The sequence below is a fragment of the Mycoplana rhizolycopersici genome, assembly GCF_013378445.1.
Taxonomy (GTDB): domain Bacteria; phylum Pseudomonadota; class Alphaproteobacteria; order Rhizobiales; family Rhizobiaceae; genus Mycoplana; species Mycoplana rhizolycopersici.
This window is the reverse complement of sequence record NZ_JABXYK010000004.1, coordinates 114,862-172,220: the sequence shown is the minus strand read 5'-3', so window position 1 is coordinate 172,220 and position 57,359 is coordinate 114,862. Positions and strand designations below refer to the sequence as shown.

General features: G+C 63.2%; 53 protein-coding genes (2 of these 53 only partly in view). 13 read left to right on the top strand and 40 right to left on the bottom strand.

Going from position 1 to position 57,359, the window contains the following annotated elements; all coding sequences use genetic code 11:
• The 3 genes in view from HV823_RS08125 to HV823_RS08115 are tightly spaced (at most 8 nt apart) and all read left to right on the top strand, a layout consistent with a single transcriptional unit that may run on beyond the window.
• Positions 1-57: the 3' portion of an efflux RND transporter periplasmic adaptor subunit gene (locus HV823_RS08125; RefSeq protein ID WP_176949220.1), read on the top strand. 1,047 nt of this gene lie to the left of the window's left edge; only the last 57 of its 1,104 coding nucleotides appear in the window; its start codon lies beyond the left edge, outside the window; the stop codon is at positions 55-57.
• Positions 54-3,149 (top strand): efflux RND transporter permease subunit, encoded by a 3,096-nt coding sequence (locus HV823_RS08120; RefSeq protein WP_176949219.1) that lies wholly within the window; start codon positions 54-56, stop codon positions 3,147-3,149. Before HV823_RS08125 ends, HV823_RS08120 begins: the two co-directional genes overlap by 4 nt.
• Before the next feature lie 8 nt (positions 3,150-3,157).
• Positions 3,158-3,808, top strand: a complete 651-nt coding sequence (locus HV823_RS08115) for a hypothetical protein (RefSeq protein WP_246300970.1) — start codon at positions 3,158-3,160, stop codon at positions 3,806-3,808.
• 133 nt (positions 3,809-3,941) lie between these two features.
• Here the strand turns inward: HV823_RS08115 and HV823_RS08110 are convergent, their stop codons facing one another.
• From HV823_RS08110 to HV823_RS08100, 3 genes are all read right to left on the bottom strand, one after another.
• Entirely contained in the window at positions 3,942-5,102 is a 1,161-nt protein-coding gene (locus HV823_RS08110) for a helix-turn-helix domain-containing protein (RefSeq protein WP_176949218.1), read from the bottom strand.
• A 554-nt stretch (positions 5,103-5,656) separates the two neighbouring features.
• Positions 5,657-6,427 carry a 4'-phosphopantetheinyl transferase superfamily protein gene (locus HV823_RS08105; protein ID WP_176949217.1) on the bottom strand — a complete coding sequence of 257 codons (771 nt, stop codon included), beginning with the start codon at positions 6,425-6,427 and terminating at the stop codon, positions 5,657-5,659.
• Between the two features lie 141 nt (positions 6,428-6,568).
• Positions 6,569-8,344: a hypothetical protein gene (locus HV823_RS08100; protein WP_176949216.1), complete on the bottom strand. Its 1,776-nt coding sequence runs from the start codon at positions 8,342-8,344 to the stop codon at positions 6,569-6,571.
• 133 nt (positions 8,345-8,477) lie between these two features.
• Here HV823_RS08100 and HV823_RS08095 point away from each other — a divergent pair, with 133 nt between their 5' ends.
• Entirely contained in the window at positions 8,478-8,783 is a 306-nt protein-coding gene (locus HV823_RS08095) for a hypothetical protein (RefSeq protein ID WP_425487644.1), read from the top strand.
• A 16-nt stretch (positions 8,784-8,799) separates the two neighbouring features.
• Here the strand turns inward: HV823_RS08095 and HV823_RS08090 are convergent, their stop codons facing one another.
• The 19 genes from HV823_RS08090 to HV823_RS08000 form a co-directional block, all read right to left on the bottom strand.
• On the bottom strand, positions 8,800-9,441 hold the full coding sequence (locus HV823_RS08090) for a TetR/AcrR family transcriptional regulator (RefSeq protein WP_176949215.1): 642 nt from the start codon (positions 9,439-9,441) through the stop codon (positions 8,800-8,802).
• A 55-nt stretch (positions 9,442-9,496) separates the two neighbouring features.
• The gene (locus HV823_RS08085; protein ID WP_176949214.1) at positions 9,497-11,443 is read right to left on the bottom strand and encodes a MacB family efflux pump subunit; all 1,947 of its coding nucleotides are present in this window, start codon (positions 11,441-11,443) and stop codon (positions 9,497-9,499) included.
• Positions 11,444-11,446: 3 nt separating this feature from the next.
• Positions 11,447-12,658 (bottom strand): efflux RND transporter periplasmic adaptor subunit, encoded by a 1,212-nt coding sequence (locus HV823_RS08080; RefSeq protein ID WP_176949213.1) that lies wholly within the window; start codon positions 12,656-12,658, stop codon positions 11,447-11,449.
• A gap of 139 nt (positions 12,659-12,797) precedes the next feature.
• Complete coding sequence (locus HV823_RS08075) at positions 12,798-13,952, bottom strand: fumarylacetoacetate hydrolase family protein (RefSeq protein ID WP_176949212.1); 1,155 nt, start codon at positions 13,950-13,952, stop codon at positions 12,798-12,800.
• A 2-nt stretch (positions 13,953-13,954) separates the two neighbouring features.
• Positions 13,955-15,487, bottom strand: a complete 1,533-nt coding sequence (locus HV823_RS08070) for a sugar ABC transporter ATP-binding protein (protein ID WP_210270733.1) — start codon at positions 15,485-15,487, stop codon at positions 13,955-13,957.
• 4 nt (positions 15,488-15,491) lie between these two features.
• Entirely contained in the window at positions 15,492-16,466 is a 975-nt protein-coding gene (locus tag HV823_RS08065; RefSeq protein WP_176949211.1) for a sugar ABC transporter substrate-binding protein, read from the bottom strand.
• Between the two features lie 25 nt (positions 16,467-16,491).
• On the bottom strand, positions 16,492-17,454 hold the full coding sequence (locus HV823_RS08060) for an ABC transporter permease (protein WP_176949210.1): 963 nt from the start codon (positions 17,452-17,454) through the stop codon (positions 16,492-16,494).
• Positions 17,454-18,224, bottom strand: coding sequence for an enoyl-CoA hydratase/isomerase family protein (locus tag HV823_RS08055; RefSeq protein ID WP_176949209.1), 771 nt, complete (start codon positions 18,222-18,224; stop codon positions 17,454-17,456). The genes HV823_RS08060 and HV823_RS08055 overlap by 1 nt, the downstream gene beginning before the upstream one ends.
• 7 nt (positions 18,225-18,231) lie before the next feature.
• Positions 18,232-19,380, bottom strand: coding sequence for a type 2 periplasmic-binding domain-containing protein (locus HV823_RS08050; RefSeq protein ID WP_176949208.1), 1,149 nt, complete (start codon positions 19,378-19,380; stop codon positions 18,232-18,234).
• A 2-nt stretch (positions 19,381-19,382) separates the two neighbouring features.
• Positions 19,383-20,576 (bottom strand): CaiB/BaiF CoA transferase family protein, encoded by a 1,194-nt coding sequence (locus HV823_RS08045; RefSeq protein ID WP_176949207.1) that lies wholly within the window; start codon positions 20,574-20,576, stop codon positions 19,383-19,385.
• Positions 20,577-20,607: 31 nt separating this feature from the next.
• Entirely contained in the window at positions 20,608-21,402 is a 795-nt protein-coding gene (locus tag HV823_RS08040; RefSeq protein WP_176949206.1) for an SDR family NAD(P)-dependent oxidoreductase, read from the bottom strand.
• Positions 21,402-22,580, bottom strand: a complete 1,179-nt coding sequence (locus tag HV823_RS08035; RefSeq protein ID WP_176949205.1) for an aldose 1-epimerase family protein — start codon at positions 22,578-22,580, stop codon at positions 21,402-21,404. Before HV823_RS08035 ends, HV823_RS08040 begins: the two co-directional genes overlap by 1 nt.
• Positions 22,581-22,669: 89 nt before the next feature.
• On the bottom strand, positions 22,670-23,584 hold the full coding sequence (locus HV823_RS08030; RefSeq protein WP_176949204.1) for a sugar phosphate isomerase/epimerase family protein: 915 nt from the start codon (positions 23,582-23,584) through the stop codon (positions 22,670-22,672).
• Positions 23,585-23,606: 22 nt separating this feature from the next.
• Positions 23,607-24,698 carry a Gfo/Idh/MocA family protein gene (locus tag HV823_RS08025; protein ID WP_176949203.1) on the bottom strand — a complete coding sequence of 364 codons (1,092 nt, stop codon included), beginning with the start codon at positions 24,696-24,698 and terminating at the stop codon, positions 23,607-23,609.
• Between the two features lie 26 nt (positions 24,699-24,724).
• The gene (locus tag HV823_RS08020; RefSeq protein ID WP_176949202.1) at positions 24,725-25,780 is read right to left on the bottom strand and encodes an ABC transporter ATP-binding protein; all 1,056 of its coding nucleotides are present in this window, start codon (positions 25,778-25,780) and stop codon (positions 24,725-24,727) included.
• A 2-nt stretch (positions 25,781-25,782) separates the two neighbouring features.
• Positions 25,783-26,877, bottom strand: a complete 1,095-nt coding sequence (locus HV823_RS08015) for an ATP-binding cassette domain-containing protein (protein ID WP_176949201.1) — start codon at positions 26,875-26,877, stop codon at positions 25,783-25,785.
• Positions 26,878-26,879: 2 nt separating this feature from the next.
• Positions 26,880-27,809 carry a carbohydrate ABC transporter permease gene (locus HV823_RS08010; protein ID WP_176949429.1) on the bottom strand — a complete coding sequence of 310 codons (930 nt, stop codon included), beginning with the start codon at positions 27,807-27,809 and terminating at the stop codon, positions 26,880-26,882.
• Between the two features lie 23 nt (positions 27,810-27,832).
• The gene (locus tag HV823_RS08005) at positions 27,833-28,693 is read right to left on the bottom strand and encodes a carbohydrate ABC transporter permease (RefSeq protein WP_176949200.1); all 861 of its coding nucleotides are present in this window, start codon (positions 28,691-28,693) and stop codon (positions 27,833-27,835) included.
• An 82-nt stretch (positions 28,694-28,775) separates the two neighbouring features.
• Positions 28,776-30,392, bottom strand: coding sequence for an extracellular solute-binding protein (locus HV823_RS08000; protein WP_176949199.1), 1,617 nt, complete (start codon positions 30,390-30,392; stop codon positions 28,776-28,778).
• Between the two features lie 186 nt (positions 30,393-30,578).
• Here HV823_RS08000 and HV823_RS27040 point away from each other — a divergent pair, with 186 nt between their 5' ends.
• Both HV823_RS27040 and HV823_RS07995 read left to right on the top strand, forming a co-directional pair.
• Entirely contained in the window at positions 30,579-30,710 is a 132-nt protein-coding gene (locus HV823_RS27040) for a hypothetical protein (RefSeq protein WP_281374050.1), read from the top strand.
• Complete coding sequence (locus tag HV823_RS07995; protein ID WP_176949198.1) at positions 30,691-31,707, top strand: substrate-binding domain-containing protein; 1,017 nt, start codon at positions 30,691-30,693, stop codon at positions 31,705-31,707. Before HV823_RS27040 ends, HV823_RS07995 begins: the two co-directional genes overlap by 20 nt.
• A gap of 39 nt (positions 31,708-31,746) precedes the next feature.
• On the opposite strand, the gene HV823_RS07990 is transcribed toward HV823_RS07995, so the two are convergent.
• The 15 genes from HV823_RS07990 to HV823_RS07920 form a co-directional block, all read right to left on the bottom strand.
• Entirely contained in the window at positions 31,747-32,463 is a 717-nt protein-coding gene (locus HV823_RS07990; protein ID WP_176949197.1) for a L,D-transpeptidase, read from the bottom strand.
• Positions 32,464-32,469: 6 nt separating this feature from the next.
• Entirely contained in the window at positions 32,470-33,522 is a 1,053-nt protein-coding gene (locus tag HV823_RS07985; RefSeq protein WP_425487643.1) for a L,D-transpeptidase family protein, read from the bottom strand.
• A 99-nt stretch (positions 33,523-33,621) separates the two neighbouring features.
• The gene (locus HV823_RS07980; protein WP_176949196.1) at positions 33,622-33,834 is read right to left on the bottom strand and encodes a YeeE/YedE family protein; all 213 of its coding nucleotides are present in this window, start codon (positions 33,832-33,834) and stop codon (positions 33,622-33,624) included.
• Positions 33,831-34,169 (bottom strand): sulfite-sensing transcriptional repressor BigR, encoded by a 339-nt coding sequence (gene bigR / locus HV823_RS07975; RefSeq protein WP_176949195.1) that lies wholly within the window; start codon positions 34,167-34,169, stop codon positions 33,831-33,833. Before bigR ends, HV823_RS07980 begins: the two co-directional genes overlap by 4 nt.
• Complete coding sequence (gene blh / locus HV823_RS07970; RefSeq protein WP_176949194.1) at positions 34,169-35,464, bottom strand: bifunctional sulfur transferase/dioxygenase Blh; 1,296 nt, start codon at positions 35,462-35,464, stop codon at positions 34,169-34,171. The genes bigR and blh overlap by 1 nt, the downstream gene beginning before the upstream one ends.
• A gap of 204 nt (positions 35,465-35,668) precedes the next feature.
• Positions 35,669-36,616 (bottom strand): MYG1 family protein, encoded by a 948-nt coding sequence (locus HV823_RS07965; RefSeq protein WP_176949193.1) that lies wholly within the window; start codon positions 36,614-36,616, stop codon positions 35,669-35,671.
• A 107-nt stretch (positions 36,617-36,723) separates the two neighbouring features.
• The gene (locus HV823_RS07960; RefSeq protein WP_176949192.1) at positions 36,724-38,193 is read right to left on the bottom strand and encodes a sensor domain-containing diguanylate cyclase; all 1,470 of its coding nucleotides are present in this window, start codon (positions 38,191-38,193) and stop codon (positions 36,724-36,726) included.
• Between the two features lie 195 nt (positions 38,194-38,388).
• Positions 38,389-39,681: a hypothetical protein gene (locus HV823_RS07955; protein WP_176949191.1), complete on the bottom strand. Its 1,293-nt coding sequence runs from the start codon at positions 39,679-39,681 to the stop codon at positions 38,389-38,391.
• A 41-nt stretch (positions 39,682-39,722) separates the two neighbouring features.
• A complete protein-coding gene (locus HV823_RS07950; protein WP_176949190.1) occupies positions 39,723-40,736 on the bottom strand; it encodes a zinc-dependent alcohol dehydrogenase in 1,014 nt (337 codons plus the stop codon).
• A gap of 3 nt (positions 40,737-40,739) precedes the next feature.
• On the bottom strand, positions 40,740-42,068 hold the full coding sequence (gene hisD / locus HV823_RS07945) for a histidinol dehydrogenase (protein WP_176949189.1): 1,329 nt from the start codon (positions 42,066-42,068) through the stop codon (positions 40,740-40,742).
• A 31-nt stretch (positions 42,069-42,099) separates the two neighbouring features.
• Positions 42,100-42,900, bottom strand: coding sequence for an ABC transporter permease (locus tag HV823_RS07940; RefSeq protein ID WP_176949188.1), 801 nt, complete (start codon positions 42,898-42,900; stop codon positions 42,100-42,102).
• Positions 42,897-43,841 (bottom strand): ABC transporter permease, encoded by a 945-nt coding sequence (locus HV823_RS07935; protein WP_176949187.1) that lies wholly within the window; start codon positions 43,839-43,841, stop codon positions 42,897-42,899. Before HV823_RS07935 ends, HV823_RS07940 begins: the two co-directional genes overlap by 4 nt.
• Positions 43,842-43,908: 67 nt before the next feature.
• Positions 43,909-45,024 carry an ABC transporter substrate-binding protein gene (locus HV823_RS07930; protein ID WP_176949186.1) on the bottom strand — a complete coding sequence of 372 codons (1,116 nt, stop codon included), beginning with the start codon at positions 45,022-45,024 and terminating at the stop codon, positions 43,909-43,911.
• 33 nt (positions 45,025-45,057) lie between these two features.
• Positions 45,058-46,188 (bottom strand): ABC transporter ATP-binding protein, encoded by a 1,131-nt coding sequence (locus HV823_RS07925; protein ID WP_176949185.1) that lies wholly within the window; start codon positions 46,186-46,188, stop codon positions 45,058-45,060.
• Between the two features lie 313 nt (positions 46,189-46,501).
• Positions 46,502-47,269 (bottom strand): SDR family NAD(P)-dependent oxidoreductase, encoded by a 768-nt coding sequence (locus HV823_RS07920; protein WP_176949184.1) that lies wholly within the window; start codon positions 47,267-47,269, stop codon positions 46,502-46,504.
• A gap of 126 nt (positions 47,270-47,395) precedes the next feature.
• Between HV823_RS07920 and HV823_RS07915 the strand changes: the two genes are divergently transcribed.
• Positions 47,396-48,508, top strand: a complete 1,113-nt coding sequence (locus HV823_RS07915) for a histidinol-phosphate transaminase (RefSeq protein ID WP_176949183.1) — start codon at positions 47,396-47,398, stop codon at positions 48,506-48,508.
• A gap of 12 nt (positions 48,509-48,520) precedes the next feature.
• Here the strand turns inward: HV823_RS07915 and hutC are convergent, their stop codons facing one another.
• Both hutC and HV823_RS07905 read right to left on the bottom strand, forming a co-directional pair.
• Positions 48,521-49,249, bottom strand: a complete 729-nt coding sequence (gene hutC / locus HV823_RS07910) for a histidine utilization transcriptional repressor HutC (protein WP_176949182.1) — start codon at positions 49,247-49,249, stop codon at positions 48,521-48,523.
• A 137-nt stretch (positions 49,250-49,386) separates the two neighbouring features.
• Complete coding sequence (locus HV823_RS07905; RefSeq protein WP_176949181.1) at positions 49,387-50,181, bottom strand: helix-turn-helix transcriptional regulator; 795 nt, start codon at positions 50,179-50,181, stop codon at positions 49,387-49,389.
• A gap of 126 nt (positions 50,182-50,307) precedes the next feature.
• Between HV823_RS07905 and HV823_RS07900 the strand changes: the two genes are divergently transcribed.
• The 6 genes from HV823_RS07900 (at position 50,308) to HV823_RS07875 (ending at position 56,904) form a co-directional block, all read left to right on the top strand.
• Entirely contained in the window at positions 50,308-51,648 is a 1,341-nt protein-coding gene (locus HV823_RS07900) for a glutamine synthetase family protein (RefSeq protein ID WP_176949180.1), read from the top strand.
• Between the two features lie 37 nt (positions 51,649-51,685).
• A complete protein-coding gene (locus HV823_RS07895) occupies positions 51,686-52,837 on the top strand; it encodes an ABC transporter substrate-binding protein (RefSeq protein ID WP_176949179.1) in 1,152 nt (383 codons plus the stop codon).
• An 81-nt stretch (positions 52,838-52,918) separates the two neighbouring features.
• A complete protein-coding gene (locus HV823_RS07890; RefSeq protein ID WP_176949178.1) occupies positions 52,919-54,013 on the top strand; it encodes an ABC transporter ATP-binding protein in 1,095 nt (364 codons plus the stop codon).
• Between the two features lie 2 nt (positions 54,014-54,015).
• Positions 54,016-54,891 (top strand): ABC transporter permease, encoded by an 876-nt coding sequence (locus HV823_RS07885; RefSeq protein WP_176949177.1) that lies wholly within the window; start codon positions 54,016-54,018, stop codon positions 54,889-54,891.
• The gene (locus HV823_RS07880; RefSeq protein WP_176949176.1) at positions 54,888-55,724 is read left to right on the top strand and encodes an ABC transporter permease; all 837 of its coding nucleotides are present in this window, start codon (positions 54,888-54,890) and stop codon (positions 55,722-55,724) included. The genes HV823_RS07885 and HV823_RS07880 overlap by 4 nt, the downstream gene beginning before the upstream one ends.
• A gap of 16 nt (positions 55,725-55,740) precedes the next feature.
• The gene (locus HV823_RS07875) at positions 55,741-56,904 is read left to right on the top strand and encodes an iron-containing alcohol dehydrogenase (RefSeq protein WP_176949175.1); all 1,164 of its coding nucleotides are present in this window, start codon (positions 55,741-55,743) and stop codon (positions 56,902-56,904) included.
• A 47-nt stretch (positions 56,905-56,951) separates the two neighbouring features.
• Here the strand turns inward: HV823_RS07875 and HV823_RS07870 are convergent, their stop codons facing one another.
• Positions 56,952-57,359, bottom strand: the 3' end of a protein-coding gene (locus HV823_RS07870; protein ID WP_176949174.1) for a formimidoylglutamate deiminase. The gene runs 954 nt beyond the window's last position; the window shows 408 of its 1,362 coding nt (coding positions 955-1,362); the start codon falls outside the window, past its right edge; it ends in the stop codon at positions 56,952-56,954.

Sequence of the window (57,359 nt, the reverse complement as noted above, 5' to 3'; positions counted from 1 at the left end):
GCGCAGCAACTGCGTCCCGACATGCCGGTCCGCCTGCTCGAAGGAAGCCTGCAATGAATGGCAGCTTCAACCTCTCCGAATGGGCGATCAAGCGCCAGGGCCTGATCGTCTTCCTGATGATTCTCGGCGCGATTGCCGGCGCCCTGTCCTTCTGGAACCTCGGCCGCAGCGAGGATCCGGACTTCACCGTCAAGACGATGCTGGTCTCGGCCGCCTGGCCGGGCGCGACCATCGAGCAGCAGTCGGACCAGGTGACGGATCGCCTGGAGCGCACGCTGCAACAGGTGCCGTTCTTCGATTCGCTGCGCAGCCTGACGACCGCCGGCCAGTCGGTGATCTACGTGGTGCTCGACGACTCCACGCCGCCGGACGACGTCGGCGAAGTCTGGTACCAGGTACGCAAGAAGGTGGCCGACATTCGCCACACCTTGCCGCCCGGCGTCGTCGGCCCGTTCTTCAACGACGAATTCGGCGACACCTTCGGCATCATCTACAGCCTCACCTCCGAGGATTTCAGCGACCGGGAACTGCGCGACTGGGCCTACGAGGCACGCAACCGCCTGCTCGGCGTCGAGAACATCGGCAAGGTGGAAATGCTGGGGACGCAGGACGAAACGATATTCATCGAATTCTCCACCCAGCGGCTTGCCAGCCTCGGCCTTAGCGCCGCAACGATCATCAGCACGATCCAGGCGCAGAACGCCGTCCTGCCCGCAGGCCTCGTGACGACCGAATCCGACCGCACTGTGCTGGAGGTTTCCGGCGACCTGAAGGACGAAAACGACATCCGCAACCTGAACATACCGACATCCTCGGGCTTCGTCCGGCTCGGCGACATCGCGAGCGTCGTTCGTGGGACGGTCGACCCGCCCCAGCCGCTGTTGCGCGTCAAGGGCAAGCCCGCCATCGGCATTGCCGTGTCCATGGCGGCCGGCGGCGACATCCTGGCGCTTGGCCGCAACATCGACGTGGTCATGGACCGCTTCCAGCACGACCTGCCCATCGGCATCGAGTTGACGAAGGTTGCAGACCAACCCGAGGTGGTCACCAACGCCATCCAGGGCTTCACCATCTCGCTGATGCAGGCGATCCTGATCGTCCTCGGCTGCAGCCTGGTGGCGCTGGGGGTGCGCGCCGGCCTGGCCGTCGCCGTTTCCATTCCGCTCGTCATGGCCATGACCTTCCTGATGATGGAACTGACGGGAATTGCGCTGCAGCGTGTCTCGCTCGGCGCACTCATCATCGCCCTCACGCTGATGATCGACGACGCCATGGTCGCCGTCGAAATCATGCTGGCGAAGCTGGAAGAGGGCATGGAACGCGTCAAGGCGGCGTCGTTCGCCTACACCTCGACCGCCTTTCCCATGCTCGCCGGCACGCTCGTCACCATCGCCGGCTTCATCCCGGTCGGCTTCGCCCAGAGCGTGTCGGGCGAATATGCCCGCTCCCTCTTCCTCGTCATCGCCTATGCGCTGATCATCTCCTGGCTGATCGCCGTGCTGCTGATCCCAATCGTGGGGCTTGCGGTGTTGAAATCCGGCACGTCGGGCGCGACGAAGCCGGAAAGCCGGCTGATCTCCACCTTCCGCGGGATCCTGCGCACCTGCGTCCGCATGCGGCTCGTCGTGGTCGCGGGAACCGTCGGCCTCTTTGTCGTCTCCGTTCTGGCCTCCGGCCTGATGAACCGGCAGTTCTTCCCGCCTTCCGACCGGCCGGAACTGATGCTGCAGCTCGTCCTGCCGCAGAACTCCTCGATCCATGCGACGGAAGCCGCTGCGAAGGAAGTCGAGCAGATCCTTGCCGCAGACACCGACGTGGTCGACTGGAGCTTCTATGTCGGTTCCGACGCCATCCGCTTCTATCTGCCGATGGACATCCAGCCGCCGGCGCCGTTCCGGGCACAGGCCGTGGTGATCGCCAGCAGCGTTGCCGCCCGCGACGGGCTGCAGGCGCGGTTGCAGGAGGTTCTGGACGAGAAGTTTCCGAACGTCATCGCAAGACTTTCTCCGCTTGAGATGGGACCGCCCGTCGGCTGGCCGGTGCAGTACCGCATCAGCGGCAACGACGTCGCAGGCGTTCGCGACCTCTCCTGGAAGGTCGCCGACGTTCTCGGCAACATCCGCGGCGTGATCAGCCCCAACCTCGACTGGAACGAGCCGATCCGCAAGATCGTCATAGAAGTCGATCAGGACCGCGCCCGCCTGGTGGGGCTCAATTCCTCGGTGATTGCGCGGACGCTGTTCGCCACGACGTCGGGCCTGCCCGTCACCCAGGTGAGGGATTCCATCTACCTCGTCAACGTGGTTGCCCGCTCAGCTCCCGAGGAGCGCGCCAATATCGAGACCCTGCGCTCGCTGCAGATCCCGATCGGTCCCAACCGTACGGTCCCGCTCTCCAGCATCGCCACGATCGAGTACCGTACCACCCAGCCGCTGATCTGGCGCCGGGATCGGATCCCCACGATCACCGTCCAGGCCGACATGACCGAGGGCGTACTGGCGGCATCTGTGGTCGAACAGGCCGAGCCCGCCATCGAGCAGCTACGCCGCGACAACCCGAACTACACGATCGAGATCGGCGGCTCCGTCGAGGGGGCCGAGACCGGTATGGCGTCCGTCACGTCGATGCTGCCGGTCATGGCCATCATCATGATCATCATTCTGATGTTCCAGTTGCAGAGCTTCCAGCGCCTGCTGCTCGTCCTCAGCGTGGTGCCTCTGGGTTTGATCGGCGTCGTTGCGATCATGCTTCTCACCAATACGCCTGTCGGCTTCATCGCCGTGCTCGGCATGATCGCCCTGATCGGCATGATCATCCGAAATTCGGTCGTGCTGATCGACCAGATCGACAAGCGGATCGAGCAGCACGGGCGATCCTGGCAAAGCGTGATCGATGCAACGGCAGACCGCGTCCGACCGATCTTCCTCACCGCCGGTTCGACCATTCTCGGCATGCTGCCGATCATCCGCGATCCGTTCTGGAAGCCGCTGGCCTTCACGGTCATAGGCGGCCTGATCGTGGCGGCGGTGCTGACGCTGATCTTCCTGCCGGCGCTCTACGTGCTCTGGTTCCGTGTACCGCCGCAGGCGAAGGATGAGCCTGAGCCAACCGGCACCCAGCAGCCGGACCTGGTACCGGCCGGCCCGTGAGCGCCCGGATGGATGCTGCAACGCAGCCGGCGACCAACGTCGTGACATCGGGCGACCCAGCGCCCGATACGCTGCGCCGCGACGAGGAAACGATGAGCAATGGCGATGCGGTCAATCGGATCGAAATCAAGCTGCGCGACCTGTCGCAGTTGTTCGAGACGCTGGACCCGCTGCCCTTCCGTGCGCGCGATCTCGCCACGCATGCCGAGGAATACATTACCGACAGCGCCCGAGAGATGCCGCGCGACAGGCCGTTCGAGCTCGTGGTCTATCTTCCGGAAGGGACAGGCGAGCAGGAAGCGTCGCGCGATCTGCGCGCCTCGATCGCCACCTTCTTTCGCCAGCGCGCGGCCGTCACGAACAGGGAGTTGCGCGAGTTGTTCAGCACCGGTCGCAGAACCCTCCTTATCGGCTGCCTGATCCTCGGCGCCTGCCTGATCCTGGCACAGGCCTTCGCCGCCTTCATGCCGGAGAACGGCATCGTCGTTTTCGTCGAAGAAGGTCTCGTGATCGTTGGCTGGGTAGCGCTGTGGCGTCCGTTGGAAATCTTCCTGTACGAGTGGTGGCCGATCGCAAAGGAACGCAAGCTTTTCGAGCGCCTCGCGGTGGCGGACATCCGTTTGAGGTTCTATGATCCCGAGGGCCACACCGGCGCCTGACGAGGCAAAGGGATGTCAGCCAGACATGCGGCCCGGCAAGCGGGGTACGCGAAAAAATTGTCAGCGACGCCCGGCGACATCCTGGTAATGAACTCCGCACCTGCACCACCGGACGGGCTTGCCGCCAGACAGTTCAGTCGGCCTTCCTGTCGTTCTGCAAGCGCCAAAGAAGTGCGCCCAGCCACTCTTCGGGGGGAAGGCTGGAGATGCTTTCCGACGCATAGCTCGGCCGGCCGATGCGCTCTCCCCGGCGAACGTCACTCGGGCTGTAGCCAAACTCACGCTTGAAAGCCCGGCTGAACTCGGCACCGTCGAAACCGCGCTGTTCGGCAATCTCCAGGATGCGCCTTTGCTCGTTTGGATCGGCGAGCGCGGAGTGAGCGTCGAGCAGCCGGCGGTGCTGGATGTAGCGGTTGACGCCGCCGGCGGGTTCGAAAAGCCGGTAGAGACGCGTGCGCGAAATTGCCAGTTCCCGTATCAGCATCTCCGGCCCGAGCTTCGGATTGTAGAGGTTCTTCTGAATGAATTGCCGCGCCTTTTCCAGGCGGAGTGTAACGAGAGTGCCCTGCGCTTCATCCAGCCGGTCGGCGTCGGGCGCCACGCAAGCCAGGATCATTTCCCGCGCCGCCGACATCAGCCTCGGCAGCTCGTCCACGCGCATGCACGTTACCTGATGGGCGAGGCCGATCATGAACGTCGTGAACATGCGGCCCATCGCGGTATCAAGCGTCGTGAACTCGGCCGCATCGAGAACCCCGGCCATGTCGCGGCAGAAATCGCGCGGCACCCACAGCATCAGCATTTCGCTGTCCGACATCGTGCCTTGGAACTTCCGGCCGAGCGTGTGGATCTGAACCACGCCAGGCCGCCCGGCGAAATTTCCGTTGGAAGTCGTCGTAGAAGAGTGGCCGCTAAGCAGCAGCGTCATTACCCAATGATCGAGCGGGTGGCTCTGCGCCTGCGCAGGCCTGCAGGAATAGCGAAACGCCCCGGTCCTGATCCGGGAAAAGGCGAGCCCACCGAGATCCCAAAGATCCTGGCTTCCGTTGAAAGTTCCGCGCGTCTCGCGAGAAAGATCGATCATCGGCGCAAAACTGCGGCGCCAGGCGTCGAAGCGGTCAGCGACGGGGAGAGCATCCGTCGAGAATGCATAGGTCGAAACGAGCGAGGCGGTCTCGGTCGGCTGTGTCGTTACGCTACGTCCGCGCGTCACCTGCTCGGCGACATGAGCGACGGCGGGATTGAAATTCAGGTCGGCTTCTCGTCCGGTGAGCATTCCAACGTTTGTATTCATAACGAAACTCCCATTGGCAAATTCCGGTGGCGCGGCATTTCCTGAAGGGTCCGGAACACCGAAGCCGACAGGTCCGCCGGCCTGAACGCCTCAGGCGTTCGGCCCGGTTTCTGCAGGACATGCGCTTGCCTCCACGTGTGAGCGCGGTGGCAGGGATCTGCACGACCGCCGCCGCGAGATAAACTTGCGGTGACTGGCCGATCTTAGCCTATTTCGGGAAGTAGAAGGAGGTGGGAGAAACTGGGACAAATGACCCACGCATGAGACGGTGAAACATAGTGACGCTCCATGTATGGAAAATCTCCCGAGGTGGAAGATTCATGCAATGCACTGTAATTTCAACGGAGCGAGCCAAGACAAACCCGCCCCTCACGGAGAAAACGCCAAAAAGCGTCCGCCCAATATGTATTTACCATCTGAGGACGGGCAACCCCGCCCCGCAATTAGCAGAGATATGGCACAATACTTTCGACATGAAAATACTACAAAATATTACAAATGCTTGACGATCGTCATCTTCAGGCTCTTCGGCGCCAGATAAACATGCGCTCGCGTCAAAAGGCGCCGCGCAACCAGTTTTCCTGTGCCATTGCGAGGCGCTGCAATTCCCCCTTGAGCTCATTTGACGTTCGGCACACGACGATCGACGCGCTCGCGGCATCCCTGGCCTCCGCAAGCAAGTGCTCGTCGTCCAGCAGATGCCACGTGCCGACGACGCGCCTGTCGGCAATATCGACCGAAAAGCCGCCGGCTTGAACAGCGACGGAAATGCTTTCGGGCGCGATGGAAAAGCCGGCCCCGCAAGCTTTCAGAGCCGCCTCCTTCGCGGTCCAGACCCTCAGATATCGCGCCGTTCCTGCCGATGGCAGGTCCCGTATTTCCCTCGGCGACAGGAAGGAAGCCGCTATTTCGCGCCAGAAAGCCTCGGGTCGATCTGCCTCGACATCGACACCGACGGCTCCGGACCTCGACAGACCGACCGCGACCCATTGACCGCTATGCGTCAGGTTGAAGTCGAACCCCTTCGGCGAAACTGCCGCGGGCTTACCATTCGGACCGGACACGAAGGCAAGTGCGGAGGCGGACAGACCGGTCACGGCTGCAATCGCATGGCGAACCAGAACATGGCCTGCCCGGTACCGCTTCCGATCCTCCAGCCGAACAAATCTGTCCGCTTGCCGGCGTTCGGCCGTATCCAGGACATCATGCGGGAGTTCCGCAAGCACGGCATCAACGCGCGCGGCCAGCACGAAAACGGGCTCCAAAACTGCTTGCAGGGTGCTCTGAGAAGGGGCAGGCATATCGTCGTCGACCGGCTCCGTCACTTGTATTTCCAATGCATAATAAGTCGCATACGAGCCGGGCGACAAGCACGGGTCGAACCGTTGGAGGCGTCATCTATCTGTCGCGGCACCGCGTATCCTTATCTCCACCGCTATCGACCCCACCGATGTCGGCGCAGCCGATCAATCAAGCACGTCTGTGGGTGAAGGCAAGGCCATGCCCGCCTTCTTCAATCCATCGATGAAATGCGCCTGATCTTCGGGGCGATGGATCCGGGTGCGGACTTCCCGCCCGGGATCCTTGACGAATTCCGGCGCGTTGGCTTCCAGCCAGCGCATCTGCTTCGCAGCTTCTTCCGTCTGACCACGCTGGCCGAGGATGGCGATCATGATGATGCGGTAGATCGGATTGCTGGCAAGGTCCGACATGCGCGCCCATCTTTCCGCCGTCACGTAATCGCCCTTGATATAGGCGCACACCGCGAGAGCCGCCTCGAAATAGCCGAGCGGCCCGGGATTTGCGCCGAGCGCATCGGAAACCATCGCGCATCCCCGCTCCCATTCGCCTGCAAGGGCCAGCCGAAAGCCGTATTCCGCTGCAAACTCCGTATCGTTCGGATTGATCGCAACGCCCCGCGCTCCTATGGCGAGCGCCGTATCGACATGGCCCTGGAAGAAATAGGCGAGCATCTCCGCTTCCAGGGCGCGAAGATTTTCCGGATCGAGTTCGACGGCACGCTTCGCCGTCTCCGCCGCCTTGTCAATCGATGCGACCGCCGGCGAACGCAGGTGATAGCGGAAGCGGTATTCATCGAGATAGGTGAGCGAAAGCAGCGCCCAGGCAGTGGCATAGTCCGGATATTTTTCCGCCGCGCGCAACAGACAATTCTGAACGGCGGCGTGCGATCTGCCGTCGAGATTTACCCGATAACCGTAGTACGACAGCGTGCACGCATAGGCCTCCCAATCGTCCGGCGGCGATCGCAACTTGGCGGCATCCGTCTGGAAGATCACGCCGTAAGGCTGCGCCAAGGCTGTCACCACGGCGCGCGCAATATCGGTCTCGATGGCCAATACGTCGGAGACCTGCAGTTCGCGGTCGTAGCTCTTCGACCAGATGACGGAGCTGTCGGTGCGATCGAGCAGCCTCACGCTCAACCGGATCTTCCGGTCGTCGGTACGCACGCTTCCCTCGAGCGCGTAAAAAGGCAGCCCGCCATGCGGTTGGGAGGCATTCTGGCTCCCGGCCTGGTCCATCTGCTTGGTTACGACGGTAATCTCGCGAAAGCGCGCCATCTGACCGATAACTTCATCCGTGAGCCCTCTCGCCAGTGCCGAGGAACTCCTTGTATCCGTCAGGTCCTCGAACGGCTCGATAAGCACCGTCGCAACGTCCGGTTTGCCTAGAGTGGAGTTTTGCGGCATGGCGAGATCCGCCGCCGGTCGCGCCAGCGTCGTGTAGACGACGAGCACGGCGACAACCAATGCGGCGACACCGACGATCGCCCAGGCCAGCTCGCGCGAAGCCAGGACCCCTGCCTTGGTACGGCGTCCCTCGTCGGGCTGCGATCTTGCGACCGCCTCCCCGAAGCGGGTGAACACCGGCACATATCCGCCTTTCGGCATAGTAATGATAATAGGGTCGTTCTGCCCGGCCAGCAGGTAGTATCGCTCCAGCGACCGACGAACGCGGCCGGCCTCGATGCGGACGACGGGATCGTTCTGGGCGTCGAAGGAAGCGTCACGGCCGAACACTTCGACCGCGATGGAAAAGGCCTTGATCCGGTCGGAGCGGCCTTGCAGCGTTTCGTCCACGACGTAGGAAAGAAACCGTCGCGCCCGTTCCGGCGCTTCGAAGGCTGAGCTGCCCTGAATCTTGGCCAGTTGCGCCCTGACTTCGCGATCTGACGGCGGCGTCTCCGCCTCCGCCAGCAGTGCTCCCTGGTGTACGAGGCTCATAGCTTCCCCCAAGGCCACAGAACGCGAGGCCACAGGCGCCCACGCCTGTATATTCCGGTATCTTACGTTATCTCGTGGCGTTATCCAATATCATCACAAGAGATGATTAACCCACTCCTGACGGGAGGGGCACGTGGGCAGGGCAACTGACGATTTCAGCTTGAGCGATGGCATGCCTTCGGCCGTTCGTCGCTTTCCGATGCAGGCCGAACGGATACGCGCGCTGATCTGGCGCGACGACGACTTCCGCTCCCTGTGCGATGATCTGGCAGCCGCCGAACGTGCCCTCGCCACCGTCGACAGACTGCCCGCAGAGTTGCGCGATCGGCGGCGCACCGAATTCATCGACCTGATCGAGGGCCTGTTTGCCGAGATCGAATACGCCCTCAGCGAAGCCAACGTCATCCGATTGAGCCGGATGGATCACCGCCTGCGCTGAACGCGGTTGCTCGACGTCAGGTTGGCGAGACGCCGCGCGCGAAGATCCGGATGCATCGCCGAAGATGATCGCGCCGGGCCTCCCGACTGAGCCAGCCGGGCCGCATCCCGCCAAAGATCATGTCCATCAGCATCCTTGCGCCGCTCTGCGGGTCGTCCAGGACAAGGCGACCGGCCGCAGCCTGCCCCTTCAGCCAGTCCGCGAGACTGTCGCGTGATCGCTCGATGCCTTCCTTCCGCAAAATCTCTGCCAGTTCCGGCACGCGTGCCGAATCCCGCATGACGACATGGATGAACGCCTCCCGCTCGCGGTATCCCTCATCGTCCAGGTCGATCATGAAAATGCGCTCGAGCACGTCCTGCAGGCTCCCCTCCTCCTTCTCCGGCCTCGGCAGCGCGAGCATCATCTGCCGGTGCGAGGCGACGGCGGCGAGGAAGAGTGCGGATTTTGTCGAAAAGAGCCGGTAGAGCGTCTGCTTCGAAATCCGACAGTAGGTCGCGACGATATCCGTCGTCGTCCCGGCGTAGCCGAGGTCAACGAATGTGCGCCGGGCTACGTCGGCGATGAAGGCGCGACGCTCGTCGTCGCTGTGCGTCTTCGGGCGCCCCCGCTTCCGGGCCGTGTCTGTTTCTTGTGGCTTTTCTTCGAGTTCGGCCATTTTTGGTCTCAGGCTACCCCTGTCTGCCGGATGATACATTGTTCCTCCGGGCGGGTCACGACAACGCCGCCACCGGATCGAGGCGGGAAGCGTTCCGGGCCGGAAGATAGCCGAAGACGATACCGATGAAGCAGGAGCAGACGAACGCCATCAGCATGGGTGTCATCGAGAAGACCAGCGTGAAGCTGGTACCGGCGGCATTGAAGGCAAGTCCGAAGGCCAATGCCACCGCTATTCCCACGACACCGCCGATGAGGCAGACGAGCACCGCTTCGATCAGGAATTGCTGCAGGATATCGTGACGTCTGGCCCCGACCGCCATCCGCACGCCGATCTCGCTGACCCGCTCCGAAACGGAGACCAGCATGATATTCATCACCCCGATCCCGCCGACAACAAGCGAGATGACGGCGATGGCACTCACAAGCAGCGTCAGCGCCTGCGTCGTGCTGGTGATCGTCTGGCGAATGTCGTCCGTATTGAGAACGAAGAAATCCCTCGTGCCGTGGCGGCGCGTGAGAAACTCCGTGACCGCCTGTTCGGCCACGGCCGTATCAACGCTGTCATCCACGCGGACGGTAACGCTCCTGAGCGACATGTCGCCGATGAAACGCGCCTGCACGCTGGTATAGGGCAAGAAGATCGAGAGGTTGTCGCTGGAGCCGAACCCGCCCTGCTGCGACGAGATCACGCCAATAACCCGGCAGGGAACACTGCCCACCATGATGACCTGGCCGATCGGATCGAGCCCGCTGTCGCCGAAGAGCGCCTTGGCGGCATTCTCGTCGATCACGGCATCCTGCGAGATCGACGAAACACTGTCCGCGTTGAAAAGCCGGCCTTTGACGAGAGAGGAGCCCTTGACGACGAAGTACTCGCTGCCGACACCGTTGACGAGCGCATTGGCCTCGACCGCGCCGAAACGGACGGTCTCGGCAGTGGAGACGGTCGGCGTGACCGCATCGACATAGGAGAGCTGCGACAGCGCGTCTGCGTCGGACACGACCAGCGTCTTGACCCTTGCGGCACGAACGTCGCCGAAGCCGGTACCGGGAAATATTTCCAGGGTGTTGGTGCCAAGACTGGATATGTTCGCCAGCACCTTCTGCTGGCTGCCGGTGCCGAGCGCGACGACCGAGATGACCGAGGCGATGCCGATGATGATGCCGAGCATCGTCAGGAAACTGCGCATGCGGTGGGCGCGTAGCGCCTTGATCGCCATGAGGAAGGCTTCGCGGAAGCGGTCGACCCGCGCGCCGATCTGCGAGGGGGACTGTGCACGTGGTGTTGCCGGTACCGCGACCTCGGTGGCATCCTTCTGCGAATGGCGGTCTGAGACGATGCGGCCGTCAGAAATCTCGATGATGCGCTCGGCGCGCGCAGCCACGCCGGGATCGTGAGTGACGATGATGATGGTACGCCCCTCGGCGTGCAACTCGTCTAGGATGCGCAGCACCTCGTCGCCACTGACCTTGTCGAGCGCGCCGGTAGGCTCGTCCGCCAGAATGACCTCTGCGTCGTTCATCAGCGCACGGGCAATCGAGACCCGCTGCTGCTGGCCGCCTGAAAGCTGCCCCGGCAGATGCTCCGTGCGCTCTGCCATTCCAAGACGCCCGAGCAGGGCCGCAGCACGTTCGCGCCTTGGCGCGCGGGCACGACCGGCATAGACGGCGGGTATCTCGACATTGCCAAGCGCAGACAGCTCGGCGAGCAGATGGTAGCGCTGAAAGATGAAGCCGAAGTGCTCGCGGCGCAACGCCGACCGCTCGTCATTGTCGAGCGTGGAAGTTTCCTGCCCGGAAATGCAATAGGTTCCAGATGTCGGCCGGTCGAGCAGGCCCAGAATGTTCATCAGTGTGGACTTGCCGGACCCGGAGGAACCGACGATCGCGACCATCTCACCCTTTTCGATGGTCAGGTCGATGTCCTTGAGGACGGCGATCGTGCCCTCGCCCGACGGATACTCACGCCTCAGCTTTTCAACGGTTATCAGCGGCGTCATAGATCAGAGTCCCATCGGCGGCCGGCCACCAGGGCCACCGGATCTGCTGGTCGAAGTGCTTGCGCTCGCCGTGCTGATGACGACGCGTTCGCCCTCCTTAAGCCCGGAGCGGACCTCGGCGGTGATCTTGTTGTTCAGACCGATCTCGACGCTTCGCTCGCCAACCGTGCCATCGGCGGCCACGACCAGGACACGGTAGTGTCCCGAACCTTCTGCCGCTCCCAGCGCCGAGGACGGGATCGTCAATGCGCCCTTCGCCGCGCCGAGCACGACGCTGACCTCCACGGACATGTAGGTCCGGAAGCGACCGTCGTCATTCGGGACGTCGAATACGCCGATATAGTAGATCGCGGACGAGGAGGACGAAGACGAAGTCTGCGACGTCGAGGTGGATGTCTGGACGCTGCTGTCGCTCGTAATCGATTCCGGTGCGGGTTCGATCGAAGCGAGGACCGCGTCGTAGGCCGTCGTCCGGTCGCCGATCAGGCTGAAGCGGACCGGCTGACCTTCCTTGACGCGCGTGATGTCGGCTTCGGAGATTTCAGCCCGCACGGTCATCGTCGTCAGGTCACCGAGGATGACGATCGTCGGCGCCGACTGGGTCGCGTTGACGGTACGGCCTTCCTGGTTGACGATCGCAAGGACGGTCCCGTTCATCGGCGCGGTGATGCGCGTATAGCCGACGTCGGCCTTGGCGGTCTCCACGGCCACCTCGGCCTCGGCGATCTGCGCTTCCAGCGCCTCGATCTGTGCCGCCACCATCTTGACGTCCGCTTCAGCCGACTGGAGATCGGCCTCTGATCCGACGTGCTTGGAGAAAATGGTCTGTTGCCGGCTAAGCGTCAGCCGCGCATTTTCGAGCTCGGCCACCTTTTCGCTGCGCTGCGCCTGCACGTTTGCAAGGGCTGCCTTCGACTTGCGCAGGGCGTTGTCCTGCGTTGTGGAATCGATCTCGGCGATGAGATCGCCTTCGCGCACGGTGTCGCCGAGCTTGACCTTCAGCGCGGTAATGCGGCCCGACACCTGAGATCCGACCGCGACCAGCCGCGACGGCTTCAATGTGCCGCTCGCCAGCACGGTCTCCTCGACGTCGCCCTTTTCGACCGACGCGGTGAGATAGCTGGTCGATTGCGCGGCGGACATACCGTCCTTCAGGAAGAAGGCGGCACCTGCGGCGAGCAGGCATAGTAGAATGATTGGATATCTGAGCTTCATGGATCGACACTATTAACGGAACTATTCGGTACCGTTATTTAATCGACCACCGGAGGTCAACGACCGCCCGCATTAAATCTCCGTAACCTTCAGGCAAGGGAAGGCCGGCGGAAGATCCCGCCGGCCTCCCTGAGGTTCGTCAAAGCAGTTGGCGTGCCGCAAGGTTGCGCATCAGATGCGAGGCGCCGAACGTCCAGGGCGCGCACTCGGTCGAGAGCTTGACCCGGTTCGTCAGCGCGCCGAGCCTGTCATTGGCGATCGTGACGATGTCGCCAATCTTGTGGGTGAAGCCCTGCCCCGGTGCGTCCCGGTCTTCCGTCGGTGCGAACAGGGTTCCCATGAAGAGCATGAAGCCGTCCGGATACTGATGATGGCGGCCGATCGTCTGGCCGACCAGCTCGAGCGGGTCGCGGCTGATTTCCTTCATCGAACTGCGTCCGTCGAGAACGAAGCCGTCCTCGCCCTCGACGCGCAGCGTCAGCTCGGCGTTTCGCACGTCATCGATCGTGTAGGTCGCATCGAACAGGCGAATGAAGGGACCGATGGAGCAGGAGGCGTTGTTGTCCTTCGCCTTGCCCAGCAGAAGCGCCGAACGTCCCTCCACGTCGCGAAGATTGACGTCGTTGCCGAGCGTTGCACCCTGGACGTCGCCACGGGAATTGACCGCGAGCACGATTTCCGGCTCCGGATTGTTCCACTTGGAAATCGGGTGCAGGCCGACATCGGCGGCGTAGCCGACGGACGAAAGCACCTGCGCCTTGGAGAAGACTTCCGCATCCGGCCCGATGCCGACTTCGAGATATTGCGACCAGACGCCTTCTTCGATCAGCGCTTCCTTGACCTTCAGGGCCGCGGGTGAGCCGGCTTTCAGGTCGCGCAGGCTGTCACCGATGATGGCGCTCACCTTCTCGCGGATCTTCTGGGCGATATCGGGATTTCCTGCCGCGCGTTCCTCGATGACGCGTTCGATCATCGAGCGCGCGAACGTCACGCCGCAGGCCTTGACCGCCTGAAGGTCATTCGGCGCAAGAAGATGGACGCAGTTCGTATCGGGCGTGCCGACGCCCCGTGCAAGGAGACCCTCGAGATCGGCAAGCACCGGCCCTTCGGCTTTCGCCGCATAGGCCGCAGCGTCTTCGCGCTCCAGCAGGTCATACATCGTCGGCGCCATTTTCGAGGTGATGTCGATCACGTTTCCGTCCCGCACGACCACCACACAGGGGCCAGCCACGGCGGGGTTCCACACCCTGCCGACAAAGACCCCGGTCGCAAATACTTCCTGGTTCGTGCTCACGTTCAGTGCTCCTTGAATGCCATGGTCAGAATTCGATCTTCGGTCATCTCGGCGCGTTCGAGAACCCCCGCAAGCCTTCCCTTGGAGAGGATCGCGACGCGATCGCACAGCGCCAGGATTTCCGGAACCTCCGAGGAGGCGACGATGACCGTCAATCCCTTGTCCGCCTCCCGAGTCACGATGCCGTAGAGATCGGACTTGGCGCCGACATCGACGCCGTGGGTCGGCTCATCCAGCAGAAGCAGTCGCGGTTCGGCCATCAGGGCGCGCGCGAAGATAACCTTCTGCTGGTTTCCGCCAGAAAGCGTCGAGATCGCCTGCGTATCCGACGCCATGCGGATGCCGAGGCTCTGGCGGTGGCGCTCCACGCGACCGGCATCTCCTGCGCGATCGGAAAATACGCCCCTGGCGAAGCGCCTGAGGCTGCTGATCGCCGCATTGTCGCGCACGGAATGCTGCGGCAGGATGCCCGCCGTCTTGCGTCCCTCGGGAACGAGGGCGATCCCCGCCCTCACCGCTTGGCTCGGATCGAGCAGCGACAGCTCTTTGCCGAACAGCTTGATCGTGCCGGCCTTATGGCGATGGACGCCGTGGATAAGGTCCAGCAGTTCCGTCCGTCCCGCGCCGACAAGCCCGAACAGGCCGAAGATCTCGCCCTTGCGGATGTCGAGGTCGATGCCATCGAGCAGGCGATCGTCGGATACGCCTCGCAGCGACAGCGCAATCTCGCCGCCGTTCACGGATCGGGGCCTGTGCTCGTAGATCGCAGGCTTGCCGGTCATGTCGGCAATCAGCTGCTGCCGCGTCGTCTCGGCGGGCCGGCGCTCGCTGACGATCGCGCCGTTGCGCAAGACGACGACGCGGTCGCAAAGCGACATCGCCTCTTCCAGGCGATGGGTGATGAAGATGATCGCGGCACCCGCCGCGCGTGCCTCGCGAACATAGGAAAAGAAGCCACCGACCTCGTGCGGCGTCAGCGACGACGTCGGCTCGTCGAGGATCAGCAGCCGCGGCTTGCGAGCCGCAGCCTTCGCAATCTCGATCAGTTGCTGCTCGCCGGCACGAAGCGCCCCGGCTTCCTTGCGCGGGTCGATATGGCCGGCACCTACCCGTTCGAGGAGCGCGCGGGAAGCCTTCTGCATCAGGCTGAAATTTACCAGCCCGGCGGCAGTCTTCGCCATCCGGCCGAGATGAAGGTTCTCGGCCACGCTGAGCGCGCCGATGACCGACAGTTCCTGGTGCACGAAGCTGACGCCTGCCGCTATGCCCTCGGCGACCGAGCCGAAACGGACGGGCGCCCCCTCCATCTCGATCGTTCCAGTATCGGCCTGCAGGCCGCCGGACAGGATGTGCATCAGCGTCGACTTGCCGGCGCCGTTCTCTCCCAGAAGCCCGACGACCTCGCCTGCATGAAGATCAAGATCGACGGAATGGAGCACTGCGTTGCCGGAGAAACCCTTGGCGATGCCGCGCGCCCGGATGAGCAGCGGCTGCGCCGAAGCGGCGGCTGCGTCCGGCGCAGCCGCCTCGTTCATGCGGTCACTTTGCATCATCAGGCGTCAGCAGCTTTCCGGTGACGGGAATGACCTTGGCGGGCGGTTCCTGGCCGGCGACGATGTAGTTGTACAGCATCACGCTGGAATCGAGCGCCTGCTGGTACGGAGCCTGGTCGAGGAGGCCGACCATCTCGCCGGACTTAAGGTATTGCATGTTGTCGGGCGTATGGTCGAACCCGACGACGCCGACCTTGCCGGTGAGGTTGAGGTCCTTGACTGCCTTCGCCGCGCCGAAAGGCCCGCCTGCCGTCATATACACCATGGAAAGATCGGGATTGGCGGTCATCATGTCCTGCACCAGGGAATAGGCGGATTCGGCCTTGTCCTTGTTCTCGAACGGACCGACGATCTGGATATCCGGGAAGCTTGCCTTCAGATAATCCAGCGCGCCGCTCATGCGTTGCGTGTGCTGGGTGGCGCCGAAGTAGCCGGTGATGACGCCGAGCTTGCCCTTGCCGTCCATCTTCTCGGCAATGAACTCGCCGATCTGCTTGCCCGCCGAGGTCGCGTCCTGGCCGATGAAGGCAAGGCGCCTGGATTCCGTGGCGCCCTCGGCGACGATGTTGAAGACCGGAACACCCTCATCGGTCGCCTCGTTGATGATGCGCGCCGTGCCGTCGAAGATCGGCACCACGACGATGCCGTCGTATTTCTTGGCGAGCGCCCCCTCGATGCCGGCAACGACGGCTTCCGCGGAAAGCTCGTCGCCGAGATCGACGAAATCGACCGTCGCATCGAACTTCGAAAGATAATCGTTCGCAGCCTTGGCCCCCTCCGTCACCGGCGTCCAGAACGGGTTGTTCTGGAACGACAAAAACGCGATCCGGACCGGTCCCTTGGTGTTTTCGACCGCGGCGACGCTGCCGCCCTGCGGCGCCTCGGCTGCAAGTGCGGGAAGCGACATGGCCGTTACGGCAACCGCCGCAAGCGCCATGTTTCTGAGTGTCTTGAGCAACATGTTCGTCTCCTCCATCAAATATGTATCAGTCGTCGTCGCTGCCGCGCTGGAGCCCGTCCAGGCCGACTGCAAAGATGATCACCAGACCCTTCGTCACCACCTGCCAGTAGGCGGAGATGCCGAGCAGCACGAAAGCGTTGTTGAGAAGCGCCATCAAAAGTGCGCCGATGACGACACCCAGGATCGAGCCGCGACCGCCGCTGAGCGCGGTGCCGCCCAGGATGACCGCGGCGATGACGTCGAGCTCGTAGCCCATGCCGAGGTTCGGGTCGGCGCTGGCAAGATTGCCGGCCAGGATCAGTCCGCCGAGACCGGCAAGCAGCCCGCAGAACGCGAAGACGAACAGCCGGATGGCGCGCAGGTTCACGCCGGCGAGCCGCGATGCCTTCGGATTGTCGCCGATCGCGTAGATTTCCCGACCGATGACCGTCCGGCTGGCGAAGACGTGCACGACGACGGCCAGCACGATCATCAGCAGGAAGGACACCGGAATATCGAAGATGCGGCCGGCTCCGACGAACTCGGCAAAGCCGCCGAACGGCACCGGAATACCGCCGGTCATCAGAAGCGCGATGCCGCGCGCGATCGAAAGCGTGCCGAGCGTGGCGATGAACGGATTGATGCGAAAGCGGGTGTAGAGGACGCCGTTGACGAGGCCGCAGACCAGCCCCGTCAGCAGGCCCGCCGTGAGGCCAATGGCCTCGCTCCCCGTGTCCCGCATCAGCACGGCGGCCACCACCGCCGACAGGCCGATCACCGAGCCGACCGACAGGTCGATGCCGCGCGCGATGATCACAAGCGCCTGGCCGAGCGCGACGATGGCGACGACCGAGGCCTGGCGCCCGACGTTCAAAAGGTTGCGCGGCTCGAGAAAATAGTCGCTTGCAAACGAGAGATAGATGGCGACGGCGGCAAGCATCGCGAAGACGGAGGCTTCACGATGCCGGCCAAGGCCGCGCACGAATGTCAGACCCGAATGCATGGCCATCACCGACGCCTGAAGGCGGGCGGGCGCTTTTCCTTGAACGCGGCCCGTCCTTCGGTTGCGTCCTGCGTAGCAAAGCAGATCGTCTGCAGGTCACGCTCGTATTCGATCGCCTTGTCGAGCGGCATCGATACTGCGGCCTTCAGATTGGCCTTGGCCGTCTCGGCGGCGATCGGCGCCCGCGAGGCGATGACTTCTGCGATCGCGTGGGCACGCGGCAGAAGCTCGACCTGCGGAACGACTTCGCTCACAAGGCCCCAGGCCAACGCCTTTTCCGCCGGGATGGCATCGCCCGTCATCAGCATCAGCGCGGCGTTGGAGGCGCCGATCGAATGCATGAGATGGGCGGCCATGCCACCGCCACCGATCCAGCCGAGCTTGATCTCGGGAGCGGCGAACTGGGCGTTGTCCGAAGCGATGCGGATATCGCAGGACATCGCCGTCTCGAGGCCGCCGCCCAGCGCATAGCCGTTGACGGCGCAGATCGTCGGCTTCAGCAGCGCGCGGAAAGCGTCGCAATAGTCGGGTCGGTTGCGGAACTGCCACGGCGTCTCGTAGGTGTCGAGCTCGCGGATGTCGGAGCCGGCGCAGAAGGCACGTTCGCCCGCGCCCGTCAGGATGACGCAGCGGATGGTGTCGCTGTCGTTGCATTCCTCGACTGCGGCCACGATCGCATCGGCCATTTCCGGCGTCACGGCGTTGAGCTTTTGCGGACGGTTGAGCGTAATGGTGGCAATCGCGCCGTCTACGGTGAAGAGAATATCTTCGGTCATGTCATTCCTACCTTTCGCCGCCGGCTGCGCGGTGGCTTGCGTAAAGGGTCTGCAGATGGTCGAGCACGCTCTCGGCCGCTGCTCCTTCTTCGAAGGCCTGGCGCAGCAGCGCCGACGCCCTTCCCTGGAAAGCGATGTAGCCGTCGTGGCGCGGACGCACATAGGCCTGCTCCAGCGTGTCGGCGGTGTTTTCGTAGAAGCTGCCCCACCGGGCGTTCACCGCGGCGTCGTGCCAGGCCTCGCGGCGTGATGGCTGGCCGTCGTGGGCGGGGATGAAGCCGGCTTGCGCCTCCGCTCCCATCAGCCAGAGAAGATGCTGCTTCAGGGCGGGGGTGACTTCGCATCGCTTCGAAATACCGATGCCCGTGCCGCCGAGCGTAGAGCCCGGCCGGCCGCCAGCGACAGCCCGCGGTGCATTGTGGAAGGCGATCACCCGGCCGCTGTCGGGGGCGGCATAGTTCACATAGCCGTAGATCAGCGGGCAAAGGATCACGTCGTCGTTCTCAGCCATGTGGCCGAGGATGCCGATGGGATTCTTGTCCCTGACAGACCGCGGGCTGCGCGAGGCCAGATCGGACATCAGGTCGTAGACGACTTTACCCGTCTCGGCAGAGACCAGGATATCGGGATCCCTTTCCGCCGGCGGCTCGCCAAAGGCGGCCGCGATCGACAGGAACGAGAGCGCGGCATGGGGGCCGGCGAGCGAAAGCGCCACCTTGCCCGTCTCTCTCGAGAGCGCCACAACCGCTTCCCACGACTCCGGTACGGGACCGGACAGAAGATCCGTCCGCGCGGCCAATACCTGCGTTGCAGCATCGAGCGGCAGCGCCCAGTGGGCGCCCGCGTAGCGATAGCTGCGCAAGGACGGGCCGATGCTGTCCGCCTCGATCGCCCGCACGGTCGCCTCGCCGAACACGTCCTCCAGCGACCGCAGGCAATCCCCGGCCAGTGCCTCGCCGACATGCGGATGGTCGAGCACGACGAGGTCGTAGCGGGCGCAGAGGTCGGCGATCGGATGGGACTCGAAGCCTTCGAGCGGCTGCTTCTCCCATTCAATTGCAAGGCCGCTTTCGGCAAGCTCCGGGAGTCTTGCTGCTGCAGCGAGCGCGTTGTAGCCGCGCGGGTGGTCCCACGTCAGCCCTTTCAGACGCTGCATGGTCAAAGCTCCCCGGCCGCGATGGCGCCGGCCTGCTCCAGGCCGGCGATGCGGGCATCATCGTAGCCGGCTTCCTTGAGAACCTCCCGCGTATGCTGACCCACGATCGGAGCACCCCGGTCGATCGTCGACGGCGTACTGGAGAACTTGATCGGGAAGCCGGGCGTCTTCACCCGCCCCTCGGTCGGATGGTCATATTCGACGAAGGTGCCATTGTGCTTGATCTGCGCATCCTCGACGAGATCCGCATAGCCGTAGACCGGGCCGCACCAGATGTCGGCGGCGCGCATCCGCTCCAGCCATTCGGCCGAGGTTCGGGTCTTCAGCCGCTCGCGGGTCTTGGCGAAGATTTCGTCGCGCTTGGCCCAGCTGTCGACTTCGTCCTCCATCGACAGGAAGCTCTCCTCGCCGATCACCTCGCCCAGCGTCTTCAGCTTGGGGAAGGCGACGATGATGAAGCCGTCGCTGGTCGCAAAGGCGCCATAGGGCGCGCGGATATAGACATGCGCGTGCGGCTCCGCCGAGCGCGTCTGCGGCTTGTTGCCAATGGTGAAGACCGACAGTTCCTGCATCTGGATCGTCGCGATCGCGTCCAGCATGTTGACCTGCACCAGCTGGCCTTCTCCCGTGCGCTCCCTGTGGAAGAGCGCCGCCAGTGCGCCTTCGAAGGCGTTGTAGGCCGTGATCGCATCGACGAGATACTGGCCGGCCGCCGTCGGCGCTTCATCGACCCGCCCGGCCGACAGCATGGCGCCGGACATACCCTGCAGCACGAGGTCCTGTCCGGGACGGTCGATATAGGGACCGTCCTCGCCATAGCCGGACATGGAGACATAGACGAGGCGCGGGTTGATCTTCGAAAGAGTTTCGTAGTCGACGCCAAGACGCTTCGCCACGCCCGGGCGATAGTTCTGCAGGAAGACGTCCGCCGTCTTCACCAGGTCCAGCAGCACCTGCTTGCCCTCGGACGACTTCAGATCGACGGCAAGCGAGCGCTTGTTGCGGTTCAACGACAGGAACGAGACGTTGATCTTGTTTCCGCCGGCCCCGCCCGCAGAGACATGCCGCTGCCACTCACCGGTGACCGGCTCCACCTTGATCACATCGGCCCCGAGGTCGCCGAGCCTTTGCGCGGCAAACGGTCCGGCCATGGCGATCGAGCAGTCGAGGACGCGAAATCCGCTAAGAATTCCCATTTCTTTCAGTTCCTTGAGTGTAACAAAGGGGTCAGTGCATCACCCAGCCGCCATCGACGTTCAGCGTCTGGCCGGTGATGAAACCTGAGGCATCGGAGATCAGGAACGTCAGGGCGGCGGCGATATCGGCAGGGCTACCGCGCCGCTTGACGGCCTGATGCTCCAGCACGAAGCGCGTGTAGCCTTCCGGATCCGGGTGGATCTTCTCGGCATCCGTCGGGAAGGCACCGGGCGCGACGGCATTGACGGTAATGCCGTAGGCACCGAACTCGCGCGCCCAGGCTCGCGTCAGCCCGATGAGCGCGCCCTTGGACTGCACGTAGGGTGCAAGGTTCGCCCACCCGCCATAAACGGTAACGCTGGAAATGTTGACGATCCGCCCCCAACCCTGTTTGCGCATATGCGGCAGCGCCGCCTGGACGCAGACAATGCCCGCATCGACATTCACCCTTTGAACCGCCTGGAAATCCTCGATGCCGTATTCCTCGAAGGGCTTCGAAGGATAGATGGCGGCGTTGTTGATGACGACGTCGATGCCCCCGACTTCGCCGGCGACGCGGTCGAGTTCCGCTCGCAGGCCTGCAAGATCGGAGAGATCGATCACCCGAACCGTGAGACCCTTCAATCCCTCTCTCGTCGCCGCATCAAGCAATGCGCCGGTCTTGCGCTCGTCGTTGTCGATGGCGACGACCCTGGCACCGGCACGCAGGAAGCTCAGCGTCGTCTCGGTGCCAAGGCCGCCGGCCGCCCCCGTGTAAAGTATGACCTTGCCTGAAATCGACATGGCGGGTTTCGTCTCCTGGGCTGGGGAAAACTGGACGTTCATCACCGGCCTCCGATCGCCACGTGATTGCCGGTGGGCTCGGGAAACTCTTCGGACGGCTGCCCCGAAAGACCCCGGATTCTCTGCTCGCTCGCGGCGATGGCGCCGGCGTCGGGCAGGATGCGGAAGGTCGTGTGGTAACGGCGCTCCTCGCCATGTTCGAGCCAGATCAGTTCACCCCGTTCGCGCGCCGCGGTGTGACCAAGCACGTGATTGGTCGACGGCTCGATGCCCAGCGCATATTGGCCGGACTGCAGGTTCTGCCACTCGTACATACAAGGGAACTGGTCCTTGCGCGTGACGACTTCGAAACCGATGCCGAGCGCGTCGTTGACCAGTGCAACCGGCACTTCACCGTTGGCGTCCGCTATCATCTCGTGTTGCCATACCTGCTCGTGGAAGTTCATCTGCGGCGCCGGCATGGTGCGGTAGCCGACTTCCTGCTTGCGATAGTCGGCGCCGGCATGGGCGGCCCAGACCACCTCCTTGAGAGGCGCGAGATAGCGCGACTTTTCCGCCAAGACCGGATGGCCGACATTGATGTGGTAGCAGTACATGTGCGGCGTGCGGTAGAAGCCGCGGTTGACGACGCGGTCGGTCAGTCGGATGTCGTTGGTGCCGGCCTTGATCTCGATGCGGCGGACGAGTTCGAGATGCTCGCCGAACACCGTCCCTTGCGTCACGACGCCCTCGCACCAGAGGGTACATTCGTCGCCCTGCCAGTCTTCGCCGTAACCGCTAAGCTTGCCCGGAATGGTGCCGATGCGGCCGTGCAGCGAATGGCTGATGGTCTTGCGCGGGCCGTAGACGTAGCTGTCGCCCGGCTCGTCGTTCATGAACAGGATATGGTCGAGGCCGCAGGTGACCATCAGGCCCGAGAAGGAACGCAGCCACGCGAGCCCGCCCTCGCCCTCATATTCGGCAAGGCCCGGATGCTTGAAGCCGGCCGGCGAATTCCAGCCGATCGCCATGCCGCGATATTCGCAGTCGGCAATGTCGAAGGCACGGTCGATGAGAACGGTGAAGCGCAGCCCCGTACCGCTGCGAAACTCCAGCATGCGGATGCCGCGCTCGACACCGTCCCCGAGCGTCATCAGGCGCACGCCGGCAAATTGCGAAAAGGATCCGGCGCTGGCGGCAACGTCGCGGCGCGACATCGCCCTCCCGTAGAGTTCGACCATGAGAGTATTCCTGTTGTGAGCCCGGTGTTGCGGACTGTCCTGTCTTCGGTTGAGGCGGCCGGACCAAGGCCCGGCCGCCGGATTGGCGTTTAGAGGCCGTTGGCGCGCAGCTTTCCGTCGAGGAATTTCTTGGCGCGCGGAACGTCGCTCTCATCGAGATGCTCGATGATGATCGGAATGTTCGGGTGCTTCTTCGAAAGCCGCTGCAGGTAGAGGTCGTAGTTCAGCGAACCGAGCCCCGGTGCCGGCAGCTCGATTTCACCGACGCCACGGAAGGTGTGGCTTTCGAGCGCCTCCGCATCGCCGATATCGGCGTGCTTCTCCGTCTTGTCGTCGCCCGAGCGCTTCACGTCCTTGGCGTGGGCGATCTTGATCTTGTCCGACAGCGTGTCGAACACCTGGTTCAGGATCTCGTCCATGCGGTCGATGTTGTGGCTTTCGAAATAGTTGGTCGGGTCCATCAACAGCCCGAGGCCGGGATGATCGACCTGCGCGAACATCTTCACCGTCTCCTCGACCGAGCCGACGACGTTGTTGACGTAGGTCTCGAGCAGGAAGACCGCGCCATGGTCGTAGGCATGCTGCGACAGGTCGGCGATGACCTTGCGGCACTCCTCGAAGCCTTCTTCGGTCTTGTTCTTCGGATGATGCACCCAGTCGGACTCGGTGTTGAAGGTACCGGTCTCGGAAATCACGTAGGGCGTGCCGAGGTGCTGGGCGTAGCGGATTATTTCCTTCAGGTAGCCCACGCGGCGTTCGCGTTCGGCCTTGTCGGGATGGATGATGTTCGTGTAGCCCGAGATGCAAGAGATCGGCAGGTTGTGATCGCGGAACGTCTCGCGGATGCGAACGCACTTGTCCTTGGTGATCTGGCCCGCCGAAAGGTCGATGTCCTTGAAGTGCATGTCGAGCTGGACGGTATTGAAGCCGAGCGCCCTGATCTTCTGGGCGGTCTCCTCGAGGCCGTAGGGGAAATAGCCGGAAAAAATGCCGGTTTGCATCATGGTGAAAATCCTCCCTTGGAATTCAGTTGATTGCGATTTCTGAAAGCCTGACCGTGCGCCCTTCCTCGATGGAGCGGTATCCCGCCTCCACGAGCGCCACGGTCTTGACGTTGTCTGCGACGGAAAGCGCCGGCGGTTCGCCGGATTTCACCGCGTACTGCAGCTGTTCCATCACGCCGACGAAGGCATGCGGGAACCACATGGTTTCCCATTGGGGCGAGACCCACTTGCCGCCTGTGGTCTTCCTCGAAGCGTAGGAGAGCGTCGAAGGCGACCCGTCCGGCCAGCCGATGGTGCCCTGCGCGACGCCGTCGGTGCCCTCGACGCGCCACTTGATGTAGATGTCGCTATCGAAACCTTCTTCGCGCGGTCCCGACCAGACGTCCTCCATCGACACGGCGAGGACACCGCTCGGGAACGTCAGGGTGGAAACGGTAATGCCGTCCTTGTGAGCAAATTTCGTGCGCGGGTCCGTGCGCGTAACCGTCGTGATCGCGTCTGGATCGCCGAACAGGAAGCGCAGCACGTCGAGGTGGTGCACGCTCATGTTGGAAAGCGTCAGCCGATCGTAGTCCTCAAGGAAGGTCTGCCAGTGTGGAATGGCGCGCATCTCGATCGTCGCCATGACCGGGGTCCCGAGCTCGCCCCGGTCGAGAATCTGCTTCAGCACCCGCATCGACTGGTCGTAGCGCATGTTCTGGTTGACCGAGAGGATCTTCCCGGCTCTGGCCGCTTCGTCGCGCAGAGCGCGGGCTTCCTCCAGCGTGAGCGCCAGCGGCTTCTGCGCCAAAATTGCCCTGATGTGCGGCTTGCCGAGCGCCTCGCGGATCAGTGCCGGCTGCTGATCCGGCGGATAGGCGATGTCGAGGATCTCAACCTGCGGATCGGCGATCAGCGCCGATGGCGTGTCGTGCACCCTTGCGATGCCCCAGCGCTCGGCGACAGCCCTTGCCTTGTCCGTCGTGCGCGAGGCGATGGCGACGACCGGGAAACCGGCCTCCTTGTAGGCGGCCAGATGGCATTCGGCCATGATCATGCCGGCCCCGATACAGCCGATCCTGTAGTCCTTCACCCGCACCGGTGGATCAGGCACGAAGCCATTCGTGTCGCTCATTCGTTCCTCCCATTTCATCTGTCTGTTCATGGACGCAGCGCCTCTCCCGCCGCACCGAAGAAGTGTATCCGCTCGGGGTTGCAGCTCAGCGCCACGACACTTTCGATGCGAATATCCGGCTGGCCGCGCATGAGGGCCCGCAGCTTCTGGCCGCCCGTGTCGAGCGTGACGACGGTGTAGCCGCCAAGCGGTTCGACCTCGTAGACGGTTGCCGGCCGGTTCGGATGGTTTTCGGCCCATGGCTCCACCTTGAGGTCTTCCGGCCGGATGCCGACTCCGACAACGTCCTGCGGCATCGCCCTGGCCGGCAGGACGATCGTACCCTCGCCCGCCTCCCGTCCGGAAGCGCCGACCGGCATCAGGTTCATCATCGGCGCGCCGAGAAGCTGGGCCACATAGCGGCTTGCGGGCCGGTCGTAGATCTCGACCGGCGTGCCGATCTGGCGGATCTCGCCGTCTTCCATGATCGCCATGCGGTCCGCCACCGACATCGCCTCTTCCTGATCGTGGGTCACGTAGATCAGGGTCTGGCCGAGATCGCGCTGGATGCGCTTGAGTTCGACACGCGTTTCCTCGCGTAGTCGCGCATCGAGCGCCGAAATCGGATCGTCCATCAGGTAGGCGACCGGATCGCGCACCAGTGCACGGGCGATGGCCACGCGCTGGCGCTCCCCGCCCGAGAGCTGTGCCGGCGGCTTGTGCAGCAGATGCGCGATATGAAGTTTCGCCGCCACTTCATCGACGCGCGCCTTGATCGCCACCTCCGGAACCTTCCGTTCGACCAGCGGGAAGCGAATGTTCTGTACTGCCGTCATGTGCGGAAAGAGCGCCAGGTTCTGGAACACCATCGCAACGTTGCGGCTCGCCGGCGAAACGTGATTGACGGGCTTGCCGCCGATCAGCACCTCGCCCTCGTCCGGCGTCTCAAGCCCGAGAATCAGCTTCAGGATCGTCGACTTGCCGGAAAGCGGCGGGCCGAAGAAGCAGAAAAACTCGCCGGGCTGGATATCGTAGCTCGCATTTTTGACCGCGACCGTCTTGCCGTAGCGCTTGGTGACATTGCGGAAGGAGATACCGGCCATCTTCACGCCTCCCTGATGGCGACGCCCGTTGCGGCATCGAAGAGCCGGACGGACGCTGGTTCGATTGCGACGGCGACGGTGGAGGCGCTTTCGGCCGCGACATCGTTGTCGAAAACCGCCTTGACCCGCTGCTCGCCGGTACCGAGATGGGCGATGGTGCGCGCGCCGATGCGCTCGATGAACGTCACCGGCATCGGCATTCCCTCCCCCGTCTCCGAAAGCGAGACGCGCTCGGGCCGGAAGCCGTAGACGACGTCGCGGCCAGCATTTGAACGCGCCGCGGCTGCCAGTTGCGGCGGGAGCGGCGCGGTTCGGCCGAGTTCGCCGAGATCGACGACGAGGCCGCGATCACTGTCTGCAAGGCTTCCCTTCAGAAGGTTCATGCCCGGCGAACCGATGAAGCCGGCGACGAACAGATTGACGGGATCGTTGTAGACCTCCAGCGGCGTTCCCACCTGCTGCAGGACGCCATGGTCCATCACCGCGATCCTGTCGGCCATCGTCATCGCCTCCAGCTGGTCATGGGTCACATAGACCATGGTCTGGCGAAACTGACGCTGAAGATGCTTGAGTTCGGTGCGCATCACCGCACGGAACGCCGCATCGACGTTCGACAGCGGCTCGTCGAGCAGGAAGATCGCCGGCTCGACGATGGCCGACCGGCCGATCGCCAGGCGCTGCAGGATATTCACCGACAGCTTGGCGGATGGCTGCTTCAACAGGGGCGTCAACTGCAGGAAATCGGCGATCTTCCTGACCCTGCCGTCGACCTCGCGTTCCGGCAGCCCGCGGACCCGGAGGCCGTATGCGAGGTTGTCGTAGACGTTCATGTGGGTGAAGATCGCGTAGTTCTGGAAGACGAAGCCGACGCCGCGGCGCCCCATCGCGACGCCGTTCATGTCCCGTCCGTCGAACAGGATGCGGCCTTTTGACGGGCTTTCCATGCCGGCGATCATGTTCATCGTCGTCGACTTGCCGCAACCGGAGGGCCCGAGCAGCGCCATGAACTCGCCGTCGCGGATCTCCAGGTCCATCGTCTTCAGGGCTGTGAAGGCCCCGAACCTCTTGACCAGGTTTTCAAGGTGAATGGCAGTCACGCTCAGGCTTCCTTCTTCTTGTTCATGCGGCTGATGGCCAGCGAGACGAGGATGGAGAGGGAGATGAGGATGACGAGCGCGATCGCAGCCACATAACCCCAGATCAGGTCCTGTTGCGTCACCTTGTAGATGTAGACGGAGATTGTTTCGGTCGCCACGCCCGGCCCGCCGCCGGTCATGATGTAAAGGGTGTCGAAGATCTTGAAATTCTCGATGATGCGGATGGCGAGCGCGATGATGATGATGGTCTTCATCTTCGGCAACACGATCGTGCGGAAGCGCTGCCACCAGGAAGCCCCCAGCAGGGTTGCCGCGCGGACCTGATCTTCCGGCACGCCGACGAGGCCGGCAAGCAGGATCAGAAACATCAGCGGCGTCCACTGCCAGATATCGGCGATCATCACCGCGATCAGCGCGGTCGTCGGATCCGAAAGCCAGGCGATGGAGACGTTCATCCCGGTGAGGCCGGAGAGGATGTCGTTCACGGGACCGCCCGACTGGAACAGCATGAAGAACATGTAGCCGGCGACCGCAGGCACCACCATCATCGGGATCAGCATGATCGAATAGAACACGCGCTTGCCGACGAAGTCGTCCATGAACAGGATGGCAAGTCCGAGGCCGAGCAGGAATTCGGCAGGCACGCAGATCAGCATGACGAGCGCCGTGCGCCCCAGCGCGCCCCAGAAACGCGTATCCGCCATCAGGTCGGTATAATTGGCAAAGCTGTTCCAGAGCTCATAGGCCTGCCACCAGCCGATGCCGTCCAGCGGTGACCAGTCCGTCAGGCTGATGTAGAGCTGCATGAGCAGCGGGAAGACGGCGATGAACAGTACCAGCAACTGGGCCGGCAGCGTGAGTGCGAAGCCGAGGCGACGGCCGTCGTCCGCAGTCGCAACGCCCTGGTTGAGGGCCGCATCCGCCATGGGCATTTTCTCCCGGGTTGCGAGGCTGGTCATTGCTTCAACGCTCCGAATGTCAGGCCGCGCACGAGATGGCGCTGGATGGCGATACCCATGACAACGGGAGGAACGGCGGCAATGAGGCCGAGTGCTGCTTTCGCGCCGTAGAGCTGGCCGGTCATCGAGGACGACAGCGAGGCCATGTAGACGGGGATCGTAACCCATTCGCGCGTCGTCAGAAGCAGTGCGATCAGATAGTCGGACCAGTTGAGAATGAAGACGAAGAGGGCAGAGCTTGCGAGCGCGGGGCGCATCATCGGCAGCGTGATCTTCATGAAGACGCGGGTGCGCGAGCAGCCTTCGACGAGTGCCGCGTCCTCGATCTCGCGCGGCATGTCGTCGAAGAAGGTCTTCATCAGCCAGAAGGCGAAGGGTAGCGTGACGATGCCGTAGATCAGCGCCAGTCCCCACCAGCTATCGACCAGACCGAGAAAGGCCCACATGATCATGACCGGGATCATGACGGCCATCGGCGGGAAAAGCCTGAGCTGGATCAGCGCCAGCGGCAGGTTCTGGCCCGAGCCAAAGCGCGACAGGCCGTAAGCCGCGGCCGTGCCGCAGCTCATGGCAACCAGCGTGCCGAAGACGGCCGACAGCAACGACGAAAGGATCGGCTTGCCCGCGGTGCGGTCGAGCGCGACGATCAGGTCGCTGGTCGAGGTACCGAAGATGAAGCGGAAATTGTCGAGCGTGGGGTTCTTCGGCCACCACGTCAGGTCGGCGCCCGCGGCGGACCATTCGGCGATCGGCTTGAAGGCCATCGAGGCCATCCAGAGCGTCGGCACCAGCGTGATAGCCAGCGCCAGCAAGATCGCCGCATAGCGGAAGATTTCAAAGGAGACGGAGCGGTTCATCATATCACTGCAGCATCTGTGCACGCATGCGGAACGGAGACGGGATCGCTCCCGCTCCAGTTCCGTCGAGTGGACCGGCCAATCAGCCGGTCACCGGATCGAGCACGGTCGGCCACGCCTCCTTGTTGGATTTGATGGCGGCCACCAGCTTGTCCTCGCCGATGCGGCGGGCGATGCGGTTCCACTGGCGCTCGGTATCGGCCATCGCCTCTTCCGGGGTCTTGGTCTTCGTCAGCGCTGCGACGAGGTTTTCGTCGAGCGCGTTGTGGAAGGCCGTGGCGCCGGGATAGTTGATGGTCGGCACAGTGCGTGCCACCGTCTCGCGGACGACATCCATGTGGTAGTCGTGATAGGTCTGGCGCACCAGCGGATCGGCAAAGTTCGACAGCTGGAAGGGATCGAAATAGCCACCGGGATTGGCCGTCATCCAGGAATAGATGCGGCTGGAACCGAGCCATTGCAGAAGCAGGTAGCAGGCCTCCGGGTGCTTGCTCTGCGATGATACCGAGGCCGACAGGTTCAGCCACAGGACCGAGCGCCGAACGAGCTGGCCGTCGATCTCGCGGCCCGGCGGCAGCATGGAACCCACCTTGCCGGTGATCTTGGAGCCCTGGTTGCCGGGATTGTCGAGGAACTTCGGCAGGTTCGAGAAGGCGCAGGTCATCGCCGCCCCGCCGCTGGCGAAGTTGCCGTACTGTTCGGGCCAGCCCCAGGAGATCGCGTCCGGCGAATGGTAGGACAGCGAGCCGACATATTCCCGCGTTGCCTGGAAACCGGCCTCTGCGTTGATCAGCGGCTTGCCGTCGTCGTCGAACAGGAACTGGTTGGGCGAGGCCATCGAGACGAAACGCTGGTACCAGTTGGTATAGCCCCAGCCCTGGTTGCGCAGGTCGGTGCAGCCGAACAGCCCCTTGTCCGGACGATGGAAGTAGGCGGCAACCTCGTCGAGCTGCTTCCAGGTCGTCGGCGGAGCCAGCGCATAGCCGTGCTTGTCCGCGAAGGCCTTCTTTTCCGCTTCGTCGCTGAAGAGGTCGGTGCGAAAATTCCATGTCTGGAAGTCGCCGTCGAGCGAGACGCCGTAAGTCGAGCCGCGATACACGTTGAGCAGCGAAACGCCCTTCTGGCCGTTCACATAGCCGCGCTCGGGATCGTCCCACTCCGGCTTGTGCTGTGCGACATAGTCGTCGAGTGCGACGATGCCGCCGGTTTCGGCGAGGTCGCCCAGACGGTTCCATTCGACGGCATAGATGTCGAACGCTCCACCCTTGGTGGAAATGTCCTGCATGGTCTTGGTGAATTCCTGGCCATTCGGCACGCCGACGATGTCGAGCGTGATGCCCGTCTCCTTCTCCCAGAGCTCCTTGATGGATGGGGCTCCGGCCGGGAACGGCTGCGTAAGCTGGCCGATCGATCCGTCGGACAGGCCGAGGACGATGCGATCAGGCGCCTTGCCGGCGCCCTTCAGCGACTTGACTGCCTCGATGGCGCGCCCCTCAGGCGTATCGGGTCCGTACTGGTAGCGCTCGGCGCCATCGAAGCCGGTCGGCCCTCCGACCATGCCCGGCGCGAGCGCGTCGGATGCGAACGCGCGGCCCGGACGAATGAACTGCGGCGCGATGCCGGCTGCGGCGGTCAATGCGACCACCTTCCCGCCACCAGCAAGAAGCCGGCGCCGCGACATGCGGAAAATGTCTGACATGATGTTCCTCCCCCTCGGCAGACTTACTCCTCCGCTGCCGAATTGCGGCGATACTGACCGTCAGAGGCATCATTGTCAACATCATAAATAATCATTTTACATCATTTACTTCGACATCAACGATGCACAAAATCCAATCTATGACATCATTTTTCTGATTTAATTTGCAATTCGCAAGATCAGCGCATGAAAATGGGCGACAAATCGCCGGATTTTGTAGAAAAAGACAATAGAGGGCTTGCATCTTTCCTGCAGCGATTTACATCAAATTACATCATTCGCCAGAAAGGGATTCGCAGTGCGATCGACTCTGATTGACATCGCCCGGGAGGCTGGCGTTTCCAGCGCCACGGTCGATCGCGTCCTGAACAACCGCAACGGCGTCAAGGAACGGACCCGAGAAGTGGTGATGGAAGCGGCGCGCCGGCTTGGCTACGTCAGCGCCGGTTCCCCCGCCGGCTTGGTCGACAGCCGCGTGCGGCTCGATTTCGTCCTGCCCGCCGGCACCAACACCTTCATTGCCAACCTGTTGCAGCAACTGGAAAGCCAGGCTGCCGCCCGACCTGATCTCGATGTGCGCATCCATTCCATCGAGGGCTTCAATCCGGACACCCTGGCGCGCACCCTGCGCGAGCTGCACGGGCAGACGATGGGCGTGGGTGTCATCGCACTCGACCATCCGACCGTGCGCGAGGCGATGCGCTCGCTTTCGGCCGCCGGCGTTCCGATCGTCACCCTCGTCTCCGACATCCTGCACGTCCCGCGCATCGGCTACATCGGCATTGATAACCGTGCGGCAGGACGGCTCGGGGGCTATCTGCTGGGGCGCTTCCTCGGGCATGGCGTGAAGCGCAAGGTCGCGCTGTTTGCCGGTTCCCTCTCCTACCGCGGACACGAGGAACGCGAGATGGGTTTTCGCCACATCATCGCCGATGAGTTTCCCGATCTCGAGGTGGTGGAACTACGCGAAATCCGCGACGACCGCGATCGCGCCTTCGAAGAGGCAACCGCCCTCTTTCGTCGCCATCCTGACCTCGCCGGCATATACAATATCGGCGCCGGAAATTCCGGCATAGGCCGCGCGCTGGTCGAATCCGGCCTTGCCAGGGACCTCATTTTCGTTGGCCACGAACTGACCGAACATACCAAGACGCTGCTTCTGAGCGGGGTGATGGATGCGGTGATCGACCAGAACCCGCGGGTGGAAGCGCGCGAGGCGCTGTCGATGCTGGGCCTCACGGCGAAAGGGCGCCCGATCGACTATCATCCGCCGCGCCTGCAGGTCATCTTCCGCGAGAACATTCCGGAGACCTGAGTTGACTGCCGAAGGCGGCGTTTGCGCCGCCACCTGCAATCAGACAACGGGTCTCGGACCGAGCAAGTTCGTGACGACGATCGGCGTGCCGTTGGGCACGCGATCATAGAGATCGACCACATCCTGATTGATCATCCGCACGCAGCCCGACGACACCGACTTTCCGATGGTCCACCATTCCGGCGAGCCGTGGATGCGATAGAGCGTGTCCTCGCCGTTCTGGAAGATGTAGAGCGCCCGGGCGCCCAGCGGATTGTTCAGTCCCGGCTCCATGCCGCCGTTGGCGATGCTGTAGGGGTCGAGCTCCGGCTGGCGGGCAACCATCTCGTCCGGTGGCGTCCAACGCGGCCACTGCCGCTTGTACTGGATCTCGCCCCTGCCCTCCCATTCGAAGCCTGCACGGCCGAGGCCGACGCCGTAACGCATCGCCTGGCCGCCGTCATAGGTGAGGTAGAGAAAATGGTTGGCGGTATCCACGACGAGGATGCCCGGCCGCTCACCGGTCGGGTTGGGTACCATCTGCCGCCGGAACCGCGGTTCGATCCTCTCATAGGGGATGGCCGGCAGCGGATAGAGCTCGTCCGGCTTTTCGCCGTACATGCTGGCGAAGATCGAGGTTTCCACCGGCTGCGGGGCAACCGCAAGCGTCGGGCGCGGCGCCGTCGAGCAGCCTGCGAGCATCCCGGTCGCCACCCCCGCGCTACCGAGAAGGAAGGACCGCCGGGTCACTCTCGCGTGCACAAGGGCCATGCTCATCATCCTCTACCTGGTGCTGGCGTAGGGATCGGCCAGCGCTGCCTCCGGACGGCTGACGGGATATTTGGTGCCCGAGACCTTGGCCGCCATCCTCTTCGGGCCCTGCTGCTCGAGCAGCGCACGGAAGCTCGGATGCATGCCGCCATCCACATAGGCTGAGATAGGCGACGAAGTGGCGTCGGCAATAGCGGCATCGATCTTAAGCCGCTCGGTCTGCATCCGCGCCGTCAGTTCCGCCGCCGGCTGGGCGGCCACGGGCGGGCATGGGGCAAGCGGATCAGTTGGCTCTCCACCTTCGAATTCGGTGTTGAAGACGTATCGCCCGCCGCATACCGATACCTTCGGCTGCTTTTTCGTGAAGGCAAACGTGTCGTAGCCTTCCTTGAGCGTCCGCCAGAACGACATGTTCCGATCATCACGGTGCAACGCCATGTTCTGCGCCGACATGCGGAACGGATAGGCCTGCACCTGGAACCGCTCCTGCCCGCCCTTCAGCGCCGCCTTGACGATGGCGTAGATCTCACCGACGCCCTGGTCGGTCATGGCGTAGCATCCCGCGGAGGAACAGGCGCCGTGCACCATCAGCGCCTCGCCGCTATAGCCAAGCGCGGATTCCAGACGATTGGGATAGCCGAGATTGAAGGACACGTAGTACTGCGAGTTCGGGTTCAGCATGCCTGCCGAGACATGATAGAAGCCTTCCGGCGCCTGCCGGTCGCCGCTCTTGGTCTTAGGCCCCAGTTTCCCGGACCAGCGGCACATCGGATAGGTCTTGAACAGCGCATAGTTGCCGCTCTTGTCCATTTTCCATACCTCCAGCTCGCTCTCCTGCTTGAAGATGCGGACCAGAACGGGACTTTCAGGCTTCATTCCCTTTCGCGACATTTCGGCGGCGACCTTGGAGGACAGCTTCGGCTCCACCTTCGCGAGGGAATCGTAGTCCATGGCGAGACAGCCGGACAGCAGCGCGCCGGCAACCGCCACGGCCGCCAGGCGAGCTGCCAAAGCAGCCGGCGATGAAATCGTGCCGCGAAGGCGGCGAAAAAGAAAATCGGTCATCATGCGGATCAGTCGGTGCAATTTCCTGCTGTGTCGTTTGCGAGAATCGGCGCAATACCACCACGAGGTTCAGACCGATTGCTTAGAACTTCGTTAATCTTATGGTCGCCGGCGAATTTGCCGCAGCCATCGAGCGCACGCAGAGACGCACAAGCCGAGCACGAAGGCCAGGTTGGTTGCACGGTCGATCCCGAGCGCCAGTCGTCCGACGATGCCGCTGACCCCGGCGATGCGCCCGTTGAGCAAACGCAGCAACGTCGCCGCCAGTCCGCTCATCATGCCGCCCAGGTGAGATGTCGGGTGGACCGTCATTGCATCGCCTCCGCGCAGAAGATCGAATGCAGCGCCGCGATCAGCCGGCCGGCCTTCGCCTCGGCAAGGCTGTAGAAGATCTGCTTTCCCTCGCGCCTTGTCGCAACGACACCCGCCCCCCTCAACACAGTCAGTTGCTGTGACAGGTGCGGCTGGTGCAGGTCGAGCCTCTCTTCCAACTCGCCCACGGAATGCTCGCCCTCGACAAGCATGCAGACCAGCATCAGTCGAGCCGGATGGGCGAGTGTCTTGAGCAGTGCGGCGACCTCTTCCGCCCGCGCGCCCATTGCGGCGGGCGATATTCCGGTTTCTGCCCGCGTGGCCAGCGTGTCCATCACCATGCCGCCCCGCCCAGCGCGTTGAGGGGAAATTTCAGATAGCGCTTGCCGTTCGCCTCCGGCTCCGGCAGCCGCCCGCCGCGGATATTGACCTGCAGGGCGTGCAGGATGAGCTTGGGCATCGGCAGGGTCCGGTCGCGCGCCACTCTCAGCGTGACGAACTCTTCCTCCGAAATGCCGGCCACGTGCGAATTGGCGCGCTTCTGTTCGGAAACGGTGCTTTCCCAGTGCGGCTTGCGGCCACCTGGCTGGTAGTCGTGACCGGTGAACAGCCGCGTTTCGTCCGGCAAGGCCAGGATCTGCGTGATCGATTTCCAGAGGACGCGGGGATCTCCGCCTGGAAAATCTGCCCGCGCCGTGCCACTGTCCGGCATGAACAGCGTGTCGTGGATAAAGGCGGCATCACCCACAACATAGGTAATCGAGGCCAGCGTGTGGCCCGGCGAGAAGATCACGCGCGCATCGATCGAGCCGACCTTGAAGGTATCACCGTCGGCAAACAACCGATCCCACTGCGATCCGTCGGCGGCAAAATCCGGCCAGTTGTAGATGGCCTTCCAGAGGCCCTGCACGTCGACGACACGCTCGCCGATCGCGGTGGGCGCGCCGGTCTTTTCCTTCAGGTAATGGGCCGCGGAGAAGTGGTCGGCATGCGGATGAGTATCGAGGATCCATTCGACGCTGAGCCCCTGCTCCTTGACATGGGCGAGGATCGCGTCGGCACTGGCGGTCGCGGTCGAGCCGGATTTCTCGTCGAAATCCAGCACCGGATCGATGATGGCACATTTTCCCGTTTCGGGATCGGAAACCACGTATTGCACGCTGTAAGTGCGGGGATCGAAAAAGCCCTTTACCTGCGGGCGCCGCGCCGACTGTCGGACCAGCCACGCTTCGGCTGCCGACAGATCGAAGCCCAGGCTCTTGCCGTAGGCCACGACCTCGTCCGCCTTCATGCGGCCGTCGAAAACCTCTCCGATCGCGTGCAGCGACAGCGCGCGCGTGCCGGATTTACAATGGGCAAGGACCGGAGCCCCGGCGGTATGCACGACCTTTTGGAAGGCGCGAACATCGGCGTCGGAAATCGTAGCCGTTGTCACGGGTATGAACGCATAGGCCATGCCGCCACGTCTGGCCGCCTCGGCCTCCGCATCATTGCCGGCCTGATCCTGCTCTTCCCGGTCCGGCCGAAGGTTGACGACGGCACCGAATCCGTTCGCCTTCAAATCGGCGAAGTCAGAAATTTCCGGCTGGGATGCGACCGAGAGCTTGTCGCTGACTGCTACGATCTTCATCGGTATTCCCCTTGCTCACATCAATATACATTTAAATATATTATATATTTACTATATGTCAATTGCGCAAAGGCCCGAAACGTTCCACAGGCCGACTATTTGCGCACGAGCAAGCCGCTCAGCTCGCCGAGGCGCATAGCCCGCGCAGCCGCCTGTGCGCCGCTCTCCGATGCCTAAACATAACGCTATGGAATTAGGATAGGTTCATGCTGTGAGAACTGGTGGTGATTGAGCCGGCAGCGCTTCCGCGACCGCGATCTCTGCCATTTCCAGTGCAGCTTCGCGCGTCCTTGCCGCGGCAATGAAGCGACCGTTGTGGCAGAATGTGGCCTCAGCCACTCCGCAGGCTGCCGCCAGATCCTGGCCGGTCAAACCTGCCCATGCGGACGGCAAATCGGCGCGCAGCTCAAATCCTTCGCTCGACCGTCGGATACCGGTCAGGCACCAGTCGGTCTCCCGGGGGTGGACGACGAACAACAGGTGATCGGCGCCGGCCTTCACGATCGCCGGCCGGAAGGGCATGCCCATCGGAAGCTCCAGCACGTAACCGTTTCCCGTCTTCGCAATTGCATCCATTACGATCGCTTCGGCACGCAGTTTCGCAGCACCTTGCCTTATGTTCGCCTCCACGAAACTGCGCGCGATCGACAGCGCGCCATGGAATGCGCGGTCGCCGGCATCCGGCTCCTCGTCGTCGAATACGGGCTTGAGCGTCTCAAGAAGGACAGGCAGCGTGAGCTTGCCCATCACACCGGCGTCCGATGGGCTCACGGCTCCGTTGTCCATCAGGTCGACGGGCAGGACGAAGCCCATGTCGAAGCTCAGATGGAGGGCCTCGATGTCTGCGGCGGGCACGCCATGGGCCTCCAGGTAGTCCCGCCCGAACTGGCGCCAGATCAAACCAAAGGAACTGAACGGCTGGCCGTCGTCGCGCAGCGGCGCTCCGCGCTGGTGGTGATCGAAAATTCCGGCACCGGGATCATAGGCGCCGCCGACATCGTAGATGATCCTGTCGCTGCCCGGCGTAATCCACTCGGGCGCGCGGCTGCGGACGATGCGCGCAGATGGAAACAGGCGCGTGAGGATGACGCTGGACAGCAGCTCATCGGCATGGAAGCCGCCGGAATGCGTTACGAGAAAGTCTGGGGCCATGCTGCTCAACCTGTCGATAGCTTTACGTGTCGGATCGTGCACGTCGGATATCGGTTGGATGACGGCAGTTCAAGGGCTGGACGTTTGCCGGATACCCTCGCGGGCGATCAGGCGCGCCGCGCCGACCGACCCTCGGCAATCCCGTCGGCGTTATCGGCCTCGTAGTATTCCCGCTTGCGCTCATACATCTGCATATCCGCTCGCTTTATGACGTTCTCGATCGCCTCGCCAGGCTCGCTGGTCGCCGCTCCGTAGGACATGCGCAACGGAGCGCTTGAATAGAACTGGTTGTTGATCTTGAGCAGTTCGTTGATGGTCTCGGTCATTGTCGCCACCCCCTTCGCATCCGCACCAGGCATCAGGACAGCGAATTCGTCGCCGCCGATGCGGCAGGCATAGTCGGGATGGGACACGGCGCCATTCAGGATCTCGCCGAACCGACGCAGCAATGCGTCACCCGCATCGTGGCCCAGCCGATCGTTGGCCTCCTTCAGGCCGTTCAAGTCGTATATGATCACCGAGACGGGGCGCAGAAGCTTCCGTTCAAGGCGATTGATCTCCTCGGCATAGAAGGCGCGGTTATAGAGCTTGGTCAGGACATCATGCTTGCCGAGATACTCGAGATAAGCCTCCGCCTTCTTGCGCGCCGTAATATCGGTGAGCGCCACCTGTACGCGCGTCCAGTCGCGTTCGTGCCCGGGAAATACGGAGAAATGCAGCAGGATGTGCCGCACGGTACCATCGAGCGCGTAGTTCACTACTTCGCGATGATGATGGAGGTTTCCGTTCCAGAGCTCCATGAGCTGCTCCCGGAAAGGCTTTTCCATATCGTCGCGAAAGACATCGCGCAGACGTTGCAGCAGTTCGTTGCGCTCGGTGGCGCAAAACAGCTCGAGCGTTGCGCGATTGACGTCGATGACGCGGATTTCGCTCATGCACTGGCGCACGAATTCCGGATGGACGTCCATGAAGGTGCGAAAATCGACGATGCCGCGGGCTCTAATGTCTTCGATCAGCGCCCTGATCCGGCTGAAATCCTCGATCCACAAGGAGACCGGCGAATGTTCGAAAATGCCCTCCGCATGTCGCCGCTGCACGGCCTCCGCACGCCGCGCATCTTCGCGCGCCGTGATGTCCTCGGTAGTCAGGAGAAGCTTGCCAAGCGACGCCTCGTAGCCGGGCATGACGGCCCCGCGAAGCTGGATGTCGAGGCGTCGGCCGGAGATCGTATAGTTCGACGTCGTGCTCTCGAAGACGAGTTCACCATCGAACAGCCTCGCGAGTTCAATCACATGCGTCTTGAGCATGTCGTCGCGAAAGATGGTCGAAAGATTGGCGCGCAGATGATCGATGTCATCGGCCTCGAAGAGCTCCAGGGTCTTTCTGTTCACGTCCAGCACCCTGATGCGCCGGGAGCACTCAGCGACGCGACTCTGGTCTTCCCCCAGAAACGCCCTGATGTCCGTGACGCCCTGCGAGCGCCATAGGTCGAAGAGGGCCTGGACCTCGCTGAAATCCTCGATCCACATTGCCGTCGGGGCAAGATTGAAGATATCGGAATCAAACGTCTCTGACATGGATCACCCGGGCTTGGGGAAGTGCTACGCCATCTATGGCGGTGTCCCTTCTTATCCTCAATAGGTAAATCGAGGTTGAAGCCTCGTCACACTGGCGATCGACGATGGAAAAAGAATGAGAACGGGATGGGGCGATGCCCACATGACACCGTTCACCATTCTCCCAACCGGTACGGGGACACCGGCATTTCGCACTCAGGCGCGACCGGGATCGATTGCATCGAAGAAGCGCGAAAGCATGTCCTCGCCCGCGACAGGCTCGCTCCCGGCCATCACCGCCATCGACAGGCCGATGATCGAGGACACGGGATTGTGCGTGGTGGCCGAGGCGCGAAGGTTCATGACCAGCGTCGGGCATAGAAACAGACCGAGCCGGATCACGCGCCGCCAGTCGGCCGGCAACATGCCGCGGCGCGCCAGTTCCGCAAGCAGGGGCCGCCACATGGCCTGCGCCTTGACGTCCAGCAGTTGCCGGCGGACCGGGCTTGGCTCCCACGAACTCGACACGCGAAGAACGCCGTCGGAATAATTCGCGGTCGCCTCGTACCGCTCGGCGGCCAGCGCCGGGTCGTAGAGCCACAGCGGGTGCGCGAGGATGTTGTGGAAGGTCGTCTTCACCTCGGCCAGAAGGGTCGGAATGTGTTCGCCGGCAAAGGCCGGGTCGAAGAAGGAAAGCGCCGCCGCATCGCCCTGCTCCCGGTACCAGACATTGGCGTTGTGCGCATCGCCATGCGCCGTGACGCCACCGGCATCGGCAAGCCGCGAAGGCCGCAGGCGCTCGAAAGCCTCGTCGAACAACTGGCCGACGGTATCGCGATACTCCACCCCGTTGACGACGAAGCGGCTGGTGGAAAGCGCCTCCCAGCCCAGCCTGACACCGGGAAAGGCAAAGTCCTTCCCGACATAGAAGCTTGCGAACCGGCCGCCCGGATAACGTCCTGCCGGCGGATCGATGAGCCGCTCGAAGAACAACCGATGGACAGGTTCGGCGGAAACCTGCTGCGCCGTCACCGGATGCAGCGTCTTCAGATAGACGTCGAGCACCGCCTCGTTGAGCTTTCGCTCGGCGGCGATCGCGCGGGCGGCCTTCTGCCCGTCATGTTCCAGGTCGAGAGCCCGCAACACGTCGGAAAACCGCGGGTCGGTGCGACGCTTGTAGACGAGGATCTGTTCGCCCGGCAGGACGGACATCAGCACCGGCTGGTCAACCGGCAGGCCCGCGCGCGCCAGGATGTCCGCGCGGTAATATTCGCCAGTCATCGCCTCCTCGCCCTCCTCCTGATGGAACTTGAAGAAGAGCTGCCCGGCGGCGGTATCGAAGAAGCCGTTCAGCGAATTCAGGCTGTACTGGTCATGGTTGATGGCAAGGTTTACCGGCTCGATCTTGAACAGATCGCGCAACAGGTCGGCGAGCAGTGCCTCGGCAGCACCATCCCCGTTCTTCGCGTGCTTCCTGATCTCCGCGGTACGGCTGGCAGGCTGGTTCATGCTGGAGCTCCAGTCTTGGTATTTCGGTGCATATGGCCGCGTCAGTCCGATATCTCGACAATGGTCTTCAGCCTGGAACCACCGCCCTTGAGCAGACGTTCATAGGCCTCCGGCACCGCGTCCAGCGTATCCAGCACCTCGGAGAAGCGCGTGAGCGCAGGTTCGAGACCCGGCAGCATCGCAACAGCTTCCGGCAACTCGTCGATGAACGCGTGGCATCCGACCAGGGAAATCTCGCGCTCGACCAGAATGTTCGGATCGAAATCGAGCTTGCCGTGACTGATGCCGACCAGCGCCAGCGCGCCGCCGCCGGAGAGAAGGTCGATCGCCTTGGCGATGGCATGGATGCTTCCGGTCGCATCGATCGCATAGCGCAGCCGTTTACCATCGAGGACGGCGTCGATGGCAGCGGCATCGAGTTTCACCGGAACGCCACCGGTCACGTCCGCCACCATCTCGACGCGCTCGGCATTGAGATCGGCGAGCAGCAGAGGCCCCTTGCGCAGTTGCGAAAGCAGAAGCGCGCTAAGCCCGCCGATGGTGCCGCATCCGACAACCAGCACCGGCTCGCCCTCGGGCGCACTGAGCCGCCGGACGGCGTGAAGCGCGACGGCGAGCGGCTCCGCCATGGCAGCAACCCGTGGCGGAAGACCGGCGTCGTGGCGGACAAGCAGGCGGGCCGGCAGTTGGACCTCCTCGGCGAAGCCGCCGTCGCAGACCTCGCCAACGAAGCCCAGCTTTTCGCAGACGTTGCTGAGACCACTGCGGCATGCGGCACATTCACCGCACCACATCCGCGAGTCAGCTGCGACGACGTCGCCGATCGCAAGGTGGCTCACCCCTTCGCCGATCGCGGTGACGCGGCCGCAAAATTCATGCCCGGCCGTCGACGGGCGCCGGCTGATCCACTGGCCGGTGCGATAGTTGTGAAGGTCGGAGCCGCAGATGCCGGCCGCCCGCACCCGGAGGTTGACATGGCCCGGCGGCGGCGGCGATGGAGCGTCCACCGTCTCCACCCGCAGGTCCAGCGCATCATGCAGCCGCACGGCCTTCATCGGTCACGCGCCCTTCTTGAGATAGGCGTCGCGCACCGGCGAAACCGCCAGCGCATGCGACGAGAAGCCTTCGTAGAGCGCGAGATTATGGGAGTGCTTCGCGAATTCCGGATAGGCCGGAGCGGTGACGTATCCGATCGAGCTGCGCTTGACGAAGTCTGTGACGGAAAGCGGCCCGAACGTCCGTGCCCAGCGGCTGGTCGGCAGGACGGCGTTCGGTCCCAGCGAGAAGTTGGCGATGCTGACCGGCGTATGCGTTCCCATCAGGATCTCGGACGCCTCGGTGATGTGGCCGAGATGGATGAAGGGCTCGGTCGAGAGCAGTTCAAGGTGCTCGGGCGCGTAGGCGTTGACAAATTCATAGCTCTCCTCGATCGACGAGGTCAGCACCACGCCGCCCGTCTTTCCGGTGAGCACGGCCTTGGAGAAGCCGACGCGCTGCTCCGTCATCTTGCTCCAGTGTTCGGGAAGCGCGGCAATCGCCTCTTCGGCAACGCGGCGGCTGTGCGTCACGAGGTAGGCCGACGAATCCGGGCCGTGCTCGGCCTCGATCAGGAGATCGAGCGCGGCGAGCCCGCCATGCACCGTATCATCGGCAAGGATCATCACTTCCGAAGGGCCGGCAGGCAGGCCGGTATCGATGACGCCCGAAAGCGAACGCTTGGCAGCGACAACCCAGGGGCTGCCCGGGCCCACGATCTTCAGCGCCGGCTTGACGGTCTCCGTGCCATAGGCGACCGCCGCGACGGCCTGTGCGCCACCGACCTTGTAAACGGTCTCAACGCCGGCGAGACGGGCTGCGACCAGCGTTGCCGCATCGACCGTGCCGTCCGGCGCCGGCGGCGTGACGATCGCAAGGTTGGGCACGCCGGCAACGACGGCCGGCACGGACGTCATCATCGTCACCGAAGGGAACGAGCCCTTGCCGCGCGGCACATAAAGCGCCACCGACTGGATGGGCGTGAAGCGGTCGCCCGCGAATGCACCCGGGCGGATCTCCTTAAGCCACATGGCCTCCGGCTTCTGCTCCTCGTGGAAATGGCGGATGTTGTCGATGCCGAACTTGATGGACTCGACAACGCTGTCGTCGACAAGCTTGAACGCTGCATCGAACTCTGCCTCCGTCACCTTCAGGTTCGCTTCGGTGACATCTGCCTTATCGAGCTCGCGGCCGAAACGCGCCAGTGCCTTGTCGCCCTCTGTCCGCACCGCCTCGAGAATGGGTGCAACCTTTTCGATGAAGCTGGAAATATCCGTCTCCGAGCGGCGCAGCAGGGCGGCCTTCTCTTCGGTGTTGAGCTTGGAATATTCGTAGAAAGAGACGTCAGTCATCGTCGTGTCCTTGATGAGCGGCCCCAAGGGGTCATTTCGATTTGAGGAAGATGTCGAGGCCGACCAGGCGGTCCAGTAGCGCGATCGCAACGCCTGCGCAGGCGATGAAGACGACCGAGATGGCGGCAAGGTCCGGCGTGATGATGGAGCGGATCGAATTGTAGATCTGCACCGGCAGGGTGACGCTGCGCGCATCCACCAGAAGCAGGCTGACCAGGAACTCGTTGAGGGCCAGGATGAACATCAACAGCGAGCCGGTGATGATGCCAGGCAGAACAGCCGGGAGGGTGATGTAGAGAAACCGCTGCAGCGGCGGGGCGCCGCAATTGGCGGCAGCCAGTTCCAGGTCGGGGCTGAGGTTGGAGGCGCTGGCCGTGACGGCCCAGATCATGAAGGGCAGGTTGATCACGCAGGTCGCGATCCCGACGGGCCACAGCTTGCCGAGCGCGCCCATCTCACCGAACACCAGCATCATGCCGATGCCCGATCCGATCAGCGGAATGGTGAACGGCAACAGCAGGTAGATCTGGATGGTACGGGCGAAGCGGACGCGGTATTTCGAAAGCGCGATGCCCGCCAGCGTTCCGACGGGGATCGAGATCAGCGTGCAGATCGTCGCGACGATCAGCGAGCGGAAGAAGGCCTGCCGGAGGTCGCTCGCCTGCGCGATGGCGCCGTACCATTTCAACGACAGCCCTTCCGGCGGAAAGGTGATGATGTTTCCGGCCGTGAAAGACGCGCCCAACACGACGATGGTCGGCGCAGACAGCATGAGGAGGGCCGTTACGACGAACGCCCAGATGACGATGGACTTGCTGCGGCTCCCGGTCATTTGCGTTCGTCTCCCATGGCAAGCGTGCCGGCGCCGAACAGCATGAAGACGACGCCGACCAGGATGGAGCCGACGGCGACCAGCAGAAGCGACAACGTGGCGCCGAGCCCCTGGTCCGAGGTCCGGAAGAACTGGTCGTAGATGGCGTTGGCGATGAAGTCCTGCGAGCCGCCGCCCAGGATCGCCGGAATGGCGAAATCGGTCAGCGACAGCGTGACGACCACGAGACCGGCACCGACGAGACCGGGACGGGCAAGCGGCAGCACGATGTGACGGAAGGTGCGCACCCAGCCGGCACCGAGCGAACTTGCCGCCGACTCCAGTTCGGCCGGTATCGCAGTCAGCGCCGGTGCCAGCATCAGCACCGCGAAGGGAAGCATGTACTGGACGAGACCGAACAGCACGGCGGGGTAGTTGTAGAGAAGGCGCATCGGCGGCACGCCGACGAGGCCGAGCGCCTCATTCACCATTCCCTGGTTGCCGAGAATGATCAGCCAGCCATAGGCACGTACCACCTGGCCGATGAAGAAGGGAAGGAACAGCGCCACAAGCAGGAACTTGCGCAGGGCCGAAGACGGTGTGCGCACCATCAGATACGCGTAGGGAAAGGCGAAGATCAGCGTGATCACGGTGACAATCACCGCCCCCATCAGGCTGCGCCCGGCGACGGTAGCGAAGAACTTCTCGCTGAGCGCGCGCTGATAGTTCGCGAGCGTGTAGTTCTCCGACATCATGAAGGTGCTGGTGTCCAGCGTTCTCAGGCTCGAGTCGCCGATCTGGATCAGCCCGAGAACCAAAAGTCCCACAAGCACGACTGCCGGCAGCAGCATGAGATAGGGAAGGCCTCGCTGGAAACTTGACGGCCATACGGCGGCCGCAAGGCGCTCGAACACATCCATGACGCGCCACGTCAGCGGATATGCGACACGGGAATGGCGCATGGTACCGGTCCTCGCAATGCAAACAGAAGGCCCGCCGCCAGAGGGGAAGCGACGGGCAAGCGGAGCCTCAGCCCTGCATGATTTCCTTGAACTTGGCGAACCACTGGCTCTCGTTCTCGACCTGCACCTTCGACGAGATGCGGATGAGGTGCTTGAAGTCCTCTTCCGTGGTCGGATAGGACGGATCGCCGACGAGATCGGCCGGCGGCGTCAGGCCCGGGACCACACCCGGCAGACCGAGGCCGTCGAGCCAGACCTGCTGGGCTTCCTTGGTCAGCGCGTGATTGATGTACTGCTTGGCCCAGTACAGTTCGTTCTCCGGCAGACCCTTGGGAATCCAGAGACCGTCAGTATCGAACTTGGCGCCTTCCTCCGGCACAACCCAGGCAAGCTCGATGCCGTTCTTCCTGGCTTCGCGCGCATTGGTGGAGATGGTGCAGGCGGCGTCGATCTCGCCCTTCTGGAACCAGGTGGTGAAATCAGGGTCTTCGCCGAGCAACGGCTGCTGCTCCTTGATCTTGGCGATGAAGTCCCAGGCCGGCTGCATGTTGGCCGGAATGTCCTCCAACTTGCCGCCGCCAGCGACCTGGGCCGGGAAATGGAAGCCGATGCCGTCGTTATAGAGCGCGATGCGGCCCTTCAGCTTGGGATCGAGCAGGTCCTTCCAGGACTTCGGCGCACCGTTCGGGAAAGCGGACGGGCGATAGGCGAGAACGTAAACGTAGCCGTAGGTGTTGACGATTGGATAGCCGTCGAGGCCGACCGGCTTGGCGAGATCGGTTGTGTTCTTCAGGTTCGGCAGGTCGGAGAGATCTTCGGTCACGCCGCGCAGCGCCGACTTGGTCGCGTTCGTCGTCGTGTCCCAGTTGATGTGGATCGGCGGCGTGCGCTTCTGCGCAACCGCGGCCCAGATCTTCGGCTGGATCTCGTTGTCCTCGGTCAGGTCGTGGCGAACGGCGATGCCGGTCATCTTGGTGAAGCTGTCGGAAACGCCGGCCTTCAGGCTGTCGACCCAACTGCCGCCCCAGGCGCGCACGATGATTTCGGAAGGTTTCTCAGGCTCTTGCGCAAAGGCCTTGCTGACGCCGAGCGTCGACAGGCCGGCCGACGCGCCGACGGCGGCCATGGAGCCGAGCAGCGTGCGGCGGCGGATTTGAGCAGACAGGATTTTCTCGTTCGGCATCATATGTTCTCCTCTGAATGGACCGTGCAGCGGTCACTTCTTGAATACATGCATGTCTTTCGCATTCCACCCGAGCCGGACATTCTCGCCCGGACCGAACTGCAGGTGCGATACCGGATCGTGGTTGAACACGCGAAGGATGGCACCACCCAGCACCGGCACCGTCACCTCGTAGACGATCCGCTCGCCTTCGAAAATGGAGTCGGCGACCTGTCCCTCGACAATCGTTTCCAGACCTTCGAGCCCGGCACGCGCAGACGCGATGCGGATCTGTTCGGCGCGGACGGCACCGGAACAGGCAGTACCGGGGACGAGCGGCGCGCCATCGGCAGCAGTGACGCCTGACAGAAGCTGGCCGTTCGATTCGACACTCACCGTCGAGCCGGAAATCGCCGACACCTTGCCGTCGATGAAATTCGTGACGCCGATGAAATTGGCGACGAAGGCGTTGGCCGGCGAACGGTAGGTATGCACGGGCTGGGCCTTCTGCTGGATCTCGCCGCCATCCATGACGATGACTTCGTCCGACACCACCAGCGCCTCGCGCTGGTCGTGGGTGACATTGATCGTGGTGACCCCGAGCTCCTTCTGGATGCGACGGAATTCGAGCTGCATCTCTTCGCGCAGCTTGCGGTCGAGTGCGGCCAGAGGCTCGTCGAGGAGGAGCAGATCCGGCTCGAAAACGAGGGCGCGCGCGATCGCGACGCGCTGCTGCTGGCCGCCCGACAACTCGTTGATCCGCCGGCCACCATAGCCGCCGAGACGGACGAGCTCCAGGTAGCGTTCCACCTTCTCACCGATCGTGCGGGCATCGTGCCGGCGCATCTTCAGCGGAAAGGCGACGTTTTCGGCCGCCGTCATATGGGGGAATAGCGCCAGCTTCTGGAACACCATGCCAATCGCACGCCTGTGCGGGGGCACCGCGCTGACCGGCTGGCCGTTGATAAAAATCTCGCCGCTGGTCGGATTGTCGAAACCTGCGATCATGCGCAGAAGCGTAGTCTTGCCGGAACCGGAAGGCCCAAGGATCGTCAGGAATTTTCCCTTCGGCAAATCGAAGGACGCGCTTCTGACGGCATGGACATCCCCGAAGACCATTCCGACGTCCTTGACGGAGACGGCAATCGCGCCGGCCTTGTGGAGATCGGTGGAAACAATGCCCATGTCATTCCCCTGCTCTTCCCTCTTTCGGGGCGCATCGCGCCACCAAGCCAAGGGCTCGTTTCATCCGACCGGCAGACACTCCCATCCGCCAGCGGGATGGATGATGTATATACATATTGAGCCGACTACCGTCAACGACAATTGCGTAAATATTGCACTTGCGCAAAGAACGCACACAATTTGTGCAGATGCAAAATACACCATCAATCCAGCTTCTGTCTTTGCCCCAGCAGGCAAAAAAGGCAAGCGCGCTGGAAGGGTGAAGGCGCAGTCTTCCGCAACTGCGCCACCGGATATCGAAATCGTGATGACTTTAGATCGAGGAAAGGTAGCCGCCGTCGACGGGTATGCAGTGGCCAGTCACATAGGCTGCCGCCTCGCTGCAGAGGAACACGGCGACACCGCCTATGTCCCCCTCCCCGCCGAAGCGGCCCTGCGGGATCCTTGCCAGCATCCGCGACTGCCAATCCTCGTCCCGATAGAACACCTCCGTCATCGCGGTACGGAAATATCCGGGCGCGATCGCATTGACCCGAATGCGGTGTGGAGCCCATTCCGTCGCAAGCGCCCTTGTCATGCCGAGCAGGCCGGACTTGGATGCACCGTAAGGCACTGCCGTCGGCACGCCCACATAGGACGTCAACGAGCAGAGGTTGACCATCGCGCCGCCGCCCCGCGTCGCCATGATGCGGCCGGCCGCCTGCGCGCAGAAGAAGGCACCCTTCAGGTTGATCGAGAGGATCGTGTCCCAGATCGCCTCGTCGAGGTCCAGCGACGGCTGCACATTCTCAAAACCGGCATTGTTGACGAGGATATCCAGCCCACCCAACTGATCGGCGACTGCGGCCGTCACCGACCGGCAAGATTCCACGTCGCTCACGTCCTGGGCGAGCGCGATGCCTCTGCGTCCCGCCTTCTCGACCAGCGCCACCGTTTCGGCAAGATTCTCGACCTTGCGCGCCGTGACGGCAACATCCGCGCCGGCTTCGGCCAGGGCAACGGCAATCGACTGACCGATACCGCGGCTGGCACCGGTGACAAGAGCCAGACGGCCGGTCAGATCGAAGGTGGGTCGGGTCATGGCTGCTCCTTTTGAAATCCACCACGGGATGACAACACTTTCTCGAAATAATGTCTATACATATATACAGAGGTCGATTCCTGCCCTATGACTTAGGGCAAGATCGCATCCCATGGAGTATGCAATATGGCCGACGTTTCGAGCACCATCCGCGCGGAAGTCCGTTCACTCGCACCATACAATGCCGGGCTGACGCTGGAAGAGGTCCGCACACGTTATCAAGTGGATCGTATCGCCAAACTCGGGTCCAATGAAAATCCCCTCGGCCCTTCGCCGCATCTGCGGACGCTCTTTGCCGACATCGGCGATCTCGCACGCCTCTACCCCGATCCGCAGGGTCGCGCCCTTTGCGCGAAGATCGCCGAGGACTTCGCTGTCGGCACCGGGCAGGTCATTTTGGGAAATGGCTCGGAGGACCTGATTGCGGTCGTCTGCCGCTCGGTCGTGCGCCCCGGCGACACGGTTGCAACGCTCTATCCATCCTTTCCGCTGCACGAAGACTATGCGACGCTGATGGGCGGCATCGTCGAACGCGTGACCGTCGCCGACGATCTGGAAATCGATCTCGACGCGCTGGTCGCCGCCGCGCGCCGAAAGCCGCGCATGCTGATGTTTTCAAACCCGATGAACCCCGTCGGAAGCTGGCTGACCCCGGCGGCGCTCAAGACGGTCATCGAGGCACTGGGCGACGAAACGCTTCTCGTCGTCGACGAAGCCTATGCGGAATATGCGGCCGGCGAGGACTACCCCTCCGCGGTCGACATGCTGCGCGAAACCGGCGGCAACTGGGTCGTCCTGCGCACCTTCTCGAAGGCCTACGGCCTTGCCGGCCTGCGTATCGGCTACGGGATCGTCAGCGGCGCAGATCTGTGCTCGTTCTTCGATCGTGCGCGAACGCCGTTCAATACGAACGCGATCGCACAGGCTTCGGCGATTGCCGCCCTGGCGGACGAGGATCATCTGCGCCTGTCCGTCGAATACGCGATCGGCGAGCGTGAACGGGTCCGCGAAGCTCTGGTGTCGTCCGGCTATCGCATCGCGCCGTCGAAATGCAACTTCCTCTTCTTCGATGCGCGGGAGAACTCGACCGCCCTTGCGGAGGAGCTGTTGAAGCGTGGGGTCATCGTCAAGCCCTGGAAGCAGCAGGGCTTCGACACATTCGTTCGCGCCAGCATCGGCTCGGCGGATGAAAACGACCACTTCCTGGCCGCGCTCGAAGCCATCCGCGCCGGCCGGTAGCCGCCACCCCTCTTACTGCGAGGCCGGAGTGAACCGGGCGACGAGCGCGTGCGTGTCGCCCGGATAGGTGAAGCGAACCTGGGTGATGGGGCCGAGGCCGCTCCACGTACGGCGTTCGACCACGAGGCAGGCCGTACCGCGCGCCACACCCAGAAGTGCTGCCATTTCGGCGGAGGCGGCGACAGCCTGGATGCGGTGCTCGGCCGTGCTCCACGGAACCTGGCTCAGAAGCCAGCGACCGGGCGAAACCTCCTTGAAATCGGCTTCACCCGCCTCCGGAACGTTCTCGAGGTTGATCAGGCGTTCCTCGACGCAGAATTGACGGGGGCCGGCAAAATGCGTGCAGACGATGTCCAGCAGCTTCGTCCCGCTCTGCACCTCGAAGCGCCGCACATCTTCCGCCGACGCCGTTCGCACGGAGCGTCGGGTGACCTGAAAGGAATAGGGCAGGTTCAGCGACTTCACCTCTGCCTCGATATCATGGATCTCGAGGACGGCCGATTGCGCCTGGGGCTGCTTGACGAAGGAGCCGGATTTCTTTCGCCGCTCGATCAGCCCGGCCTTTGCAAGCTGGGTCATCACCTTGTTTACGGTCATGCGCGAGCAGTCGTACTGGTCGGCGAGATCGACCTCGAACGGCAGGCGGTGGCCCGGCGGCCATTCGCCGGAGACGATCTTTCCCTCAATGTCGCCCAAGATGCGCTGATGCAAGGTCGCATCCTTGCCATTCCTGTCCGTCACGTTCGGTCCGCCCTCTCTCTCGCTTTCCGGCTGATGTAACGCAGCGGCGTCCAGAACCGAAACGAATTGTTGCAACCGGTGTGGCCGAGGCCGAACCCGGCAACATGATCATGATCCATCGAACGCGGCTGCAGAATCTACAAGCCCGAGGACAGTTGCTGGATGAACAGTCCGAAGAGCTCCGCCTGGCTGGAAATATTCAGCTTCTGATGGATGTTCTTGCGATGGATCTTCACGGTGCCGGGCGCGATTTTCAGCGTCTCCGCAATCGAGGCGTTCGAGTGGCCCCGCAGGATGAGCGATGTGATCTCCACCTCGCGCGGCGTCAGTATGCCGTTTGTCATCCGGCTCAAGGTATCGTTGATCGGGTCGTGTGCATGGGCCGGCCGTGCGGTCACCGGCGCATAGTCCGACAAGCCCCAGTGGCTTTCCCCAAGTGCGCGCAGCAAAGGCTCGGCGTCGCGTATCGAGGCCAGGTCCTTGCGGCCGAAGGCTGGAGACGCGATTGGACGCGTAAAACTGAAGACGACGCCCGCCCAGTTCACCGGGCGGCACAGAATGCCGATCTCGTCGCGAATGCCGGTCAGGACATAGTGCCGCCGATAATACTCGGAGCTGAAGAAATGGTCGGGCGCCAAGTCTTTCAGCCGCAGAATGCCGCCCCCCTTGCGATCCATTGTGGCGCTGTAGAACGGGTCGAGCAGATAGGGTCCGGAGATGTAGGCGTCGATGACGGTGCGGGCACGTAGCGTATCGATGTTGTGGTAGCAGCAGACCGGCTTGTCGGCGCCGTTATAGCCGAACACCATCAAAATATCGAAATCCACGATCGTAGCAAGCGCAGCCTCCAGCCGATTGCCGAAGGCGTTGGTGCCGATCGCTTCCATGGCCGTGGCGACCGCGCTGTTCCACGCCGCAAACCCCTTGTCCAAGAATTGCCCCTTCGCGTTTCCGAAAGCCGTCAGGCGCAGAGCACGCATGCACCTTCTATCCCCAAGGGGATATTTTCATGCCACAGGGCTCAACTCTAGGCTACCCCACAAGTCGGGAAACAAGCCATGTCGAAATCAAGCAGTCCGTCCACCTTCGAAACCAAACTTCAGGAAATCGGTGCACGTGCCGTTCACATCGGCATGGTGGATCCGGCAGGCGAATTCCGCGACAAGCTGGTTTCGGCCGACAAGGCCGTCAAGCTTGCCGAGCAAGGCTATCCCTTCTGCGAGGTCCTCTATTTCTGGGATATCGCCGAGAACACCTATCGCGACGGCTCGTTCGTCGATCGCCCGGCAAAGTTGTTCGACGATACGATCCGGACCTATCCGTTCGCGCCAAACACCGCGCTCTGCCTTGCGGACTTCTATGGCGAATTCGGCAGGCGCACCCCGCGAAACGTTTGCCTGGCGCAATTGGAGCGTGCCGCCGAACTCGGTTTCGACGTCCTTGCCGCGTTCGAATTCGAATTTTTCGTGTTCGACGAGACGCCTGAGAGCATGCGGGCCAAGCAATATCGCGATCTGACCCATTTCGCGCAGGGTAACCGCACCTACTCGCTGCAGACCTCCGCGCTCCATGGCGATCTCCTGTCGGGGCTGGAACAGACGATGGCGACCATGGGTGTGGCGATCGACGCCATGCATACCGAGCTTGGTCCCGGCTGCTTCGAAGCGCCGCTGAGCTATGCCAGTGGCATCAAGGCCGCCGACGACGCCATGCTCTTTAAGAACTTCGCCCGCGCCTATTTCGCCCGCAATGACAAGACGGTCAGCTTCATGTCGAAGCTGTCGCCAAAGCTGTCGGGCCAGTCCGGCCACCTGCATCTTTCACTCCGCGACGGGGCGGGCAATCCAGTCTTTGCCGATCCGTCGGCGCCGGACGGGATCAGCGCCACGGCGCGGCATTTCCTCGGCGGCCTGCTGAAGTTCATGCCGGAACTTTTGGCGATGTGTTCGTCGACGGTGAATGCCTACAAGCGGCTGGTGCCCGGTGCATGGGCGCCGACGGCTGCGAACTGGGGGGTACAGAACCGTACGGCTGCCGTACGCGTCATCAACGACCAGCCGGCCAGCACCCGTATCGAGTTCCGTGTGCCCTCCGCCGACACCAATCCCTATCTCGCCCTTTCCATGCTGCTCGGCGCCGGCCTCGCCGGCATTCGCGATGGCATCGAGCCGCCGGCAGGCAGCGCCGAGGACTTCTATGCCGCAAGGCCCGCACCGGAGGCGGCGTTCCCGCGCGATCTTCACGAGGCTTCGGCGCGTCTGCGGGCCAGCAAGACAGCGCGTGTGCTGTTCGGCGACGACTTCATCGACAGTTTTACCGAGAACTGCGACGTCGAATTTGCCGAATACCAGCGGCAGGTGAGCGAATGGGAAATCAGACGCTATCTGGGAGTGGTCTGAGCGCCGTCACAACGATCAAAGAAGGAAGGGAAAGATAATGAAAAAGGGAACAGCAGAAACCATGACAGGCACGGCCAGCCGCCGCTCGGTCCTCAAGGGCATGGGCGGCCTCGGCCTTGGCATCGCAGCGGCGAGCAGCGGATTCCTGGCATGGCGTCGCAGCGCATCGGCGGCCGAAAGCCTCAACTACATGTGCTGGGAAGGCTACAATGCCCCAAGCATCCTCGACCCGTTCCAGAAGAACAACGACGTATCGATCGCAATCGATCTGATCACCGACTCGGCCGGCGGCTTCGCCAAGCTCGCTGCCGGTGCGTCTCGCGATTTCGACCTCGTCTCCTCCGACAGCCCCTGGATCCAGCGCATGGGACCGGCCGGCTTCTGCCGCTTCATCGACGACAAGGATTTCGCAGCGCAGTACGAGGATTTCTATCCGCAGTTCCGCGCCCCGTTCGTGCCGCTGCAGTTCGAAGGCAAGGCAACGGGCCTTCCGACGCGCTGGGGATGGGTCGGCCCGACCGTCAACACCAAGTTCGACAAGCTGGAAACCTGGTCGAGCTATGCGCCGGTCTTCGACCCGGCCTACAGGGACAAGATCTGCCTGCTGGACTGGGGTGACTGGCCGATCATGCCGCTCGCGCTCTATGCCGGCGTCAATCCTTACGAGGAACTCGACCAGGCCGCACTCGACGAGGTGCGCAAGGTACTGCGCGCAGCCTTCAAGAATACCCGCGCCATCGTTGCCGACCTTGCCGTCGCGCAGAAAGGTCTCCTCGACGGCTCCTTCCGCGCCCTGATCGGCGGCGGCACGTACTGCACCTCGTCGCTGCGCATCAAGGGTCACGACTACATCCAGTCCATCGTCCCCGAACCGAAGGACGGCCTGAAGCAGGGCATCATCTGGATGGAAGCGACCGGCCTGATCGACAACGGCAAGAACACGCAGGTCGCGGCCGACTTCCTGAAATATATCGTTTCGCCGGACGTGGCCAAGCAACTCGCGATCACCGACGCAACCTGCAACCTCGTACCCAACAGCAAGGCCGAAGCGCTGTTTTCGGAAGAGGAGAAGAAGGCGTTGCAGATGGACTACATGTGGACGGCCTGGGACAACAGCCAGTTCCACACGGTCGCGCCGAACATCGACGACATGCTGGCGATCTGGCAGGAAGAACTCGCCGCCCGCTGAACCTGAGCGTATCGAACCCGACAGGCCTGCCTTCCATGGCCGGCCTGTCCATACCTGTTGCAGATATCAAGGACATCGAGCTTGGTCAGCCCCATCATCGACGCCGCCGGGATTGTGAAGGACTACGGTTCGGCGCGCGCGCTTCACGGCGTCTCGCTGCAGGTCGGCGCCGGCGAATTCGTAGCACTCGTCGGGCCCTCCGGTTGCGGAAAGACGACGCTTCTCAAGATCCTCGCCGGATTCGAGGAGCCGACCGACGGCCGCCTGGAAATCGAAGGAAAAGACATGCGCGGCGTCCCGGCGGCAAGCCGGCCGACGCGCATGGTCTTCCAGAAGCTGGCCCTCTTCCCGCACAAGACCGTGGCCGACAATATCGGGTTTCCGCTGAAGCTGCAGAAGGTGCCGGTCGCGGAGACAAACGACCGCGTGCGCGGCATGCTCGACCTGATGCATCTCAGGCCGGACTATCTCCAGCGCTATCCGGCCCAGCTTTCGGGGGGAGAGCAGCAGCGCGTGGCGCTGGCGCGTGCGCTGGTTTCAAGGCCCGGCGTGCTCCTGCTCGACGAACCGATGAGTGCGCTCGACGCCAAGCTGAAGAAATCCCTCCAGGCCGAACTGAAGAAGCTGCATCGCGAGCTCGGCACCAGTTTCGTGCTCGTCACGCACGACCTGGAAGAGGCGATGATGCTCGCCGACCGTATCTGTGTCATGCACGGCGGTCACGTGGTCCAGGTCGGCACGCCGGCCGACATCTACTATCGGCCGGCCAACATGTTCGTCGCCGGCTTCATCGGTGAGACCAACTTCCTGCCCGTCGACGCCGTCCGCGCAGGAAACGGCGCGCAGGTCACGTCCCCGCTCGTCCCCGGCGCCGGCGCTGAAATCGCAGCGGAACATATCGCACCGTCCCTGTCCGAAAAGGGAACCGCGCTGCTGGTCCGGCCGGAGAGCATCCGCATCGTGCGCAACGACGCGACCGCCGCCGAATGGACGCTGGAGGGCGTGGTGGAGGAGTACTTCATCAAGGGCTCCTCGACGCAGTACCGCATCCGCGTGCGCGGCCTAGAGGCGGCCGTGATCGTCGACCTTGCCGGCTCGATCGTGCTGCCAGCCCGCGTCGGCGAGACGGTCCGCATCGGTTTTGATCCCACCCAGGCATTCCTGCTGTCGGAGTGATCATGAAGATCGAAGTCAAATCCTGGAAGGATCCGGTTCTGCTTGCCGCCGTGGCGCCGCTTGCGGTCGTCATGATCGCTTTCTTCCTCGTGCCGCTCGTGATGACGGCGGTGCTGACCTTCCAGACCACGCAGTACTACCGCCTCGCCTGGAGCTGGGACCTCAAGATCTGGACGGAGGTTTTCTCCAAGCCGCACTACTGGACGATCATGCTGCGCACGGTCGTCATGGCGCTGGTGTGCGTGGCGATTTGCATTGCCATCGCCTTTCCGGCAGCCTATGCGCTGGCAACCCGGCTGAAGACCTTCAAGACCCAGATCCAGATCCTCATCATCTTCGCCTTTCTCACCGACGCGGTGCTCAAGACCTTCGGCTGGATTCTCATCCTCGACAAGAACGGGGTGGCGAACTGGCTGCTGATGCATGTCGGCTTTCCGCCGGATGCGCTGAACCTCCTGTTCACGCCGGCCGGCACGATGATCGGCATGGTCTACAACCTCGTCGCCTACCCGATGTTCACCATCTACCTGTCTCTGGTGCGCATCGATCGCGATCTGGTGCTTGCAGCCTATGATGCCGGGGCTTCGCGCCTCAGGACCTTCTTCGAGGTGACGTTGCCGCTGTCGCGTCCCGGGCTCTATTCCGGTGCGGTGCTGGTGTTCGTGCTCAGCCTCGGGGCCTTCCTGGAACCGAAGGTTCTGGGCGGCGGCACGGCGCCGCTCGCCTCCGAACTCATCCGCCAGAGCTTCGAGACGCGCGTGAACTGGCCGCTGGGGGCCGCACTCACCATGGTCCTCATCGTCACCGGCGCGCTGATGCTGGGGCTCTCGTCCGCCTTCGCGCTGCGCCGCCGTTCCGCTCCCGGGAGGCCGGCATGAACGCCCAGCGCTTTCGCAACGCACTCGTCGACACGCTGCTCGTCGGAACGGTGGTCCTGCTGCTGCTGTTCTTCTACGCGCCCATCGCGACGCTGGTTGCGTTCTCCTTCACGTCGAGCCGCGTGCTGACGCTGCCGATAGAGAGCTTCTCGCTTGCCTGGTACGGCGAACTGTTCAGCAAGCCGGATTTCCTCCCGGCCGTCCGCAACTCGGCTGCGGTCGCCGCGGTCTCGACTCTCTTTGCCACCGTGCTGGGCACCGCTGGAGCCGTCGCCTGGATCCGCTACCGCTTCCGCATGCAGGCCGCCTTTCGCGCACTTACCTTCGCGCCGCTGCTCTTCCCTCAGCTGCTGCTCGGCGTCGTCATGCTCCTGTGGTTCTCGGTGCTCGGCAGCTGGCTCGGCTTTTCGAACGGCCTCTTCACCGTCATCATCGGGCACGTCGTCTACATCACGCCGTTTGCACTGGTCGTCGTGGCCGTTCAGGTCTACGGCTTCGACGAGACGCTCGAGGACGCGGCGCGCGATGCCGGGGCGAACGGCTGGCAGGTGTTCCGCGAGGTTACGTTCCCGCTTTTGTGGCCGGGCATCTTCTCCGCCGCCATCTTCGCCTTCCTTCTCTCCTGGGGAAACTTCTACATTTCCTATTCGCTCGCAGGAACCGCCCGCACGCTGCCGATCTTCGTCTACAGCGGCATCGCCGTCGGCTCGTCGCCGATCTATCCGGCGCTGGCGACCCTCAATCTCGTGCCCGCATTGCTGCTTGTCGTTACCGCCGAAGTCTTTCGCCGGCGAGCGCTGAAGCGCCAGTCCTCCGGCAATCCAGCCTCCTGAAAACAAGGTCTGTCCCATGCCCCTCGATACGCCCGCCACATCTGCCAACTGGAGTTTTCCGACCGCCGTGCGCTTCGGCAACGGCCGCATCGCCAGCCTCGGCGAGATGGTGCGCGAACTCGGCGGCAGCCGGCCGCTCGTCGTCACCGATGCCGGCCTGAAGGATCTCTATCCCGTTCAGCGCACCCTTGAAGCGTTGAACTCCGCAGGTCTGCCAGCCGCACTCTACTCCGGCGTCAAGCCCAACCCGACGGGCAGTAATGTCGCTGACGGCGTCGAGGCTTTCCGCAGTGGAGACCACGATCTGGTGGTCGCGATCGGCGGCGGCAGCGCTCTCGATGCGGCAAAGGCCATCGCCTTCATGGCGCGGCAGACGGTACCGATGTGGGATCTGGAGGATATCGGCGACAACTGGAGGCGCGCCGAGACGAAAAATCTCGTTCCCGTGATCGCGATCCCGACAACCGCCGGCACGGGCTCGGAGCTCGGCCGTTCCTCCGTGATCACGCACGAGACGGAAAAGCGCAAGGTCATCGTCTTCCATCCGCGGATGATGCCCGACGTCGTCGTGATGGACCCGGAATTGACCCTCGGCCTGCCGGCCCACATCACCGCCGCTACCGGCATGGACGCGCTGTCGCATGCACTGGAAGCCTTCAGCGCACCTTCCTTCCACCCTATGGCCGAAGGCATTGCGCTCAACGCGCTACGTCTCATCCGCAAATGGCTTCCGGTCGCCGTCCATCACGGGGACGACCTCGGGGCGCGCGGACAGATGCTCACCGCCTCGGGCATGGGCTGTGTCGCCCTGCAGAAGGGTCTCGGCGCAATCCACGCGCTCGCCCACCCGCTCGGCGCGCTCCACGACGCCCACCACGGCCTGCTGAATGCCGTGCTGATGCCCTATGTGATCGAATTCAACACGCCTGCAATCGACGACAAGCTCGAATTGCTCGCCCGTTTCCTCGACCTGCCGCGCAAGGATGCGACAGGTGTGGTCGACTGGATCGTCGAGTTGCGCCGCGACCTTTCCATTCCGGAAAAGCTGTCGGGCATGGGCCTGACGGAAATCGACGTGGACAAGGTTGCAACCATGGGCGTCGCCGATCCGTGCGCCGGCGGCAACCCCGTGCCGCTCGACACCGCCGGGCTGAAGAAGATCCTGGCCGCCGCCGCATAGGAAACCGCAAAGCGGGCGACAAAGTTGCGCGCCCCTGACGACAGGCCTCAGCCAGCCATCAGGGCCTGCATTGCACCGATGAAGCGCTTGCGGATTTCACCGCGAGCGACGTGCCTGCCGCCAACGACCTGCCGCTTGCCCCGGGCCCAGACCGTGTCGACGGTGACGTCGCCGCCAAAGATCCAGTTGTCGATCAACTGGTCTTTAGCGAGATAGGGCGCGCTTGAGACATCGAGCGCGACGATGTCCGCAGGCGCGCCGACAGCGAGCCCCGTCTTCGATGCGAGTGCCACGCCCGCGCCGGCCACGGCCGCCTCAAAGAGGCGCCGGCCGGTCGAGCCGTTCGGCTCGGCGATGACGTTGCGGGCTCTGAGCGAGAGGCGTTGCGAATATTCCAGCTGCCGCAGTTCTCCCGGCAGGGAGATCAGCACGTTGGAATCCGATCCGATCCCCAA

Excerpts from the sequence above, each read along its gene's own strand:
- HV823_RS07940 (WP_176949188.1), bottom strand. The coding sequence starts at position 42,900 with ATGACCGGGAGCCGCAGCAAGTCCATCGTCATCTGGGCGTTCGTCGTA.
- HV823_RS08090 (WP_176949215.1), bottom strand. The coding sequence starts at position 9,441 with ATGGCCGAACTCGAAGAAAAGCCACAAGAAACAGACACGGCCCGGAAG.
- HV823_RS08120 (WP_176949219.1), top strand. The coding sequence starts at position 54 with ATGAATGGCAGCTTCAACCTCTCCGAATGGGCGATCAAGCGCCAGGGC.
- HV823_RS07965 (WP_176949193.1), bottom strand. The coding sequence starts at position 36,616 with ATGGCCCCAGACTTTCTCGTAACGCATTCCGGCGGCTTCCATGCCGAT.
- HV823_RS08110 (WP_176949218.1), bottom strand. The coding sequence starts at position 5,102 with ATGAATACAAACGTTGGAATGCTCACCGGACGAGAAGCCGACCTGAAT.
- HV823_RS07880 (WP_176949176.1), top strand. The coding sequence starts at position 54,888 with ATGAACGCCCAGCGCTTTCGCAACGCACTCGTCGACACGCTGCTCGTC.
- HV823_RS08065 (WP_176949211.1), bottom strand. The coding sequence starts at position 16,466 with ATGTTGCTCAAGACACTCAGAAACATGGCGCTTGCGGCGGTTGCCGTA.
- HV823_RS27040 (WP_281374050.1), top strand. The coding sequence starts at position 30,579 with ATGAAAATGGGCGACAAATCGCCGGATTTTGTAGAAAAAGACAATAGA.
- HV823_RS07955 (WP_176949191.1), bottom strand. The coding sequence starts at position 39,681 with ATGAACCAGCCTGCCAGCCGTACCGCGGAGATCAGGAAGCACGCGAAG.
- HV823_RS08070 (WP_210270733.1), bottom strand. The coding sequence starts at position 15,487 with ATGAACGAGGCGGCTGCGCCGGACGCAGCCGCCGCTTCGGCGCAGCCG.
- HV823_RS08055 (WP_176949209.1), bottom strand. The coding sequence starts at position 18,224 with ATGACCGAAGATATTCTCTTCACCGTAGACGGCGCGATTGCCACCATT.
- HV823_RS07885 (WP_176949177.1), top strand. The coding sequence starts at position 54,016 with ATGAAGATCGAAGTCAAATCCTGGAAGGATCCGGTTCTGCTTGCCGCC.
- bigR (WP_176949195.1), bottom strand. The coding sequence starts at position 34,169 with ATGGACACGCTGGCCACGCGGGCAGAAACCGGAATATCGCCCGCCGCA.
- HV823_RS08050 (WP_176949208.1), bottom strand. The coding sequence starts at position 19,380 with ATGCAGCGTCTGAAAGGGCTGACGTGGGACCACCCGCGCGGCTACAAC.
- HV823_RS08020 (WP_176949202.1), bottom strand. The coding sequence starts at position 25,780 with ATGGCCGGTATCTCCTTCCGCAATGTCACCAAGCGCTACGGCAAGACG.
- HV823_RS07925 (WP_176949185.1), bottom strand. The coding sequence starts at position 46,188 with ATGGGCATTGTTTCCACCGATCTCCACAAGGCCGGCGCGATTGCCGTC.
- HV823_RS07935 (WP_176949187.1), bottom strand. The coding sequence starts at position 43,841 with ATGCGCCATTCCCGTGTCGCATATCCGCTGACGTGGCGCGTCATGGAT.
- HV823_RS08045 (WP_176949207.1), bottom strand. The coding sequence starts at position 20,576 with ATGGGAATTCTTAGCGGATTTCGCGTCCTCGACTGCTCGATCGCCATG.
- HV823_RS08025 (WP_176949203.1), bottom strand. The coding sequence starts at position 24,698 with ATGAGCGACACGAATGGCTTCGTGCCTGATCCACCGGTGCGGGTGAAG.
- HV823_RS07960 (WP_176949192.1), bottom strand. The coding sequence starts at position 38,193 with ATGTCAGAGACGTTTGATTCCGATATCTTCAATCTTGCCCCGACGGCA.
- HV823_RS07930 (WP_176949186.1), bottom strand. The coding sequence starts at position 45,024 with ATGCCGAACGAGAAAATCCTGTCTGCTCAAATCCGCCGCCGCACGCTG.
- HV823_RS08010 (WP_176949429.1), bottom strand. The coding sequence starts at position 27,809 with ATGCCCATGGCGGATGCGGCCCTCAACCAGGGCGTTGCGACTGCGGAC.
- HV823_RS07950 (WP_176949190.1), bottom strand. The coding sequence starts at position 40,736 with ATGAAGGCCGTGCGGCTGCATGATGCGCTGGACCTGCGGGTGGAGACG.
- HV823_RS07985 (WP_425487643.1), bottom strand. The coding sequence starts at position 33,522 with ATGACCGATTTTCTTTTTCGCCGCCTTCGCGGCACGATTTCATCGCCG.
- HV823_RS07875 (WP_176949175.1), top strand. The coding sequence starts at position 55,741 with ATGCCCCTCGATACGCCCGCCACATCTGCCAACTGGAGTTTTCCGACC.
- blh (WP_176949194.1), bottom strand. The coding sequence starts at position 35,464 with ATGAAGATCGTAGCAGTCAGCGACAAGCTCTCGGTCGCATCCCAGCCG.
- HV823_RS07900 (WP_176949180.1), top strand. The coding sequence starts at position 50,308 with ATGTCGAAATCAAGCAGTCCGTCCACCTTCGAAACCAAACTTCAGGAA.
- HV823_RS08040 (WP_176949206.1), bottom strand. The coding sequence starts at position 21,402 with ATGAACGTCCAGTTTTCCCCAGCCCAGGAGACGAAACCCGCCATGTCG.
- HV823_RS08085 (WP_176949214.1), bottom strand. The coding sequence starts at position 11,443 with ATGACGCCGCTGATAACCGTTGAAAAGCTGAGGCGTGAGTATCCGTCG.
- HV823_RS07980 (WP_176949196.1), bottom strand. The coding sequence starts at position 33,834 with ATGACGGTCCACCCGACATCTCACCTGGGCGGCATGATGAGCGGACTG.
- HV823_RS07990 (WP_176949197.1), bottom strand. The coding sequence starts at position 32,463 with ATGAGCATGGCCCTTGTGCACGCGAGAGTGACCCGGCGGTCCTTCCTT.
- HV823_RS08100 (WP_176949216.1), bottom strand. The coding sequence starts at position 8,344 with ATGAGCCTCGTACACCAGGGAGCACTGCTGGCGGAGGCGGAGACGCCG.
- hisD (WP_176949189.1), bottom strand. The coding sequence starts at position 42,068 with ATGACTGACGTCTCTTTCTACGAATATTCCAAGCTCAACACCGAAGAG.
- HV823_RS08005 (WP_176949200.1), bottom strand. The coding sequence starts at position 28,693 with ATGAACCGCTCCGTCTCCTTTGAAATCTTCCGCTATGCGGCGATCTTG.
- HV823_RS07895 (WP_176949179.1), top strand. The coding sequence starts at position 51,686 with ATGAAAAAGGGAACAGCAGAAACCATGACAGGCACGGCCAGCCGCCGC.
- HV823_RS08080 (WP_176949213.1), bottom strand. The coding sequence starts at position 12,658 with ATGAAGCTCAGATATCCAATCATTCTACTATGCCTGCTCGCCGCAGGT.
- HV823_RS07915 (WP_176949183.1), top strand. The coding sequence starts at position 47,396 with ATGGCCGACGTTTCGAGCACCATCCGCGCGGAAGTCCGTTCACTCGCA.
- HV823_RS08060 (WP_176949210.1), bottom strand. The coding sequence starts at position 17,454 with ATGGCCATGCATTCGGGTCTGACATTCGTGCGCGGCCTTGGCCGGCAT.
- HV823_RS08115 (WP_246300970.1), top strand. The coding sequence starts at position 3,158 with ATGGATGCTGCAACGCAGCCGGCGACCAACGTCGTGACATCGGGCGAC.
- HV823_RS08000 (WP_176949199.1), bottom strand. The coding sequence starts at position 30,392 with ATGTCAGACATTTTCCGCATGTCGCGGCGCCGGCTTCTTGCTGGTGGC.
- HV823_RS08035 (WP_176949205.1), bottom strand. The coding sequence starts at position 22,580 with ATGGTCGAACTCTACGGGAGGGCGATGTCGCGCCGCGACGTTGCCGCC.
- HV823_RS08030 (WP_176949204.1), bottom strand. The coding sequence starts at position 23,584 with ATGATGCAAACCGGCATTTTTTCCGGCTATTTCCCCTACGGCCTCGAG.
- HV823_RS07920 (WP_176949184.1), bottom strand. The coding sequence starts at position 47,269 with ATGACCCGACCCACCTTCGATCTGACCGGCCGTCTGGCTCTTGTCACC.